Origin of the sequence: Chryseobacterium sp. HMWF035 (assembly GCF_003094695.1) — a bacterium.
Classification (GTDB): domain Bacteria; phylum Bacteroidota; class Bacteroidia; order Flavobacteriales; family Weeksellaceae; genus Chryseobacterium; species Chryseobacterium gambrini.
The window spans coordinates 1-53,280 of the sequence record NZ_QEHP01000092.1; the positions used below are offsets into that span (position 1 = coordinate 1).

A 53,280-nucleotide genomic window follows, 5' to 3' on the forward strand; every position below is an offset into this window, starting at 1 on the left:
CCTCTGTCCCAAAATGAGCACTAAAACTAAATATATTCATCTTAAACAATTGACTATACGCAAATTTACTAAATTTAGGTGAAATTACGGATATTCAAAATAATTAATGATCTTTTCCGGTTATCCAACAATCCGCGAACAATGGTAAATTCTTTCATAAAATGCCGATGTGTCTGAAATTATTGTTCAGATTTTTTTTGAATATTAGTTTTTGTAAATTTATTAAAATTTAAAGAAAATTGAATATGAAAAAGAATTTACCAATGAAAATCTTTGATTTTCTTCTTATGCGATCTTTTGCAGTAAAATCCCTATGTCGTTCTGAATGGAATTTTTCGCAGCATTATGCAATGAACAATCTCTTAAAACGTTATGATTTGGGATCTTTCGGCTTCACTTCGTTGCGCTCAAAATGACAAATAAGACAAAAGATTTGGGTGCTTTATTAAAAGTTAACAAGCGTAAGAAGAAAAGAGCACAACATTTTTTAAAAATCTTTGATCTTTTACTTTTGAGCACTTTTTATTGTTCATGAACTTAGCTTTATCATTAGCTTTTGTGTTTAAATAAAAAAAGCCTCAATTTTAAAATTGAAGCCCTGTATTTTATTAATAACCATGCAGATTAACATCCTCCGTTCTCTGCAGAGTCACTTTCCTTCCCATTTTCTTTTGGATTACGCGGAAATGCTGTAATTCGTCATCCGTTAAAATAGTAATAGCCGTTCCTTTTTCATGAGCTCGTCCTGTTCTTCCGATTCTGTGAATGTAATCCAAAGGCGAACGCGGCAATTCGTAGTTAATGACGCACGGCAAAAATTCTATGTGGATTCCACGACCGATCAGGTCTGTAGCAACCAAAATCTGAGCTCCGTTCGATTTAAATTCTTCCAGATTATTTCTTCGCGCTCCCTGCGATTTCTGACTGTGAATGGCAACCGCTTTTATTTTGTTTTTCTTTAATTTTTCAACCAGATTATCTGCTGCCCTTGTTGAAGAGACAAAAATCAAAGCTTTCTCCACCTTTTTCTCTTTGATTAAATAGCGTAAAAACGGACCTTTATTTTCCGGAGCCACATGATAAGCCAACTGTTCGATATTGTCTATTTCAACTTCCTCTTTTTTGATCTCAACAATCGTCGGATTGATGGATAAACGCTCTTTCATCTCAGAAACTTTATCATTCAAAGTGGCAGAAAACAAAGTTGTCTGTCTGGCAACAGGCATCATTGCGAAAAGCTTATTCATTTCTTCACCAAAGCCTAATTGAAACATTTTATCCGCCTCATCAATCACCAGATGCTGAATTCCGGAAATGCTCAACGCGTTATGATCGATCAGATCCAATAAACGACCGGGCGTAGCGATGAGAACTTCAACCCCGAATAATCCTTTCATCTGCGGATTGATGGAAACACCGCCATAAACTGCCATGGTACGAACTTCACGCTTTAAATTGTCTGTAAAAGCCCTGAAAACCTCATCAATCTGAATCGCCAGTTCACGGGTAGGAACTAATATGAGAACCTGAACGTTACGGTCTTTTTTAACCTCCGTGTTTTGTAGTTTTTCTAAAATAGGCATCACAAAACAAGCCGTCTTTCCCGAACCGGTCTGTGCAATTCCCATCAGATCTTTTCCCTGCAAAATAACAGGAACAGCCTGCTCCTGAATGGGGAAAGGTTTCAGATACCCCAGTTTTTTAACCGAACGAATAATATTGTGTGATAATCCTAAAGACTCAAATGACATAAAAAATTTATTTCGTGCAAAGATAAGCTATTGGAATTTTAGTTATACTCTTAATTTGTTGCTAATCGCAAAGACGATGCTATCTTCAATACAATGGATTAATGCAAAAATCAGTTGAAAATTATTGATGTTCTTGCAACTAAAAACGGCATAACTGTTAAAAACAGGTAGCAACTTTGCGATTACCAAAAATTAAATCAAACCTCTGTCAAAAAATTATTAAACGAAATGCCGATTTGTCCGATAATTCTGTTTTGGATAATTTTTTGAAGCTAAGAATTCGTAGATTTATCAAAAATTTCGAGATTTTAAATATGAAAAAAGCGTTAATAATCGTAGATGTACAGAATGATTTTTGTGAAGGAGGAGCTTTGGCAGTTCCGGGAGCCAATGAAGTAATTCCTTACATCAATGCTCTGATGGAAGAAAACGAATACGATCAGATAGTACTTACCCAGGATTGGCATCCTGCAGATCATAAAAGTTTTGCCAGCAATAATGGCAGAAAAGTAGGCGAAAGCATTATTTTAAATGGGGTTCCGCAGTTTATGTGGCCCGATCACTGTATTCAGGGAACTTTCGGGGCAGAATTCCATAAAGATCTTAACAGAGACAAAGTAACCCACATCGTACAGAAAGGTAAAAATGTAGAAATCGACAGCTACAGCGGTTTTCAGGACAATAATCATTTCATGAAGACAGGTCTGGACGATTTTTTAAAATATCATGACATCCAGTTGGTGGAAATCGTAGGTCTTGCTATGGATTACTGCGTAAAATATACCTGTACCGATGCTGTAGCCAATGGTTATGTAACCTGTCTTCACTTCAACGGAACACGTGCCGTAAATGTAAAGCCGGATAACGGAAGAGATGCCATTTATGATATGATCCAGAAAGGGGTTACGGTTTTAGGATAGTTTTTAAACACAAATTGCACTGATGCTTTTTAACAAATAGTACAATTCAACATTAAACTTAATAATATAACTATCGCAAAGACTCAAAATATTCTTTAATACTGTCTTTTCTTAAGGCGCAAAAATTTTATCTACGATAAAATTAAGCATTAATCCTTCTTGAAAATCTTTGATTTTCTTGAGTCTTAAAGATTGGAGAACTAATAAAAATCTTGCGTCTTTGCGCTTTCCAACAAGAATATTTTATTGATACAAAAGTTAAAATAAGTTCATTGTGATATTCGTGTAAATCCATTTGTGGCATTTATGTTAAAGCAAAAAAAAGACGCTAAAAAAAAATTCAGCGTCTTTTTATTTTTAGCTTAAAATTTACTTCAAAATTAAAGCATTTTAAGATTATTTACTTCCTGTTCTGTAAGGATTCTCCAGTGCCCTCTTTTGATATTTTTCTTCGTTAATCCGGCAAACATTACTCGGTCTAAGGCTTCCACTTCATATCCTAATCTCTGGAAAATTCTTCTGATAACACGGTTCCATCCAATGTGGATTTCGATTCCCACTTCATTTTTCGGTTTTCCTTCGATGAACGAAATCTGATCTACTTCGGCAACTCCTTCATCCAGACGGATTCCTTCCGCAATAAGCTTCATGTCTTCGTGTGTAAGCTTTTTATCCAGCGTAACGTGATAGATTTTTTTTGCATCAAAAGACGGGTGTGTTAATTTCTTCGTCATGTGGCCGTCGTTCGTTAAAAGAATAACTCCGGTTGTAGAACGGTCTAATCTTCCTACCGGAAAAACTCTGTACGGAGAAGCGTTCGCTACGAGATCCATTACTGTTTTTCTGGCTTTGTCGTCTTTTGTGGTAGAAATATATCCTTTTGGTTTGTTAAGAAGAACGTAAACCGGCTTTTCAGGTGTAATATTCTGTCCGTCGAAAACCACTTTATCCGTTTTCTGAACCTGATATCCCATTTCCGTTACCACTTTTCCGTTTACTTCCACCAGACCTTGCGTAATCAGCTCATCGGCTTCTCTCCTGCTGCAGATTCCGGAATTGGCGATGTATTTATTCAGACGGATGGTGTCTTTATGTACATCCTTCTCAATTTTAGACAGTCTTCTTTTCTGTACAAAAGATTTATTTTTATCCTCTCTGTTTTCTGTTCCGGGTCTTCTTCCGTATTTCAGGCTTCCTCTTTCGTATTTATCTCTCGTATCAAAAGTATTGGGTCTGCTTCCTCCTCTTTTTGGGGCAGATTTGCCGAAAGACTTTTTTTCTTCACCTGAACTGGTTATGAAAGGCTCTTTTTCAGTTTTTCCGAATTTCTTATCCATTCGGTCCTGGTAACTGGTGCCACCACTTTTTCTTGAGTCTGAATTTCTCTCTCCTGCTTTCGGGAAAGACTTTTTAAAAGGTTTTGATTCTGAAGAATTTCCAGATCTGGAAGCACGAGAATTATCAGAATTTTTCTTAGTTGAAATTCTTGGTCTCTTTGGTCGTTCTGAATTATTATTATCTCTGCTCATTCTAAAAATTTCTGCAAAGATAGTATATTTAATAACGAGTTAAAAATTAAGAATCATAACTTTGCAATATAGTTTTACATTTAACCCTACAGAAAATCTGAAAATGATAACAATATTAAACGATAATTTTTCTCAATTAAACGACTTCTTACACGAAAAATCTTTCAGCAAAATCTTTATTCTGGTTGATGAAAATACGCATGAATATTGTCTTCCCATCCTTTTGGGAAATATGGAAACAGATCTTGGCTTTGAAATTCTGGAGATTGAAGCCGGTGAAGAAATGAAAAATATACAGACGGCAAACCAGCTTTGGGAAATTCTTACGGAAATGCAGGCAGACCGAAAAGCTCTGGTTATTAATCTCGGAGGCGGTGTTATTACGGATATGGGAGGTTTTGTAGCGTCTACTTATAAAAGAGGAATACAGTTCATCAATATTCCGACCACGCTTTTATCGATGTGTGATGCTTCTATCGGGGGAAAAACAGGGATCGATCTGATGCATTATAAAAATATGGTGGGAACTTTTACTTTTCCTGAGAAAATCTTTGTCTATCCTAAATTTCTTGAAACCCTTCCCTTCAAAGAATTAAGAAGCGGATTTGCCGAAATGCTGAAACACGGATTAATTGCCGATAAATCTCACTGGGAAAATCTCACCCAAATTAATAAACTGGATATTGAAGGCGTAATTCCCCATATTCAGACGTCGATGGATATTAAACAGAATGTTGTTCAGGAAGATTTTCACGAAAAAAACATCAGGAAAACACTGAATTTTGGTCATACGATCGGTCATGCCGTTGAAAGTTTATGTTTAAGCCAGGGAAATCCTATTCTTCACGGCGAAGCTGTTGCAATGGGAATGATTACGGAAGCGCATCTTGCTTATCTTGAAGGTTTAATTGCTGAAGAAGACACTACGATTATTATCGAAAGTATTCAAAAATATTATCCTTACCTTGATATCAGTGATTTTAAAGACGAAGCTATTTTTGATCTTTTGCTGAACGATAAAAAAAATACGGACAGCAAGATCAATTTCTCGTTGATTACCGGAATCGGGGCGTGTAATTTCGATCATCAGTGCAGCCTGAAAAACATCACGGCTTCTTTAGATTTTTACAGAAAACTGAATGATGTTTCTCTTTAATTTCTGAAAATTCTGATAAAAATCTAACTTATTTTCAGTATAATTCAGAATTTAGATTATTTCTAAACAAATGTTTAATTGAAAAATTAAATTTCTGAAAATCAAAATATTAAAATAAAATCCGTTTGTTTTTACAGGCGGATTTTTCTATGACATTTATCATAATCTGTTTTTTGGCAAGCAATTTGAAAGATACTCTCCGTCAAACGAAAAAATTGACAGTAGTAAAATTTAAAATTAGAAATAGTAAAAATTAAAAAATTAAAGTTATGAAAAAGTTAATTTTAGGATTAGCACTTACAGCTGGTTCATTAGCATTCGCTCAGACGACGGGTTCATCTTCAAGCCCGGTAAGATTTGGTATCAAAGGTGGGATGAACGTAGCTTCTCTTTCTAAAGATGCAAGTCTTGAAGATCAAAAATCTAAAATCGGATTTAACGCAGGTGTTTTTGCAAACATTCCTTTAGCAAGTTCATTCAGTGTTCAGCCGGAGGTTTTATATTCTCAGTACGGAGCTAAAGTAAAAAGCACAGACGAATTTACTGCATTAGGTACAACAACAAGAAATGTTGAATCTTTTTCAACTCACTTAGATTACATCGCTGTACCGGTAATGTTCCAGTATAACTTCGTTCCAAACTTTTACGTAGAAGCAGGTCCGGAATTCGGATTCTTGGTAAGCGCAAAAAATAAAGGAGACAGAACTACTACTGTAACCAATGGTTCAGGAACAACAACTTCTTCAGCAAGCTATACAGATGATATCAATAAAGATAATCTAAACACATTTAACTTCGGTATCGGTTTAGGAGCAGGATATTATTTCACAGATAACCTTGGTATTACTGCAAGATATGTTGCAGGTGTAACAGACGTTGCTAAAAACAGACCAAATGGTTCTGATGCAACAAGAAACAACACATTCCAGGTTGGGTTAGCTTACAAATTCTAATAAGCTGATTCAGTAAAAACAATTTTGATTTCAATACATAAAAAGGTCAGGTTTCATCATGAAGCCTGACCTTTTGATTGGATAATACGATACCATTTAACACATAATAATTCACTCCAAAAATTGTGAATTATTAACATTTAAAACTTCATAAAATCCCCTTTTGGCAAGCATTTTGCAAAGTAACAAGTACCTGAAAGAAATTTTCAGGACACAAAAAAGTAGTAAAATTTAAATGTAAAATTATGAAAAAGTTATTTCTAGCAATGGCTGTAACAGCAGGGTCATTTGTGTTTGCACAGGAAGTAAAAACAACAGCAACCCCGCCGATGAAAATGAAGGAGCCTGTAAGATTTGGTATTAAAGGAGCAGCAACGGCTTCCCAATTCAGCGAACAGGAACTTACAGCCAAAAACCAGAAAATAGGATTTAATGCAGGTGTTTTCGTAAATGTACCATTATCTGAAAAATTTGCATTACAGCCGGAAGTTTTATACAACCAGATGGGTGCAAAAAGTGTACTTTCTGATACGGAAGTTACCACAGGAACTACAACGGTAAGAACAAAGCAGGATTACAGTACTACGCTGAACTACATTTCCGTACCGGTTATGCTTCAGATGAAACCTACCGACAATTTCTACGTAGAAGCAGGTCCGGAAGTAAGTTATTTTGTAGACGGTAAAAACAAAGGTGAACAGACTATCGCCACAACCACTGCGGGAACAACCACTACACAGACTTTATCGGCTTCAGAAAGCATTAATAAAGACGATATTAAAAAGTTCAATCTGGGCTTTGGAGTCGGTCTTGGATATTATTTTACCCGTAATCTGGGCATTAATGCGAGATATGTAAACAGTCTTACCCACATTTACAACAATTCTGATGCAGTAACCGATGCTCAGAAAAACGTAAATACGAACAGAGCATTCCAGTTAGGACTGAACTATAAGTTTTAAATAAAAAACAATTTTTGATTTCATAACAAAGATCAGGTTTCATCATGAGGCCTGATCTTTTTCTTTTTATTAAATTTGCAACACTTTAATAATAAACATTCATAAAAATTAATAAACTATGAAAAAGATTTTTCTAGGACTTGCGATTACAGCAGGTACATTATCATTTGCACAGGAAAAAGCAGCAGCTTCAGCTTCACCGGTAAAATTCGGAGTAAAAGCGGGACTTAACGTATCTTCTATTAACGACAACGATTCTAAGGCAAAAGCAGGATTCTACGGAGGTTTCTTTGCAAACATTCCTGTAGCAAGTTCTTTCAGCGTACAGCCGGAAGTTTTGTATAACGGAATGGGTGCTAAAGACAAAACCTATTCTTCTGTAAAGCTTAATCTGGATTATATTTCAGTTCCTGTAATGGTACAGTACAATGTTCTTCCGGATTTATATGTTGAAGCTGGTCCACAATTCAGTTTTGCAATCAGCCAGAAATTAAAAGGAGACGGAGGTTCTGTAGATGTAGATCAGGCTTTCAAAGGTTTTGATCTTGGTTTAGGTCTTGGAGCTGGTTATTATTTTGAGCAGAAATTCGGAATTACGGCAAGATATGTTGCAGGACTTACGGATATCGCAGAAAACAATACAGGTGACGCAGTAAGAAACGGCGTTTTCCAGGTTGGTGTAGCGTATAAATTCTAAGCAGTTTAAACAGAATAAAAAATGTCAGACTTAAATTTTTAAGTCTGACATTTTCTTTTTGATGGAAATATTTTAATTGAATAATTCTACCTCCTCTCCTTTTCCTACAGGATATTCTTCCGTGAAACACCCGAAACAGTGATTGGCAGAGCCTAAAATTTCTTTCAGATTTTCAACGCTTAAGAATTCAAGAGAATCTACTCCTAAGTAATCTCTAAGTTCTTCCGTAGACATATTAGCAGAAATCAGATCGTCTTTCGACGGAGTATCGATTCCCAGATAACAAGGAGCGATAATAGGCGGAGAAACGCTTCTGAAATGAATTTCCTTCACGCCTGCATCTTTAAGAATCTTAACAAGTCTTTTTGAAGTGGTTCCGCGTACAATGGAATCATCAATAATCACGACTCTTTTATCTTTAATCTCGGAAATAATCGGATTCAGTTTCAGGTTCACTACCCTTTCTCTCATTTCCTGAGTCGGTACAATGAAACTTCTTCCGATGTATCTGTTTTTAATTAAAACCGGACGGAAAGGAATTCCCGAAGCCTTAGAAAAACCAATGGCAGCCGGAACTCCGGAATCCGGAACTCCAATCACAACATCTGCTTCCACAGGAGCCTGATGCCAGATTTTTTCTCCAGATTTTTCCCTGATTTCGTACACATTAATATTTTCTAAAGTAGAATCGGGTCTTGCAAAATAAATATATTCAAAAGAACAGATTCTCTGCTTTCCTTTTTCTTCATCTACCATGTAAGAATGAAGTTTTCCGGGTTCGTTTTCATTGGTATAAATAATTTCTCCCGGTAAAATATCACGCACATACTGTGCTCCTACTGCATCTAAAGCCACAGATTCTGAAGCTACCACGTAAGAATTTTCATTAATTGCTCCCAAAACCAAAGGACGGATTCCGTTGAAATCACGGAATGCGAAGAATTTATTTCTCGTCATCCCAACAACCGAATAAGCGCCTTCAATTTTCTCCATGGTTGCTTTAATGGCTCCTCGAAGTCCCAAATCAAGATTTTTCTGAATCAATCTTAAAATAACCTCAGAATCGGACGTTGCTCTGAACACAACCCCTTCCGCTTCCAGTTCTGTTTTCAGTTCTTTGGCATTGGTTAAGTTACCGTTGTGTGCAATGGAAAGGATTATCTGGTCGTATTCATTTTTCGCGAAAAACGGCTGAAAATTATATTTCTTTTTGTCTCCTGCAGTCGTATAACGCGTATGTCCGATCGCAGAATTTCCCATAAAAGTTTCAGGATCGTTGATCTCTTTATAAACATCCAAAACCAGACCTTCATCTTTCATATTGGTAATTTTTCCGTTTTTAAGAACAGAAATACCACAAGCTTCCTGACCTCTGTGCTGCAATGCAAAAAGACCGAACTGTGAAAGAGAAAACGTATCCAGATCGTTATCAGAATACATTCCGAAGATTCCACACTCCTCGTTCGGAGCGTCTAATCTTTCTTCTTCCTGTGTTCTGAAGAGATTTCTTCCGTAGGTTTGGGTTTCAAATTGTTTTAAATATTCACTTTTATGAATGTCTAAACTTTTCATTTCTATTTTTTCTAAATTTTGATGGTGGAAGCCGGGAGCTCGAAGTCTGAAGTTCACAACAAAAACGTTACGTATTCAGATAAACTTCCAGCTTCCAACTTCTGGCTTCTGCCCTAGTAATTATTTAGCAAGTACCGTTTTCAGTCTGTTATAGATCTCAACGTAAGCTTCGGTAACTTCACCAAGATCTCTTCTGAATCTGTCCTTATCCAGCTTCTTCATCGTATCTTTGTCCCAAAGTCTGCAGGTATCCGGAGAAATTTCGTCTGCAAGGATGATCTCGCCGTCTGCAGTTTTTCCTAATTCAATTTTGAAATCCACTAAGATGATGTTCATTTTATCGAAAAGATCGATTAAGATTTCGTTGATGTCTGAAGTTAATTCGTACATTTCATCAAGCTCCTCATACGTTGCAGCTCCTAAGAATACTGCGTGGTGATCGTTAATTAGCGGATCTCCCAATTCGTCTTTTTTGTAGCAGATATCGAAGATGGTAACCGGAGATTTAATTCCTTCTTCCACTCCCAGTCTCTGAGCCATGCTTCCTGCCGAATAGTTTCTTACCACCATTTCCAAAGGTATGATGGATACTTTTCTTACCAACTGCTCTCTTTCGTTCAGTTGTTTAATGAAATGAGTCTTAATCCCTTTTTCATTCAGATATTCAAAAATAAGAGTCGTGATCGCGTTGTTCATCTCTCCTTTAAGATCTACAGATCCTCTTTTCTGAGCATTAAATGCTGTAGCATCGTCTTTGAAACGTACCACTACTTCATTAGGATTATCGGTTGCAAAAACCTGTTTTGCCTTACCTTCGTACAACATTTCTTTCTTTTCCATTTTCTAAAATTACTTTTTATTAGATTTATATTACTTAATTAAAATTCCTGTTAAAACTGCCATTCCAAAGCTCAGAAGTGTTCCGATGAGAACGTATTCGGTTAATTTCCTCTGCTTTGCCTGAGCAAGATCACTGAATCTGAAAACAGATTTTGCAGCGACCATAAAACCTACGCCTTCCCAATGATTAACTACAATAAAGGTGAAAACCAATAAACGTTCTAAAATCCCGATATATTTTCCGGCGCTCGATAAAGATTCGGTTTGTATGTTATTCTGTGTTTCGGGAACCGGAGTCCACGAAGACAATAATATCTTGATAAAAATGGAAGCCGGTGTCGTTAAAAACAAAGCTGCCATGATGATTTTTAAAATTTCCTGATTTTTTAAAAAGTCAAAATTAAATTCATTGAAATAAAAGGAAACTCCTGCAATCACGGCAATATGTAAAGCCTGATCGATAAAAAACCAGATTTTTTTAGATGTTGCAGTCTGAAAACTCAGTTTTGCAGCATCAATAATGAAATGGGAAAATCCCACCAAAAGGGCGACCCACCAAAGTTGAGTATTCCAGAGAAAAATAAAACTTAGAATGGTGTGGATGAGAACATGAAGGTACAAATATCTGCTTTTCAGCTTTTTGTTTTCCTTCTCTGCAACCCATGAATTTGGCTGAAGAATAAAGTCTCCAAATAAATGCGCCAATATGAGCTGAATAAAAACCATGCTTACAGTTCGGATATTTTTTTTCTGAAATATTGATTGGTTTCTACGATCAGTTCATAGTTTGCACGCTTCAGTCTCTGGCTTACAGAAGATTGCGAGATGGCAAACTTTTTCGCAAGGTCTTCCTGCGTGATGTCTTTATTCATAATCATCTCATGAATAATCTCTGCATTGGCAACCGTCCAGGAATCAAAATCCTTAGAAGACCATTTCAGCAGAATATTAAGGTCCCGGTCTACGGAATCATTGGATGTTTTAATGGAAACGGTATGTCCGTCATTTTTCAGATCGTTCAGAAGTCTTCCGGAATGCACATAAGCCGTTCCGTTGGATTCGGTGATTTTTTCAGATGAAAAATTTTCTTCGCCAATACCGATGGCAATTCTTACGTCTAAATTTTCCTGACTTTTTATAAGTGATTTTATGGCGAGAAAACGCCAGAATACTTCATCTATCTTACATTTGAACTGAAATTCGTCTCCCCTGTAGATTTCCCATGTACCGGGAGCGCTTCCCCAATGTTCGAGAAGATTTTTAAGCTTGGTGATCCAAACCTCTGTTTCCGCGTGCTGCGAATTTATAATATCTCCGGTAATGACCGCTATCATTCTGCAAATATAAGCATTATTACTTATAAATAAAAAATATAAGCAGAAACACTTATAGATAATGATTATTAGTGAATCTGCTTATATCGATTTTATATTTATTTTCCCTTTTCAGAAAATGAATAGCTTATTTTTTGATAAACTGATAGATTTTATCATCAATTTTCAATAAATATGTACCTGTAGATAAATTTTGAACAGAAATGTCTTTTTTGTTCTTAAATGGATATTGTTCAGTATAAATCACTTTCCCTGAAAGATCTAAAATCTGTGCTGATTTTATGTTTTCCGTTTTCCCACTTACGAAAACATGATCGTTTACAGGATTCGGATAAATTTTAAATTCATTATTCTGGGCAAGAATCGCTTCTGCGGTTGCCAAGGTTCCTAAACTCTGGCAGTAATTACTTGCGTAAGAATCCCATTCTGAAATATTAAACGTCGTTGTCGGTTGGGCGATATTTGATTTTCTGTATAAAGAAACATTCCCTAAAACAGAAGAATTATTTGTCCCCGAAACGCCTATGGCATCAACGGTTGAAGACTTGTACCTCAGTTCGAGATACTGACTCCCGGAATACGTCATCTGTGGAGCCGCCGTTACAAACTTTGCCTGATTGATCGTGTAGCAGGAGAAATTGGCATCCGGATTCAACACCACAAAAGTTTCGTTATTCTGAACAGTTCCTTCCAGCTCATAAGGATCCACAAAATAATAATTTGTTCCGCTGGTAAACTGAATGGACAGTCTGTAGTCGCTTAAATTTACAGGGTGTCCTGTTTTATTGGTGATTTCAATGCCTTTATTATTCGAAGTTCCTTCAAGATATTTTGTTACCATTAAATCTTTGGCATAAACATCTGAAGCTAAAGTAGTAACAGAAGCGGTATTACTGTCCGGAGAAAGCAAGTATCCGTTGTCATAAGCTTTCACCGTAAATGTATACGCTGTAGAAGGCGTAAGATGATCTGCCGTGAACGTTGAGTTCTTTGTTGCGCCTACCAACGTTCCGTTCTGATAAATTTTATACCCGATTACATCTGTACTCGTACTTGGAGTCCAGCTTAGTGTTGTAAAATAAGCACTGTTTTGCGCTACTGTTAAATTTGTGGGAGTTTGCGGCGCCACTGCATCGGGAGTCTGTCCCCATATCGTATTTACCCATGAAGGATTATCAATAAAAGGATTTCTGTTTTTCTGTATCCCATAAACCGCATTATTTCTGTCGATTTCCCTTTGAGAAACAGGATCTTGCTGATGCCACTGAAGCAGCATGGCGATATAAGCAGGATCAAAAGCCCTTTCTTCCGTTCCGTCCAAAGGATTGGTATCGGAAGCCGGATTGGCGTTATTATTAAAATTAAACGTTCCTAATTTGCCTTCATACCGTACTGCAAAGTACAGCAGACTTCTCGCAACATCTCCTTTAAATTCATTAATTGGCTCATACACTCTTCCTGTATAAGTAATTCCCGGAATCGCACAATTCCCTATTCTTGAACTGTTGGTAAACGTATAATAAATCGTAGAACCTACAATTCCGTAAGGATAATTGCTTCTCAGTTGATTAATTCTTGCATCCGTAGGAACCACATAAAACAGATCAGAATACATCGGGTAATTGCTGTAAAAAGTACTCTGCGGCATCATATGTTCACGGTTCCAGCCCTGTCCTTCCGCCGAAGCACTCCCGATAATATTTGCCGTTGTATATTCATAAGCATCCGGACCGGTAGGAATTTCAGAATACATATCAAGCAGAATCGTCGTATTGCTTGGTCCGTAATCGTAATATTTATCTAAATCTGTCTGATTATAATAATTGGTAAGATCACCATAATGCCAGTTTATATTTTTCGCCGAGATGATATCATGGAGCTTCGACTTTAAGGCGTAACCCGTCAAACCTGTGGTTCCATCGTAATATCCTGCAGGAGCCTGAGCTGCAAAATAGGATGAAATCATAATAATAGGCAGTAGAAATTTTTTCATGCTTTAAAAATTGGGTGGCTAAAATAGTAAATTAATCTGCTTAAAGTTCGGAAAATTTTATTAAAATATCATTAATTTTAAGAATATAAAAAATTGAAAACTAGATTTTTGGAACGATCATCTTATGGGTTAAATAATTTTTTTGGGCGTTACGGCAATTTAATTATCTTTGGGAACTAACTATTATCTATATAAATACAGATATCTATATGAATACAGAGACTATTGACAACATCAAAATGATAGCGGAAACGGCAAGAGAATTTGCTGAAAAGAATATCAGACCTAATATTATGGAGTGGGACGAAAGCCAGACTTTTCCCAAAGATCTATTTCATGAGTTAGGAGAAATGGGCTTCATGGGGATTGTTATTCCGGAGCAGTACGGAGGTTCAGGTCTTGGTTATCATGAATATGTAACGATTTTGGACGAGATTTCGCAGGTAGACCCATCCATCGGTCTTTCTGTGGCAGCACACAATTCACTTTGTACCAACCACATTTATGAATTCGGAAACGAAGAGCAGAGAAACAAATGGCTTCCTCAGTTGGCTTCCGGTAAAGTAATCGGAGCTTGGGGACTTACAGAACATAATACAGGTTCAGATTCAGGAGGAATGTCTACCACTGCAGTGAAGGATGGAGACGAATGGATCATTAACGGAGCTAAAAACTTCATTACCCACGCTATTTCAGGAGACATCGCTGTTGTAATGACGAGAACAGGAGAAAAAGGAGCTAAAAATAATTCTACCGCTTTCGTTTTAGAAAAAGGAATGCCTGGTTTTTCTTCCGGTAAAAAAGAAAATAAGCTGGGAATGAGAGCTTCTGAAACCGCTGAACTAATCTTTGATAACGTTCGTGTACCGGATTCTCACAGATTAGGTGAGGTAGGTGAAGGTTTCAAACAGGCAATGAAAATCCTTGACGGAGGAAGAATTTCTATCGCCGCTTTAAGTTTAGGAACAGCAAGAGGAGCTTACAAAGCGGCTTTAAAATATGCTAAAGAAAGACAGCAGTTCGGAAAATCCATTTCAGAATTTCAGGCAGTTAACTTCATGTTAGCGGATATGGCGACAGAAATTGATGCAGCAGAACTGTTGATCCAAAGAGCTTCAACGTTGAAAAATGCTAAGCAAAAAATGACAAAAGAAGGAGCAATGGCAAAATTATATGCTTCTGAAGCCTGCGTAAGAATTTCAAACAATGCAGTACAGATTTTCGGAGGATACGGATATACAAAAGATTTCCCGGTAGAAAAATTCTACAGAGATTCTAAACTTTGCACCATCGGAGAAGGAACTTCCGAGATCCAGAGACTGGTTATCGGCAGAGATATTACAAAATAAATTTTAACTAAATTATTTCAAAAAAACATCAACAAATGATTAAACAGGCATTATTAGGTGAATTTTTGCATGAAGCAGAAAATACCCGAAAACTTTTACAGGCAATTCCGGACAGCGCTTTGGATTACAAGCCGTCTGAAATTAACTGGACAACAGCCCAGTTGGCTTCCCACGTAGCCGAAGTTTACAACTGGTACGAAGGAACATTCAATCAGGATGTATTCGATATGGGGACATACCAATATGATAAAGGCGATATTTCCAAAGCGGAAAATATTGTTGCCAAATTTGAAGAAAATGTTGCGAAAGCCCAGAAAGCCATTGAAAGTTGGGACGAAAACACCATGATGAACGAATGGAGAATGGAAACGGGAGGAAATTCAATCTTTCCGCCAATGCCGAAAATACAGGTAATCCGTTCGTTTTTGTATAATCATTTGTACCATCATCGCGGAGAACTGGTTGTGTATTTAAGATCTACAGGAAATAAAATTCCGGGACTGTACGGACCGACTGCAGATGATCAGTTTTAAAAATTAGAATTATCCGATTAATAATTCAATAGCATCCGTATTTTGCGGGTGCTATTTTCTTTTTTTGAGAAATTCACCAAATATTGACATTTAATGTATCGCATAATTATTTAAACGAATTATCTAAATTTTTCTTAAAAAATTTTATTTTTCATAACATATTTTTTATTAGCTTTGATATTCCACAATCAAATAGAAAACTTGTATGAGAAAACAACTATTGGTGATTGGAATGCTTGCATCAGGTATTTCATTCGCTCAGACCGACCGAATTTGGTCTGAAACGTCAGGAAAATCAGCTACTGAAATTTTTGAAAACAAATTAACTATTAACAATCCGAAAATCTACAGTCTGGATATTAATGGTTTAAAAAATGCTCTTGCAAAAGCTCCCAAAAGACTAGCTGCAGGAGAAAAGTCTGAAATTATTATCTCTTTCCCGAATTCTGAGGGAAAAATGGAAAATTTTAAAGTAAGAGAAAATTCTAATTTCGATCCTCAACTGGCAGCAAAATATCCGGACATCAAATCGTATATCGGTGAAGGATTAGGAGACTCAGGTTCCACTGTTTATTTTAGCGTTTCACCTCTGGGGTTATCATCCATGGAAATTTATGGAGATAAATCAGCGGTTTTCATCGAGCCTTATTCAAAAGATCTTTCAACCTATGTTGTTTATAAAAAATCTGATAAAAAAGACGATTTAAGCAAGTTCGAATGTACCGTAATCGACGTTGCGCAAAAAGGCGTTGCAAACACAACCAATCTGGTGGCAAGACCAAATGCCGATGATGCAAAACTGAGAACATTCAGGTTAGCACTTTCCTGTACCGGAGAATACGCAACGTATTTCGGAGGAACAAAAGCCAATGCTTTAGCGGCAATGAACAACACAATGACCCGCGTAAACGGTGTTTTTGAAAAAGATTTTGCAGCGAGAATGGTTTTAATCGCAAATAACGATTCAGTAATCTATACCAATGCTTCTACAGACCCTTATTCTCCTGCTTCCAGCTTAAGCAACTGGAACTCACAGCTTCAGTCTACATTAACTTCGGTTATTGGGGAAGCAAATTATGACGTCGGTCACTTATTCGGAGCTTCCGGAGGTGGCGGAAATGCAGGATGTATCGGCTGCGTTTGTACCAATGGCTCCAAAGGAAGCGGTTATACTTCTCCGGCAGATGCAATTCCTTCAGGAGATAATTTCGATATCGACTATGTAGCACACGAATTAGGACATCAGTTCGGCGGAAATCACACTTTCTCTATGAACAATGAAGGAACGGGAGCCAATATGGAGCCGGGTTCAGGATCAACCATCATGGGATATGCGGGAATTACTTCTCAGGATATTCAGCCGCACTCAGATGCTTTCTTCCACGCAATCAGCATTCAGCAGATTACCAATAATATCAAAGCAAAAACCTGCCCTACAAGCACAAATACAGGAAATTCAATTCCTACGGCAAATGCAGGTTTAGATTATACCATTCCGAAAGGAACACCGTTTATGTTAACAGGATCAGGAACAGATGCAAACGGAGATTCTTTAACGTACATCTGGGAACAAATGGACAATGCATCCTCTTCACAAACCGGAGCAAGTTCTGCGGCAAGCGCTACAAAAGCAACCGGACCAACGTTCAGATCATGGACGCCACAAACTACCCCGGTAAGATACTTCCCAAGAATGGCTTCAGTTTTGGCAGGAGCTACCACAACAGCAGGATCTGAGATTACTGTTGAAGCACTATCCAATGTAGCAAGAACGTACAATTTCAGATTTACAGTTCGCGACAACAGAGCCGGAGGTTCCGGAAATAACTCGGATGATGCAGTGATCACGGTAAACGGAACCGCAGGACCTTTCAGTGTAAGCTCTCAAAATACCGCAACAACAGTTACAGGAGGAACTTCCCAAACCGTAACATGGAATGTGGCAGGAACAACAGCGAATGGTGTAAATGCAGCCAACGTAGATATTCTTTGGTCTACAGACGGAGGAAATACATGGACTACTCTATTGGCGGGAACTCCAAACGACGGAACACAGGCGGTAACCATCCCGAATACGTCTACCACAACAGGAAGAATCATGGTAAAAGGTTCCAACCACATTTTCTTTGATGTGAATAATGCCAACATTACGGTAAATGCAGGTTCCGGAACTTCCGATACGACTGCTCCTACTGCTCCTACTCTTGCAGCTTCCGGAACAACTTCTACAAGTACCAATCTTTCATGGTCCGGAGCAACAGATAACGTAGGGGTTACAGGCTATGATGTTTATCAGGGCGCTTCATTAATAGGCTCTACCGCTTCTACTTCTTATACGGTATCCAGTTTATCTCCTTCTACTACATACAGCTTTACTGTTAGAGCTAAAGATGCAGCAGGAAACGCTTCGGTTTCCAGCAACACGGTTTCTGTAACCACTTTAGCAGGAACAGCGGTTTCTTACTGTTCTGCTTCAGCGAACAACACTGCTGATGAAAGAATAGGAAATGTAACATTTGGAAGCATTAACAATACTTCTACAGGAACGGCAGGTTACGAAAACTTCACTTCAGTTTCTACGAATGTAACAAGAGGTTCTGCATACTCACTTTCCATTACTCCGGTTTGGACATCAACCAAATATAATGAAGCTTATGCTGTTTATATTGATTATAACGGAGACGGAGATTTCGCAGACAGCGGAGAATTGGCTTGGTCTAAAACAGGATCTACAACAAGTCCGGTAACAGGATCTATCACGATTCCTTCAACAGCAACCGTAGGAACTACAAGAATGAGAGTGATGATGCAGTACAGCTCTGTACCTACATCTTCTTGTGGAACGTATACGTACGGTCAGGTAGAAGATTATACTTTAAATATTGTATCATCAGGAAGAGGAAATATTTTAGATACAAAAGATATGATTACAGATATCCGAGTGTATCCGAATCCTGCAAAAGATATTTTAAATATTTCAAATACAACGAACGAAGAGTATAAAATCTTCGACATGGGTGGAAAACTAATCAATTCAGGAAAACTTGAAAGAGGCGCGGTAAATGTAAGCGGTCTTATTAAAGGTGCTTACATGATCCAGATTGGAGAAGTCTCTAAGAGATTCATCAAAAACTAATTGCTTCACTCAATTAAGCTTTGAGGTAAAAGGCTGTCCGGAAACGGACAGTCTTTTTTATATTTAAAAACTAATAAGTGTAATTCTAAAACAATTGATACAAAATATACCATAATTATGGGATATTAATTAAAATCTTTTGAGCGTATTTTTGTCTCAAATAATTAAAAAAATACCCATGAAAAAAACATTATTGATCTTAGGTCTGGCTACCCTCTTTTCTTGTAATCGTGAAAATGAAAATTTAGGCATAACCGAACAGTCTTATTCTTCTTCAAAAACTGCCTCGTCCCGCAGTGGAGATATTGGAGCTTTAAGCATCGATTTCCTCCCCAACAATTTAGCATGTGAACTTGGTAAGCAGATACAACCTATAAGTACACTTCCCGATCCTTTTAACAACATGGCAACGAAGGTAAAAGTAAAAGCTGAATATGATGATTCTCCATTATCCGGAGTAATATCTTTACCAGAATTAATTGTTAAATATTTTGAAAACAGAGGCATTACAATTCAACAAATTATATACGATAATGAGATACCACATTCAGGTTCTTATTTCGCAAATAATTCCTACAAAGAATATACGTTTACAGAAGGAAGAACTACTATTCCAGAACCAAATGGTAGTGTATCTACATTCAATGTATTGACTTTCGATAACTATATGGAAAAGTATTACGCTTCAATGATTGTACAAAATGCCTACTCTAAAATTTCTCCTTACGTAATAAACAATTCTATTAAAGGAATAAGAATCTTTTATGAAGATTACAATTGCCCAGAGTTGGAAGAAGAAAGAAGAAACCTGAAAATTCAGGTCATATACAAATTAAATTACGCAACCCATACACCGATGCTGGAACCATAAATTATTTTTAAGCAGGACATTCTGAACATATGCTGAATAGTAAAGTACTATAAAAACATTTTAATTTTATAAATGCTGTCTTTAAAAGATGGCATTTTTTTATCTTTGCCTAAATAAAAAATATTCATGGATAAAATTGATAGTCTGAACCAGGTAGCAGAATTCCACACCACCTTTAAAGCCCCTATTTTAGATACCCCTCAAATTCCTTCACCGGAAAGATGCAACCTGAGAGTTGAACTTCTTCAGGAAGAGCTGAACGAACTGAAACAGGCAATTGCAGACAATAATATCGTAGAAATTGCAGATGCTTTATGCGATTTGCAGTATGTTTTAAGCGGAGCGGTTCTGGAATTCGGACTTGGCAGCAAATTTGTAGAGTTGTTCAACGAAGTTCAGCGTTCCAATATGTCGAAAGCCTGCGATAATGAAGAACAAGCACAGGAAACCGTTGAATTTTACAAAGCAAAAGACGTAGAATCATTTTATGAAAAATCCGGCGAGAAGTTTAATGTGTACAGACAGGCAGATCATAAAGTCCTGAAAAACAAATACTACTCTCCTGCCGATTTAAAGACAATTATTGAAAAATAGTATGAAAAAATTTATTACGAATTGTATGGCTGTTTCAGCTCTATTCATGGCAACACAACAGCTTACTGCACAGAAAGTGGTTGTAGGACGTGAAGTCGAAACCACTGCCGACGGAAAAATGCTTTTGGGAAATCAGCTTAAAAGTAAATTTCTTGAAGCTCCCTATTCCGACTGGTATGTAAAAGAGCATGATGAATATGCTTTGGATCAGAAAGCCATCGGAGAGCTTAAAAAAGGAAAGATCAACACGTATAACATTACCGTTTTCATGGGAACATGGTGCGAAGATTCTCACAGAGATTTTCCGAGACTCATGAAAATCCTTGAAGAGGTAAAATATCCGGAAGGCAAACTTACCATTATTGCGGTAAACCGTAAAAAAGAATCCCCGAACGGCGAAGAAAGTCTTTTCAACATCCAGAAAGTTCCGACGATTATTGTTCAGAAATACGGAAAAGAATTGGGAAGAATTATCGAAATGCCTACATCAGGATACATCGAAAGAGATTTGGTGGAAATTCTGAAAAAAGATGACAGTTCTGTAATTAAAGAAATTTTTGGTAAATAAGGTTTGAGAAATAGTAAAGTTTTAATATCGTTTTTGGCGGGAGCTGCACTGGTAACGGTTTTGTTTTTCAGTTTAAAGTCAGGCTTTAATCTTAGTGAAAAAACCGAGAAATCAGATTATTATATTCTGACCAATCAGATTTCGAAAATGAACAAAATGGTGGTACTTGAGCAGAATACTTCTTCCATTCAGAAAACCAAAATGGGCTATGAATTTTTAGGCAAAGAAGTTTCCAGCAACAGCATCATTACGTATACAAAAACGAACGCTCAGGTTTCTTATGATCTTAACAAGATGAAAATGGAGGTAGATTCGATCAATAAAAAATTAGTGATTACCGAACTGCCCGATGCAGACATCAGAATTACGCCAAGTGTGGAAATCCAGTCGATGGACGATTCTTTTTTCAACAGAATTTCCGAAAAAGACATTAAAAACGTAACGCAGAAAGCGAAAGATACCGCTGTAAAATCCATCGATCAGAACAAGCTGAGAACGGAAGGAAGACAACAGCTAATGGAAAATCTTAATAATATTTTTGTTTTGGCAAAGGCTTTGAATTATACCATAGAAGACCAGACCGGAAAGCTGGGCATTTTAGGACTATAAAATTCAAAAGCTATGCATTCAGAAGAAAAAGAAAAACAGGAATCTGCAAATTCTGCGGAAACCAAAAAGCAAAATCAGGATTTTCCCGATATTCCTGCTTCATCAGAAAAGACAAATCCGTCCGATGTAGATAAGGAAGATGTTCAGAAATCTTCTCAAAACAACAAATCCGGAAAAACGGATAATACCGACGAAAAATAAAAAAGGTTCTGCTCAGTGAGCGGAACCTTTTTTAGAAAAAATCAAATAAAAATCAAATAGGTAATATGAACTACAACTGTCAATCTGCCCCGCTTGTCAACTACCGTAACTATTTGGCTGTTGACTTACGAAGCAAAACTGACATATTTTTAAACAATAGTTGATTTTCCGAGCTTTACATTTTCAAAATTGTAATACGATTTCTCGGAATATTTAATATAATCTGCGATAAAACTTCCCACTTCGCTGGTGGAATAAGGCTGTTCAGAATTCAGATCCACCGTAACGTATTTATTCTCAATGGCATATTCTACAGATTGTCTCAATTTTTCTGCTGCCTGTTCAAGCTGTAAATAATCCAGCATCATTGCCGTACTTAAAATGGAAGCAACAGGATTTGCAATTCCTTTTCCTTTTGCCTGCGGATAAGAACCGTGAATAGGCTCAAACAAAGCATTTTCTTTACCAATGGAAGCCGAAGGAAGCAAACCGATAGAACCGCCGATTACACTCGCTTCATCCGAAATAATATCTCCGAACATATTTTCGGTGACAATAACATCAAAATGTTTCGGATTTAAAATTAACTGCATTGCCGCATTATCTACAAACATAAAATCAAGTGCTACATCAGGATATTCTGCCGCAATTTCTTTACAGACCTTTCTCCACAATCTGGAAGTATCCAAAACGTTCGCTTTATCAATTAAAGTTAACTTTTTTCTTCTTTTCTGAGCCTCCTGAAAAGCCATATGAACAATAGGTGCGATTTCATCACGGTTGTATTTGCAGATATCATACGCATAACCCACTTCCTCATCCGTAAATTTTTCGCCAAAATAAATTCCGCTCACCAGTTCCCTGAAAATCTGAATATCTGTTCCTTCAATAATTTCCCTTTTCAAAGTACTTTTCTCAATTAAAGAAGCATATGTTTTCAAAGGCCGGATATTCGCAAAAAGCCCCAATTCTTTACGAAGTTTTAACAACCCTTGTTCCGGACGTACTTTGGCATCCGGATTATTATCGAAAGAAGGATCTCCGATCGCCCCGAAAAGCACCGCATCAGACGCTTTACAGATCTCCAGTGTTTCATCCGGCAGAGGATTTCCAGTCTTATAAATCGCTTCCGCTCCCATCAATCCGTATTTAAAATCAAACTGATACTGGAATGCTTCCGCGATGGAATCTAAAATTTTAATACTTTCTGCAACCACATCCGGCCCGATTCCGTCTCCCGGAAGCACTGCAATTTTAAAATTAGTTTTCATACACTTTTTGTGTTTTTAGTTCGAATTGTTCAATCGCCTTTTTTCTGCTGATTAAAAAATCAATATCATCATACCCATTCAGCAGACATATTTTTTTATAAGAATCTATTTCAAAACCTTCCGTTTTATCATTAAAGGTAATGGTTTGTTTTTCAACATCCACCAAAATTTCTTTTTCAGGATTTTCAGTAATCTCAGTTAAAATTTCTTTCAAAAAGTCCTCAGAAACTTTTACAGGCAATAATCCGTTGTTTAAAGCATTGCCCTTAAAAATATCCGCAAAAAAACTTGAAACAACCACCTTAAAGCCATAATCCGTTAAAGACCATGCAGCGTGTTCCCGACTGCTTCCGCAACCGAAATTGTTTCCGGCAACCAGAATTTCACCGCTGTATTTTGCGTTATTCAGGACAAAATCAGGATTCGGTTCATTCGTATGAACATCGTATCTCCAGTCTCTGAAAAGATTTTCGCCAAAACCTTTTTTATCAATACTCTTTAAAAATCTCGCCGGAATAATCTGATCCGTATCTATATTTTCTACAGGCAAAGGAATTGCTCTGGATTGTATAATGACTAATTTTTGCATTTTTTTTGAGCCAAAATAGTTTTAATTATTGTTTTTTTTCTTTTTCAGGAGCTATTTCCCGCTATCCACTCATACTCCTCGCTCCCTTGCTTTTGCCTTCGCTTGCTCCGGGGTAACCGTTTCTATCGGGGCTAAAAAGTGAATGGTTAATTTCACTTTGTGAGTCAATAGTCAATTTCTAAAATTCACTATTCACTATTCACAATTCACTTTTAAACTTATGTGCTCTTTTTTTCTATTTAAGTAGTAAGCTTAAAAAACTAAAGTGTTTAAATCTTTTGCTTCTTTTGTGGTAAAAAAGTTTAGACAAGTTTTAAGTAAATTAATCTCCATCAGTTTTCAAAGACGGAAATTCTTCCTTCCACAGCAACTTTTGCAGCCGTCAACGGACTTGCCAGAATCGTTCTCGCACCTTGTCCCTGTCTTCCCTCAAAATTTCTGTTCGAAGTGGAAACGCAATATTCTCCCTCCGGAATTTTATCGTCATTCATCGCTAAACACGCAGAACATCCCGGTTGTCTGATCTGGAAACCCGCTTCATTAAAAACCGTATCTAAACCTTCTTCAAAAATCTGTTTGGCAACCTGTTGAGAACCCGGAACAAGCCACGCATGAACATGATCCGACTTCCTTTTTCCTTTAACATAATTTGCCGCAGATCGGAAATCTTCAATTCTCGCATTCGTACAGCTTCCGATAAAAACATAATTCACTTTAATATCAGAAAGAGCCTGTCCCGCTTTCAAACCCATATATTTTAAAGCCTTCTCTTCAGATTCGTTCTGAGGATTCGGGATATTCTGACTGATGGAAATTCCCATTCCCGGATTGGTTCCATAAGTTACCATCGGATAAATTTCCGAAGCATCGAAAGAAAATTCCGCATCAAAAACCGCTCCTTCATCGGTTTTTAAAGTTTTCCAGTATTCCAGTTTTTCTTCCCATTCCTCGCCTTTTGGTGCGAAAGTTCTTCCTTTTACGTACTCAAAAGTCGTTTCATCGGGAGCAATCATTCCTCCTCGAGCACCCATTTCGATGCTCATATTACAAACCGTCATTCTTCCCTCCATCGACATTTCTTCGAAGACATTTCCGGCATATTCGCAGAAATACCCTGTTCCGCCATCGGTTCCCACTTTTGAAATAATGTACAAAATCACATCTTTAGGCTGAACATTTTTATTTAACTCACCATTTACGTTAATTCTCATCGATTTTGGCTTGTTCAGCAACAGACACTGGCTCGCAAAAACCTGCGCTACCTGACTTGTTCCGATTCCGAAAGCAATTGAGCCGAAAGCGCCGTGTGTAGAAGTATGGCTATCTCCGCAAACAATGCTCATTCCCGGCTGTGTAACACCTAATTCCGGAGCAATGATGTGAACAATTCCCTGATATTGATGTCCCAAACCATACAGTTCTATGTTGTTTTTCTTACAGTTTTCCGTTAACTGCTCCACCTGATTTCTGGATGATGCATCGCGAATCGGCCGATCCTGATCCAAAGTCGGAACATTATGATCCGCAGTTGCCACAATCTGTTTCGGTCTGAAAACTTCCAGATTTCTCGCTTCCAGTTCCGCAAAAGCCTGTGGACTGGTTACTTCATGGATGAGATGTTTATCAATATAAATAATCTGAGGTCCGTCCGGAATCGTCTCTACAACGTGCGCATCCCAGACTTTATCAAACAGTGTCTTTTTTGTATTCATTCTAATTTATGTAATGGAGAATCAATTTTTTTACCCTATTTTTCTTGTCACTTTTTCAATCATTGAACTTAAATCGTCATTATTCACGTCTTTTTTACCGTCAGCAATTTTCAAAAACTCCTGATACAGAAAATCAAGTTCATTTTTAGTAACTTCAAAACCAATATGTTTAAATCTGTATGCCAACGCCGAACGTCCGCTTCTTGCTGTTAAAACAATGGTAGAAGCATTCACGCCCACTTCCGCAGGATCAATAATTTCGTAAGTTTCCCTGTTTTTAATGACTCCGTCCTGATGGATTCCGGAACTGTGCGCAAAAGCATTCGCTCCCACAATCGCTTTGTTCGGCTGAACCGGCATTCCCATCAATTCAGAAACCAAAACACTCATGGGATTGAGCATTTTGGACTGAACGTCAGTATATAATTCTAAATATGGATGCTGTTTTAAAATCATCACCACTTCTTCCAGTGCCGTATTTCCGGCTCTTTCTCCCAATCCGTTGATGGTGCATTCTATCTGTCTTGCTCCGTTGATGACTCCTGCAATAGAATTGGCGGTTGCCATTCCCAGATCGTTGTGACAGTGACAGGATAAGATCACGCGATCAATGCCTTTTACATTTTCTTTCAGGTATTTTATTTTTACACCGTACTCTTCAGGAAGACAATATCCCGTTGTATCCGGAATATTAAGCACGGTTGCCCCTGCTTTTATCACTTCTTCGCAAACTCTTGCCAGATAATCATTGTCTGTTCTTCCTGCATCTTCCGCATAAAATTCCACGTCTTCTACATACGATTTGGCATATTTTACCGCCTGAACCGCTCTTTCAACAATATCTTCCCTGTTTGAATTGAATTTAAATCTGATATGGGAATCCGAAGTTCCGATTCCGGTATGAATTCTCGGTCTTTTGGCGTATTTTAATGCTTCGGCTGCGGTATCAATGTCTTTTTGGTTGGCTCTCGTCAATCCGCAGACTTTCGCATTTTTTACTAATTTTGAAATCTCCGAAACCGAATGAAAATCTCCGGGACTGGAAATCGGGAAACCGGCTTCAATAACATCCACTCCGAGTTCATCCAGTTTTTCGGCTATAATTAATTTTTGCTCGGTATTTAATTTACAGCCGGGAACCTGCTCTCCATCACGCAGCGTTGTATCAAAAATTTCGACTTTTTCGGATTTCATAATGAAGTTTTTACTTAATTTTGATTCAAAACTAGAAAGATGAAACGTTTATTCAGTTTCGGTTTTTATAAAAAATACAATACTCGAAATATTGTTTTTTAATTTCAATTATTTGATTATCATTATTTTAAATTTTAAAAATTTACAATGGCAGAATTGCATAAAGATTTTTTATTCGTACTCATTAAATCACTGACAACTTCAGAAAAAAGGCAATTCACCTTGTATGTAAACCGTCTCGGAATTAACGCGGACGCCAAATTTCTTCTTCTTTTTTCAGAACTGGATAAGATGAAGGAATACGATGAACATGTCATCATCAACAAAAAAATTTCGACCAAACAACAGTTATCGAACCTGAAAGCGCATCTTTACAAGCAGATTCTGGTGAGTTTACGAATGAACCCGAGTCATCAGAATTACAGAATTCAACTGCGTGAACAGCTTGATTTTGCGAATATTTTATACCAAAAAGGGCTCTATAAACAGGCATTAAAAATTTTAGACAAAGCAAAACAGACTGCTTTAGAACTGGATGAAAAAAGTATTGCTTCGGAAATTATCGATCTGGAAAAAGTAATTGAATCCCAGTTTATTACACGGAGTATTGAAGGTAGAGCCGATGAACTGATCAGACAATCCACGGAAATCAGCAAACAGAATCATTATGCGACAGAATTATCCAATCTTTCGCTGAAACTGTACAGTGAAATGCTGACAAAAGGTTATGTGAAAAATGATGAAGACCGTGCCGAAATCATGCAGATCTTCAATGCGCAGATTCAGAAAATCAACTTTAAAAAGCTGAATTTTACGGAGAAATTATGGTATTTTAAAGCGCACGTCTGGAAAAACCAATTGCTTCAGGAATATAAATATACGTTGAAATATGCCTTTCAATGGGTGGATTTATTTCACAAAAATCCTGAAATGATCGTGAGTCATCCCGTTTGGTACATTAAAGGAAATACCTACCTGCTGAAAATCTTATTCCTTTACGGAAATGTTGATATTCTTGAGGAAAGTTTCAAGGATTTCAATGAGGTTGTTCATTCTTCAAGTTTTGCTCAAAATGAAAACCTGCAATCGCTTATTTTTCTGACACATTACAATACTTTAATGAACATTCACTTTGTGAAAGGCGAATTCTTTTCCGGCTCGAAATTAATTCCTGAAATCGAGCTGAAAATGGATAAGCTCCGGGATAAAATTGATGAGCATCATTTCATGATTCTTTATTTAAAAATGGCAGCGATGTTCTTTGGAAGCAGGAAATTTGAGGAATCCATCAGTTATTCATTGAAAGTGATCGAATCCAAAGGAAATGTTCAGGAAGATCTACTCTTCCACACCCGGATTTTGATTCTGATGGCAAAACATGAATCCGGAAACGATGAAGATTATGATGAATTTATAAAAGCAACTTTAAAATTCACCAAAAAGATGAAAAAGCCGGATGAATTCCATTTTGAAAGCATTCATTTTTTCAAAAATCTGAATAATATAACACCAGACAAACAATTGGAATCTTTTAAAAAATTTGATGAAAAATTAACTCTTTTTTCTGAAAATGAATACTACAGAAGGTCTTTGCTGTACATTGATATTCACGGTTGGGTACAGTCTAAAGTGAGAAATGTGGATGTTATTGAGATTATTAAAGAAAAAGTACGGTACAAAAGAAAGCATCAGTCTTAATTTAACCTATTCATAATTAGACCGTTGGTTAAACGTTAATTATTTATAACGGTATTCTGAGATTTTTCGTATTAAATCTCGTCTCAAAAATGCGTGAAAGTAGTATTTTAAATAAAAAATCCGTATTTTTGCATCTTAAAATTTCTTAGTAAACAATGATAAAAATTACACTTCCAGACAATAGTGTCAGAGAATTCGAGGCGGGAGTTACTCCGCTAGATGTGGCAAAATCTATAAGCGAGGGATTGGCTAGAAATACCATTTCCGCAGTTGTAAACGACAAACAAGTAGAGACGACCACACCTATAACCACGGATGCTACGGTACAATTGCTAACCTGGAATGATGATCTTGGAAAGAAGGCTTTCTGGCATTCTTCTGCCCACCTTTTGGCGCAGGCAATCCTTGAGTTTTATCCTAATGCTAAGTTAACCATTGGTCCTGCCATCGAAAAAGGATTCTATTATGACGTAGATTTCGGGGACGAAAGTTTATCTGATAAAGATTTCGAAAAGATCGAAAAGAAGGTTTTGGAAAATGCTAAAAAAGGATCTACATTCTCTTTATATCCGGTTTCTAAAGAAGAAGCTCTAAAAGTATATGCAGACAATCCTTATAAAGTGGAACTGATTTCTAATCTTAATGATGGGGAAATCACTTTCGTAACGCATGATAACTTTACAGATCTTTGTCGTGGTGGACATATTCCGAACACAAGTATTGTAAAGGCAATGAAGATTTTAAATGCTGCCGGAGCATACTGGAGAGGAAACGAAAAAAATCCTCAGTTAACAAGAGTTTATGGTATTTCTTTCCCAAAACAGAAAGATTTGACAGAATATCTTGAACTTTTAGAAGAGGCTAAAAAAAGAGACCACAGAAAACTGGGTAAAGAACTTGGAATTTTCGCTTTCTCTGAAAAAGTAGGTCAGGGATTGCCTTTATGGTTGCCAAAAGGAGCTGCTTTAAGAAAAAAATTAGAGAATTTCCTTTCTGAAGCTCAGAAAAAAGCAGGTTACGAGTTTGTAATTTCTCCGCATATCGGTGCGAAGGAATTGTATGTAACTTCCGGTCACTGGGATAAATACGGAGCAGACAGCTTTCAGCCGATTAAAACTCCGAATGAAGGGGAAGAATTCATGCTGAAACCGATGAACTGTCCACATCACTGTGAAATCTACAAAACTTCACAATGGAGCTACAGAGATTTGCCTAAAAGATATGCAGAATTCGGTACCGTTTACAGATATGAGCAAAGTGGTGAGCTTCACGGTTTAACGAGAGTTCGTGGATTTACTCAGGATGATGCGCATTTGTTCTGTACTCCGGATCAGTTGATGGATGAGTTTAAGAAAACGATTGATTTGGTTCTTTATGTTTTCGGATCATTAGGTTTTGCTGATTTTACCGCTCAGATTTCTTTAAGAGATCCTGAAAATAAAGAAAAATACATCGGAACCGACGAAAACTGGGAGAAAGCAGAAAATGCCATCGTAACAGCAGCAACGGAAAAAGGGTTGAATACAGTAACTGAATATGGTGAAGCCGCATTCTACGGTCCTAAACTGGATTTTATGGTGAAAGATGCTTTAGGCAGAAAATGGCAGCTTGGAACGATTCAGGTGGATTATAACTTACCGGAAAGATTTGATCTTTGGTATACAGGAAGCGATGGCGAAAAGCACAGACCGGTCATGATCCACAGAGCGCCGTTTGGTTCTATGGAGAGATTCATTGCGATTCTTATTGAAAATACAGCGGGAGATTTCCCATTGTGGCTGGCTCCTGATCAGTTTATCATTCTTCCGATCAGTGAAAAATACGTAGATTATGCTAAAAAAGTTTCTCAATTACTGGAAAATCACGATATTAGCGGATTAATTGACGACAGAAACGAAAAGACGGGTAAAAAGATCCGTGATGCCGAATTAAAGAAGATTCCATTCATGATTGTAGTGGGAGAAAATGAAGAAAAGGATGGCACAATTTCTGTAAGAAGACGTAGCGAAGGCGATTTAGGAGTAATGAAGATCGAAGATTTCGTTGCTTATTTTAAAGAACAGTCAAAAACAGGATTTGAGTTTAACGCTTAAATCTGAAAGAATATGATTCTGAATAACTGAAAATTACTTTTTATTCAGAATGATTGATAAAAATAGAAGTTAACCAATAAAATTATAATACAATAGCACAAAGATTTAACAACAGGGGCCCACAGAGACGTCCGGTACAGGAGGACGCACACTTGATCAACGATAAAATTCGTGTGAGAGAGCTTCGTTTGGTGGGCGATAACGTAGAGCCGGGAGTTTATCCTACTGATAAGGCAAGACAGATTGCGCAGGAGCAGGAATTGGATCTTGTAGTAATCTCCGATAAGGCTGAACCGTTTATTGCAAGGATTCTGGACTATAAAAAGTTCTTATACGAGCAAAAGAAAAAGCAGAAGGAATTAAAAGCTAAGCAGGTAAAAGTAGTTGTGAAAGAAATCCGTTTCGGACCTCAGACAGATGAGCACGATTACGAATTCAAAAAGAAACATGCTGAGAAATTCCTTGAAGAAGGTTCAAAATTAAAGACCTACGTATTTTTTAAAGGACGTTCGATTATCTTTAAAGACCAGGGAGAAATCTTACTTTTAAAACTTGCTCAGGAATTGGAGCACGTTGGAAAAGTAGACCAGCTTCCTAAGCTTGAAGGAAAAAGAATGATTATGATGATGAGTCCTAAAAAACCAGCTAAATAATCTACAGCCGGATCTACGGATCTGAAACTAAAATATACAGCCTCAAATTATTTTTGAGGCTTTTGCTTTTATAGCAATTTAATTTTAATGAATCAGATTAAAGTTATGTTGTAAAATGTACATTAATTATTAAATATTTTTTAATTTTTAACATAGATCAAGATTGTCCATTTAATTTACTGCTACATTTGCTTTAGAAAATAAGACAACAGTCAATTTATTTAAGAATTAAAATTGAATAACAAATTAAACAACAAAGCAATGAGTACATTAAAATTAAAAGACGGAACAGAAATTTTTTACAAAGATCAGGGAGAAGGACCAGTATTGATGTTTCACCATGGATGGCCTTTATCTTCTGATGACTGGGATGCACAGGTGATCTTCTTTTTGCAGAGAGGTTACAGGGTAATTGCTCACGACAGAAGAGGTCACGGACGTTCCAGCCAGAATATTTATAATCATACGATTGAACAATATGCTTCTGATGCCGCAGAATTGGTAGAATTTCTGGATCTGAAAGATGTTGTGCATATCGGACATTCTACAGGAGGTGGTGAAGTGATCCGTTATGTAAACAAATATGCCAACGGAAGAGCAAAAAAAGCAGTATTGATAAGCGCAGTTCCTCCGGTAATGGTAAAAAGCGAAAACAATCCGGATGGCGTTCCGATGGAGGTTTTTGACAACATCAGAGAGCAGACTTTAAATAACAGAAATCAGTTTTTTATGGATTTAACGGTTCCTTTCTACGGTTACAACAGAGAAGGTGCTGTAGTGAAGCAAGGTGTACAGACCAACTGGTGGAGACAGGGAATGATGGGAGGAATTGTGGCTCATTATGACGGAATCAAAGCTTTTTCTGAGACAGATTTTACAGAAGACCTGAAAGCTGTTGATATTCCGGTACTGTTGCTGCACGGTGAAGACGACCAGATTGTGCCTATTGAAAATTCCGCTATAAAATCTGCTAAATTATTGAAAAGCGGTAAGCTGATTACTTATCCGGGATTCCCTCACGGAATGCCTACTACTGAACATCAGACGATTAATAAGGATCTTCTGGAATTTATTGAGGCTTAATTTTTTCTACATATAAGTAAAAGCAGCAATCAGAGTATTTTGGTTGCTGTTTTTTTATTTCAAGCGGCTTTGCCGGAACTTTTCAGTAATTTTTATTCAAAAATATTTACAAAGTTTGTCATTCTGAAAGGATATCAACAATACATTGAAATACTGTGTTTAGATGCTTTCAGCATGACAGATATTATGGATATTCGTTTACTATTTATATTGGGAACTGCCACTCTAGCCCTGATTGGAACGACATCCTTTTTGGTTGCGGGCGGAGCGTAGCGGAGTCCGCAACCAAAAAGATACAGTGGAAAGCAGGAAACAGCTTCAAATAAAATTTATCTCACAAAAACGGTAATACCTAAAGCTTCATACACTTCCCTATTCTATTCAAAAAAATCTTTTTCAAATCTCGAAATTTTTCCTTAATTTTGCAGACTATTATTCCGGGCAATCGGAAATAGCCAAAACAGATATTGATAACAAAACAATAAAAAGCAAAACAATGCCAAAATTAAAAACGAAATCAGGTGCTAAGAAACGTTTTGCTCTTACCGGATCTGGTAAGATCAAAAGAAAGAACGCTTACAAAAGCCACATCTTAACGAAGAAAGAAACGAAGCAGAAGAGAAATCTTACTACGACTTCTTACGTTGCTGCTGTGGACGAGAAAAGCGTATTGCGTCAATTAGCAATTAAGTAGTTTTTATAAATCTATAGTCGGTTTATAAGAATTCAAACAAATTCAACATTTTAACCCTGAAATGGAGCCACTAAGAGTAATGAAATAATTACCGCACATTTCAAAAAAACAATTTAAATTATGCCAAGATCAGTAAATTCGGTAGCTTCAAGAGCTAGAAGAAAGAAAATTTTTAAGCACGCTAAAGGTTATTTCGGAAGAAGAAAGAACGTTTGGACGGTAGCTAAAAACGCGGTAGAAAAAGCAATGCAATATGCTTACCGTGGTAGAAAAGAGAAGAAAAGAAATTTCAGAGCACTTTGGATTACTCGTATCAACGCGGGAACCAGAGAGCACGGAATGTCTTACTCTCAGTTTATGGGGGCTCTTAAAAAGAACAACATTGAGCTTAACAGAAAAGTTTTAGCAGATTTAGCAATGAATCACCCTGAAGCTTTCAAAGCAGTTGTAGATCAAGTAAAATAATGTAAAATTTTTGTTATCAATATAAGTCCCAGGTTTTTTGCTTGGGATTTTTTTATTATTTACATTTGCGTAATATTATTAAATTTATAAAATTTTCCTTTAAAGTGAAAAAAATAACTACTCTTCTGCTGTTTTCATTAGGAACATATGCATTTCAGGCTCAAAGTTTTATTCAGGCTTATCAGAACAGAGCTAATCTGGTTACCCAGACCAATATAACAACATTACTTCAGGAATTTGGGAATCTTGGCGTAAAAACAACGGGTTCTACAGCCAATACCAATGCTCTGAACTGGCTTAAAGCAAAATATCAGTCTTACGGTTATACAGCAAGTCAGATCGTAGAAGATCCGTTTACTTTCGGAAGTTCTACAAGTTCTAAAAATTTAATTATTACCAAAACAGGAACCGTTTATCCGAATACGTACGTTATTATCTGCGGACATTACGACACGATTACCGGTCCCGGAGTAAGCGATAACGGAAGCGGAACTTCTATTATTCTGGAAGCGGCAAGAATTTTAAAAGACATTCCGACAGAGTATTCTATTAAATTCATCCACTTTTCCGGTGAAGAACAGGGATTACAGGGAAGTGCACATTATGTAAACAGTGTGGTTTTCCAGAACAGTGTCCGTCAGTTAAACATCAAACTGGTTTTTAATTTAGATCAGGTGGGTGGAAAAATAGGCAATTCTAATGTTGCCATCAACTGCGAAAGTGACCAAAGCGGACAGACAGGAAACAATGCTGCCTCTCTTTCCGTTACACAGCAGCTTGCAGCATGTACAACGCTGTATTCACCATTACAGACGGTAATGTCGAACGCCTACTCTTCCGATTATATGCCTTTTGAAGCGAAAGGAGACATTATTACAGGCTTTTACGAAACGGTAAGAAGTTATAATGAACATACCGTAAACGATACTTTTGCCAATGTAGACCCCACTTATGTTTTCAACGTAGGAAAGGCGGCTGTAGGAGCTTTACAGCATTTTGCAACAGCCTCTACAAGTTTACTGGCTACGGACGAAAAAACGGTAAATCATTTAGAATCTGTAAAAGTCTATCCCAACCCGACAAAAGACTTTTTAAATATTGAACTTCCAAAAGATGTTAAAAACTTCAGTCTAGAAATTTCGGATATGAACGGAAGACTTATTTTAAATAAGGAAAACGAAACTAAGGTAAATGTTTCAGGATTAACAAACGGAACGTATATCGCAACGATTAAAACAAAAGACCAAAAAGCGGTAAGAAAAGTTATTATCGGAAAATAATCTTTTGGTCTGCATAACAATTAAAATCCTGAACTTTTGTTTAGGATTTTTTTATTGTTACATTTGCACATTATTATTAAAAATATAAAAATTGATCATCAAGTGAAAAAAATCCCTACATTTCTGCTCTTTTCTTTATCTGCTTTCAGTTTAAATGCGCAATCTTTTATTCAGGCGTATCAGGACAGAGCCAATATGGTAACCCAGACCAATATTACTACAAATTTACAGGAATTTGCCAATTTAGGGATAAAAACAACAGGTTCTACAGCCAACAACAATGCATTCAACTGGCTTAAAAATAAATATCTGGCTTTCGGATATTCTGCAGCCCAGATTTCGGAAGATGCCTTCACTTATAACGGCAACAGTTCAAAAAATTTAATCATAACAAAAACAGGAACGGTTTATCCTAATAAATATGTTATCATTTGCGGACATTTCGACAGTATTAACGGTCCCGGAGTAAACGACAACGGCAGCGGAACATCCATTATTCTGGAAGCTGCAAGAATTCTTAAAAATGTTCCTACGGAATATTCGGTTAAATTCATTCATTTTTCAGGCGAGGAACAGGGACTGATTGGAAGTTCGCATTATGTAAACAATGTTGTCTATCAGAATAATATCAAACAATTAGATATCAAATTGGTGTTTAATCTGGATCAGGTTGGCGGAAAAATGGGCAATAACAACAACACGATCTATTGTGATGAAGATCAGGGAGGTTTATCCGGTAACAATGCAGCATCATCAGATGTTACCCAGCAATTAAGAAACTGTACGGCCCTCTATTCTCCGCTTTTAACAGCGGTAGATCCGGCTGAAGATACAGATTATATTCCTTTTGAAGGAAAAGGTGAAGTGATTACAGGCTTTTTTGAAAGAATCAGAAGTAATTATCCTCATACTTCAAACGATACATTTGCCAACACAGATCCTGTTTATATCTACAATGTCGGAAAAGCTTCTGTTGGTGCTTTGCAGCACTTTGCAGTAGCATCAGCATCTTTATTAAAAACAGAAGAATTACTTTCCAACAATCCATTGGAATTAATAAAAATCTATCCTAATCCGGCGAAAGATTTTTTAAATATTGAACTTCCAAAAGATGTTAAAAATTTCAAGATTGAAATTTCGGATATGAACGGAAGACTTGTTTTAAACAAGGAAAATGAAACGAAAGTAAATGTTTCAGGACTAACAAACGGAACGTATATCGCAACGATTAAAACAAAAGACCATAAAGCGGTAAGAAAAATAATGATCGGAAAATAATTTTTGATTCTCTATAAAATTAAAATCCTGAACTTTTGTTTAGGATTTTTTTATTATTACATTTGTATATCAATCAAATTACAAAAATTAATATCAAAATGAAAAAGACTTCTACATTTCTGCTCTTTTCTTTATCTGCTTTAAGCTTCAATGCACAATCTTTTATTCAGGCTTATCAGGACAGAGCTAATATGGTGACACAGACCAATATTACAACAAACTTACAGAATTTTGCCAATCTAGGGATTAAAACCACGGGCTCAACAGCAAATAATAATGCTTTCAACTGGCTTAAAAATAAATATCTGGCTTTCGGATATTCTGCAAACCAGATTTCGGAAGATGCCTTCACTTACAACGGCAAAAGTTCAAAAAATTTAATCATAACTAAAACAGGAACCGTTTATCCTAATAAATACGTTATCATTTGCGGACATTTCGACAGTATTAACGGTCCCGGAGTAAACGACAACGGCAGCGGAACATCCATCATTCTGGAAGCTGCAAGAATTTTAAAAGACGTTCCTACAGAATATTCGATTAAATTTATCCATTTTTCTGGTGAAGAACAGGGACTTATTGGAAGTTCACATTACGTAAATAACGTTGTTTATCAAAATAATATTAAGAAATTAGACATTAAATTAGTCTTTAATCTGGATCAGGTTGGCGGAAAAATGGGCAATAATAACAATACGATCTATTGTGATGAAGATCAGGGAGGTCTGTCGAGCAATAATGCAGCTTCAGCAAACGTTACACAGCAATTGCGAAACTGTACTGCTTTGTATTCTCCTCTTCTAACGGCAGTAGATCCGGCTGAAGCTACAGATTATATTCCTTTTGAAAGAAAAGGCGAAATTATTACAGGCTTTTTTGAAAAAATCAGAAGTAATTATCCTCATACTTCAAACGATACATTTGCTAATACAGATCCTGTTTATATTTATAATGTAGCAAAAGCTTCTTTGGGAGCTTTACAGCACTTTGCAGTAGCAGCAAATTCTTTACTGAAAAAAGAAGCGTTACTTTCTGGAAATTCTATAGAATCTATAAAGGTCTATCCCAATCCTGCGAAAGATTATTTAAATATCGAACTTCCGGAAGATGTTAAAGATTTCAGTCTTGAAATTTCAGATATAAATGGCAGGCTTGTTTTAAATAAGGAAAATGAAACGAAAGTAAATGTTTCAGAATTACCAAACGGAACGTATATCGCAACAATTAAAACAAAAGACCAAAAAGCGGTAAGAAAAATAATTATTGGAAAATAATGAGCTAGCAAAATCCTGAGTTTCTTTCTCAGGATTTTTTATTTCTATATTTGTAAAATAGTAAACTAATTACCAATATGAAATTCAAAAAAATAACAGCCATTTTTCTTTTTTCGGTAACTGCCGTTGGATTTCAGGCACAAACATTTATTCAGGCTTATCAGGACAGAGTTAACCTATTAAAAAAAGAGGACATCATATCAAATTTAAAGGAATTTGAGAAATTGGGTGTTAAAACTACAGGTTCTGTAGAAAATGAAAATGCGCTGAACTGGATCAAAAGCAAATACTTATCTTACGGATATTCCGAAAACCAGATGGAAGAAGATCCTTTTTCTATTGGAAAATTAAAATCTAAAAACCTGATCATCACTAAAAGAGGAACGGTGTATCCCGATAAATATATTATTATTTGCGGGCATTTCGACAGTATTAACGGTCCCGGAGTAAACGATAACGGAAGCGGAACATCCATCATTCTGGAAGCCGCAAAAATCCTGAAAGATATCCCAACTGAATATTCCATAAAATTCATTCATTTTTCAGGAGAAGAACAGGGATTGTACGGAAGCAGACATTATGTAAATGAGGTCGTTTATCAGAACAAAACCAGGCAGATTGATATAAAAATGGTCTTCAATCTGGATCAGGTTGGTGGTAAAAAAGGAATGTTCAATGATACTGTTTTTTGTGACGAAGATCAGGGAGGAAGCTCAAAAAATAATGAAGCTTCTAAACAGGTAACAAAAGAATTAATGACCTGCACAACACTGTATTCTCCATTACAGGCAAAAACTGATCCCGCAGAAGATACCGACTACATCTCTTTTGAAAAAAAGGGTGAAGTAATCACCGGATTTTTTGAATATCTCAGAAGCGATCTTCCTCATACTGCGGATGATACCTTTGCAAATACTGATGTTCAGTATGTTTTTAATATTGGTAAAGCGGCAATCGGCGCATTGCAGCATTTCGCTGTCGCATCGAAAAAATAGAGATAATCGAATTGTTCTAAAAAAGCCAGCCGAAAAATCCGACTGGCTTCTAATTTATCCGGCTCTTGTACCGCCTTTTGCAGTATCAGAATTGGGAGGTTTTACTTCTTTTAATTTTCCCTTTTCAGGGTTAATTTTTCCTTTACTTTCCGGTTCGGTTTTGGATTGCTGATTTTCTTTGTTGTCTTCTTTCATGGGATAATTTTTTAATGAATTGTATTTAAAACACATAAGGTACTGTGTTAATATGCAAATTATTTTTTAAATTTGTTTAAACTATTTTTTGGGAAAGCTATTGTTTATCCCGTTCAGACAGGCGAAACCCTGTCTGTATTTTTATTTTCTTCATAATTCATATTGAATTCTTCCTCTTTTTTCCAGAGAACGTAGATTAAACACAATAACTTTCTCGCTACGGCTGTTACCGCTATTTTTTTTGCAGGTTTCCGTTCCGTTAAATTTTTGTAAAAAGATTTCATCGAGGGATTAAATCTACTGGCACACAATGCCGGCATATAGAGCGCGTACCGAATAAAGCTATTTCCTTTTTTCGAAATTCTTGTTTTTCCCTCTCTGCTGCCAGACTGGTTCTGCTGTATATCAAGACCTGCATAACTGGTAAGTTGTTTGGAATTGGAGATTAAGGCAAATGCATTTGTTTCAGCCACAACGCAAACAACTGTTATAAAACTCACTCCCGGGATCGTGCATACCCGCTGTATTTTATCATAAAAAGAGCGGTCTGTCATCACCAAAGTTCTTATCTCTGCCTCTATCTCCAGTGCCTGAGTTTCGAGCAATGCAATCTGTCTTTTTAATCTTTGTTCTGTACTTTCAGGGCATTGACAACTGTAAAACCTTGCATGAAGCTGGTTTTTGACCTGATTTATTTTATATTTTATCTCACGATACTCTCTGCTTAAGAACTTAAGCTCCCGCATGATTCCGGATGGTTTTTGCCAAAATCCAAGTCTTCTTTCCAAGCCCAGCCTACATAAAACTTCAGCATCTACCTTATCCGTTTTCGTGTTTATGTTCAAACTTTTGACATAGTGTTTTACCATATTGGGCAATAAAACCGATGCTTTACAGTCGTTTTCTGTGAGATAATAAATCAGATTTTCATAATAAACTCCTGTAGCTTCCATTACATACATCAAATTTTCTGTAACCTGAAGATCTGAAACCCAATGCAGCAGTGCCTTAAAACCAGTTTCATTATTCGAAAACCTTTTGTTATTTTGCAGCTTATGATTCTGGTCAGAATCTATACATCCGATACAGCAATCAAGATGATCCTTGGATATGTCAATGCCAACACATTGTTTTTTCATAATATTATTTTTTATAAAGCCGCAGTTTCCGATCATCTTTTCTCGTAATTATCCGGGATATTTATTCATTCCCTAAGTACTGTTCAGATTTTGGAGAAACTTAGAGACAGAGAATCTTTCTTATCACGGTATATTAAAATCAAATCAACTACCTGTCACAAAATATTTCTTCTGTCCCTTAGCTTTTTGGTTATCCTAATATAAACGTAAATTTTTGATATGCAAACATACGAGTCACAAAAATAAGCTGAAATTTCATTTAAAACAGTTTAAAAAATTTTCGATTTTATTCTTTTGATAGCTTTGAATATTCTAATTCTTGCAACATAATGGTCTTTTGCCTCTTTTGCGGTTGATTCTTAATGAGTTTAGAGATAAAAATACAACTTTATCAGTTTCTGGAAAGCAAAATTTCTTCAATATCTTTCAGTGTAAAATTCTTGGCTTTCAGTAAAATTAAAAGGTGATACAGCAGATCTGCCGCTTCATTTTTAAACAAGTCATCGTTGCTGTCTTTGGCTTCGATCACCACTTCTACGGCTTCCTCTCCCACTTTCTGAGCCATTTTATTGATGCCTCTCTGGAACAATGAATATGTGTAAGAACCTTCTGTTTTTTCATCAATTCTTTGGCTTATTTTTTCTTCCAGTTCATACAGAAAACCTTTAGAATCTTTATCACCGAAACAACTGAAGCTTCCGGTGTGGCAGACAACGTTCGTAGGAATTGCTTTAATTAAAACCGTATCCTGATCGCAGTCTATCGCAATATTTTTAACCATTAAAAAATTTCCGGACTCTTCACCTTTTGTCCAGAGTCGGTTCTTGGAACGGCTGAAAAACGTTACAATTCCTTCTTTTTTGGTTTTTTCAAAAGCTTCTTCGTTCATGTAACCCAACATTAAAACCTGTAACGTTCTGTCGTCCTGAATAATCACCGGAACCAAGCCTTCACTTTTATTAAAATCGATATTCATCGTACTGCAATTTTTTTAAATTTTAAATTATTTTTCAAATCCTGAATCTGCACTTCTCCAAAATGGAAAATACTTGCTGCCAAAGCTCCTGTTGCTTTGGTCTGATTAAAAACGGCTTCAAAATCTTCCATTTTTCCGGCGCCTCCGGAAGCTATAACAGGAATATTTACATTATCGGAAATTAACTTCGTTATTCTGAGGTCAAAACCGTTTTTTGTACCATCGCCATCCATTGAAGTAAGAAGAATTTCTCCCGCTCCCAGTTCTTCCGCTTTCTTTGCCCAGTCCAATGTCTTCAGATCCGTTATTTCCCTTCCTCCTTTTACGTGAACCCAATCCGATCCGTTTACCAGTCTTGTATCAATTGCAACCACAACACACTGGCTTCCGAATTCTTTTGATAACTCAGAAATTAAAGCCGGATTTTTAACTGCCGAAGAATTGATACTGATCTTGTCTGCTCCTGCTTCCAAGAGTCTTCTTACATCTTCCACCGTTGAAATTCCGCCGCCGACGGTAAAAGGAATACTTAATTCTGCTGCGATTTTCTGTACCAGTCCGGCAAAAGTTTTCCGTTCTTCTATCGTTGCGGTAATATCCAGAAAAACCAATTCGTCTGCGCCTTCTTTTTCATATCTTTTGGCAAGTTCTACAGGATCTCCCGCATTTCTTAATCCTTCAAAATTAATTCCTTTCACCGTAGTTCCGTCTTTGATATCCAGACACGGAATAATTCTTTTTTTAAGCATTTTCAATAAAATTTTGGAGTTGCTGCAAACTGATTCTGCCTTCATAAATTGCCTTTCCGATAATCGTTCCGGAACAGCCGATGTTTTTCATCTGTCCGACATCTTCAATACACGAAATTCCGCCGCTTGCAATTAACTGAACTGCTGTCTTTTCTACAATTTCTCTGTACAATTCATCCGATGCACCCTGAAGCATTCCGTCTTTGGAAATATCCGTGCAGATCACGTTTTTAATTCCTTTATTTTTATATTTGAGAATAAAATCAATCACATCCAGTTGGCTTTCTTCCAGCCAGCCCGAAGTTTTTATCTTGCGGTTTTCGCAATCGGCTCCGAGAATAATTTTTTCCGGACCGTATTTTTCAATCAGATCAAAACAGAAATCAGGATCCTGAACGGCGATACTTCCAATCGTAATCTGCTTTGCTCCAGAATTAAAGGCAGTTTCAATGTCTTCCAGAGTTTTCAGTCCGCCCCCGAAATCAATTTCCAGAGAAGTCTCTTTTGCAATGGTTTCTAAAACCTTTTGGTTAACAATATGTTTAGATTTTGCACCGTCAAGATCCACCAAATGAAGATATCGGATGCCAAAACTTTCAAATTCTTTGGCGACTTCAAGAGGATTTTCATTGTATATTTTTTTGGTATCGTAATCTCCTTTCGACAAACGAACGCATTTTCCGTCGATGATGTCTATAGCGGGAATAATTTTCATATTCAGTTTTATTGTTTTAAAAAGTTTTCCAGTAAACGGCTTCCTATATCTCCTGATTTTTCGGGGTGAAACTGCATCGCATAGAAATTATCCTTTTGCAGAGAAGCGCTGAACGGCAGAATGTAATCGCAAACTGACGTTGTATTTTCCGATAATTCGCAATAGAAACTGTGAACGAAATACACATCGCTGTTTTCTTCAATGCCTGAAAATATCCCGGATTTAAAATCTGAAATCGTATTCCATCCCATGTGCGGAACAATATTATTTGCAGGAAACTTTTTTACATCGATATCAAAAATTCCCATCCCGACTGTGTTTCCCTCTTCATTCTTTTTACACATGAGCTGCATTCCCAGACAAACGCCTAAAACAGGCTGTTTTAAAGTCGGAATTAACTGATCCAGACCTTTTTCCTTTAGTAATTTCATGGTAGAAGATGCTTCACCAACTCCGGGAAAAACAACTTTGTCGGCTTTTCTTATCAGGCTAAAATCATCGGTTACCACAGATTCTACATTTAATCTGTTTAATGAATTCTGTACGGAACTGACATTTCCGCCGTTGTATTTGATGATGGCAATCATTATAAACTTCCTTTGGTTGATGGTAAATTAAAGTTCTTATCGGTCTGTTTTACTGCCATTTTTACCGCTTTGGCAAATGCTTTAAACACAGATTCGATCTTGTGGTGTTCGTTATCTCCTTCCACTTTAATGTTGAGATTACACTTTGAAGAATCGGTGAACGATTTGAAGAAATGATAAAACATTTCAGTCGGAACATCGCCAATTTTTTCACGTTTGAAATCCGCTTCCCACATTAACCACGGTCTTCCTCCGAAATCAATGGCGACCTGTGCCAAACAATCATCCATCGGAAGCAGGAAACCGTAACGCTCAATTCCTTTTTTCTTTCCCAAAGCTTTTAAAACAGCTTCTCCAAGAACAATTCCTGTATCTTCAATCGTATGGTGTTCATCAACCTGCAAATCTCCTTTCACGTTAATTTTTAAATCTAAATTTCCGTGTTTTGAGATCTGTTCGAGCATGTGATCAAAAAAGTGTAATCCTGTTGAAATTTCAGAGGCTCCGCTTCCATCAAGATTAACTTCAACTTCAATTTCTGTTTCATTGGTTTTTCTTGAAACTTTTGCTTTTCGCGGAATATTCGTCAAAAACTGAGCGATTTCGCTCCAATTTTCCGTTGTTAAATTAGCTTCATCATTCTGAACTTTACTGATTAATATAGATTTTGATCCTAAATTTTTTGCCAACTGAATATCTGTAAGCCGGTCTCCAATCACAAATGAATTTTCAAGATCATAATCTCCGTAAATATATTTTCCCAGCATTCCGGTTCCCGGTTTTCTTGTCGGCAGGTTTTCACTTTCAAAACTTCTGTCGATCAGAATATCACTGAAAACAATTCCCTCATTTTCAAATGTTTTTAGCATTTTTTCCTGTGGTATGATGAAATCTTCGTAAGGAAAACTTTCGGTTCCCAAACCATCCTGATTGGTTACCATCACGAGTTCAAAATCAAGTTCTCTGGCAATTCGGGAAAGATTCTGGAAAACTCCGGGATAAAATTCGAGCTTTTCAAGAGAATCAACCTGAAAATCAATGGGCGGTTCTAAGATTAAAGTTCCGTCACGATCTATAAATAATACTTTTTTCATTTTACTTTTCTTTTACTTTTTCTACACCTCACAGGTTTTAAAAATCTGTGAGGTTTCAGATTTAATTAAATACTTTTTAAGACGTTAATCAGCTTATTGTTTTCTTCTCTATTACCTACATTAATTCTAATGCAATCCGGAATCTGCGGACTTCTTTTGCTCGTCAGAATTTCATTTTCCAGCAATTTCCGGTACACCTTATCTACGTTTTCAAACTGAATCAGGAAGAAATTAGCATCGGTCGGAAATATTTTTTTTATACAATTTACCATCTCTAATTCATTTCCCAACCAGGAAATTTCATTTAAAGTATTTTCTATATTTGATTCTATAAACTCTTTATTACTAATAAGTTCTGATATTTTATTTAAACTTAAAGAATTAACATTGTACGGAGATTTCACCGTATTGATCAGTTGAATAATCTCTTCTGAAGCATATGCAATTCCAACTCTTGCTCCCGCCATTCCCCACGCTTTGGAAAACGTCTGAAGAACGATAAGATTGGGAAATTTTTCCAATAGTTCTATACACGATTTCTTTCCTGAAAATTCAATATAAGCTTCATCCACCACAACAATTCCTTCAAAATTCTGAATGTAAAATTCAATGTCTTCGATAGAATTTCCGGTAGGATTATTGGGCGAACATAAAAAGAAAACTTTTGGTTTTTCTTCGTTTGAGATTTTTAAAAACTCTTCTTTATCGATTCCAAAATTTTCATCCAGATTCAGTTTAGCCACTTTATTTTCATTGACTGAAGCATAGAATCCATACATCGCAAAAGAAGGATTCATCATCAGAATAGCATCTTTTTTCGGTTCACAAAAAACTTTCACGATAAGATCAATCAGTTCATCGCTTCCGTTTCCAACTGCAATCTGCTTAGCCGAAACATCTTTCAAAACTGCCAATTTTTCTTTCAATTCTTTTTGAGTAGAATCCGGATAACGATTCAATTCTCCGAATGCGCTTTCATTCGCATCCAGAAAAACAGGATTTTCAAATGTATTGTTGTCCCTGAAACTCACATAAGGCTGCAGTTCAAGAATATTTTTTCTTACTAAATCTTTGATATTAAATTCTTTCATTCTGTTCTTTTGATCTTATACTTACTGCATTTTTGTGAGCGAATAATCCTTCCGCTTCAGCCATTATTTCAATGGTTTTTCCTAAATTTTTCAATCCCTGTTCCGACAGATTCTGGAAAGTAATTTTCTTAACAAAACTGTCAAGAGAAACCCCGCTGTAATTTTTCGCAAAACCGTTCGTAGGAAGGGTGTGATTGGTTCCACTCGCGTAATCTCCCGCACTCTCGCAAGAATAATTTCCTAAGAAAACAGAACCTGCATTCTGAATTTTCGGAATATAATTTTCAAAATCATTAACGGCTAAAATCAAGTGTTCCGGAGCGTACAAATTGCTGAATTCCAAAGCTTCATCTATTGAATTCAGTAAAATAAAGTGGCTGTTTTTCAAAGATTCTGCTGCCATTTCATTTCTAGGAAGTGCTTCAAGCTGTTTTTGGGTCTCCAAAATCGTTTCATTAAGAATTTTCTCGTCTGTGGAAAGGAAAATCACCTGACTGTCGCTTCCGTGTTCTGCCTGAGAAAGCAAATCTGCTGCACAGAATTCAGGAACCGCCTTTTCATCGGCAATTACAAGAACTTCACTCGGTCCGGCAGGCATATCGATGGCAATATTGTAATTTTGCGCATATTCTTTAGCGGCAACAACATACTGATTTCCCGGCCCGAAAATTTTGTAGACATTCGGAATACTTTCAGTTCCGAAAGTCATTGCTGCAATCGCCTGAGCGCCTCCCGTTTTGAAAATCTGCGTTACTCCGCACAATTTTGCCGTATATAAAATGGCAGGATTTACATTGCCGTTTTTATCGGGCGGCGTACCGAGAATAATTTCTTTACAACCCGCTAACTGAGCCGGAATGGCAAGCATTAAAACCGTAGAAAACAACGGAGCGGTTCCTCCCGGAATATAAATTCCTACTTTTTCAATGGCTCGGTTTTCTCTCCAGCAAACCACTCCTTTTGTCGTTTCTATTTTTTCGACCGTAGGAATTTGTGAAACGTGAAACTTGGTAATATTCGATTTTGCTTCCTGAATGGCTGTTTTCAGTTCTTCACTGATCAGATTTTCAGCGGCTTCAACTTCTCCTTCAGAAATTTTAATGTCGGTTATTTCTGCGGAATCAAATTTTTTAGCAAAATCAATCAGCGCCTGATCTCCGTTGATCTTCACTTCATCGAAAATTCCGGCAACGATTTCTGTTAATCTTTCTCTTTTTATAACGGGTCTTTTTGTTAATTCAGACCATTTTTCCCTTTCAGGATATCTTTCTATTTGCATATTAAATCACCATTTTATCGATTGGAATTATTAAAATATCCTGCGCTCCTTTGTCTTTCAGTTCATCAATCACTTCCCAGAAACGCGCTTCATCTATCACGGAATGGATGCTGCTCCACCCTTCTTCCGCCAATGGAATTACCGTAGGACTTTTCAGCACAGGAAGCGCTTTTGAAACTTCTCCGATCTTGTCGTTCGGAACGTTCATGAGAATATATTTTGAATTTTTTGCTTTAAGAACGGCTTTAATTCTGAAGAGAAATTTTTCAAGAATTTTGGTTTTTTCTTCATCCAGTCTGAATGTTTTTGCCAGAACGGCTTCAGAAGTAAGAATCGTAACGGTTTCTCTTAATCCGTTTTTGAAGAGGGTACTTCCTGAGCTTACAATATCGCAGATTCCGTCGGCAAGACCGATGTTCGGAGCGATTTCTACAGAGCCTGAAATAATGTGAATGTCTGCTGAAATATTGTTTTTATCCAAAAAGTTTTTCAGGGTATTCGGATAAGAAGTGGCTATTTTTTTTCCCTGAAAATAGGTGATCTCATCGGTTTCAATTTCTTTCGGAACTGCCAGAGAAACCCTGCATTTTGAAAATCCTAAAGGCTGAACGATTTCAATTTTTTTCTGTTTTTCTACCAGAAGATTTTCTCCTACAATGGCAATATCCACCACTCCATCTTCCAGGTACTGAGGAATATCCGAATTTCTGAGATACATGATTTCCATCGGGAAATTTTCTACGGAAACTTTTAACTGGTCTTTTCCGTTATTAACGAAAATACCGCAGTCTTTTAACAGTTGGAGAGATTCTTCGTAAAGACGACCGCTTTTCTGTATGGCTATTTTTAATTTACTCATTTCACTTTTTTGTTGTGTCTGAGTAAAAAGATGGTTTGGAAATAAATTGCCCGGGATGAATTTAGAAACAAAAAACCGCCTGTTTACTCAGACGGTTTTAATTATTTTGATTTTTAACATATGTACATATCAATCAATTCCGTCTTAGCAGAGATGATGATGATAATGATGTACTGTTAAAAAATTCGGTTTCATTGTTGAAAATTGTGGTACAAATGTAGGACTTATTTTTAAACTGCCAAAAAATTTATGAAATAATTTTTCGGTAAAGATTCATCAGATTATTGGCAATCGGTTCGTCATTGAACTGCTGAACAAAGTAAAAACCCTTATCAGCACGGCGTTTACGTTCCGATTCATTGTCCCATAAAAATTTAATTTTAGACTGAATATCGAGATGATTTTCCGGATCTACATAGACGGAATCGGGTCCACCCGCTTCGGGAAGACAGCTTGTATTGCTTGTAATAGCTACTGTTTTTGAAAATAATGCTTCGATGACAGGAATTCCGAAACCTTCGAAAAAGCTTGGATAAACGAAGATATCGGCAAGTTTGTAGATTGCAGCGAGTTCATCCATAGAAACTCCTTCGAGAAACTGCACGCTGATTTTATGCTGCTGAACAAACTGTTCTACTTTCCTGAAGTATTTTGTTTTTTTGCCGACAACGACCAACGGAATATTCGTGTCTTTCAGCGCTTTTACCACATTGAGAAGATTTTTACGTTCTTCGATGGTTCCGACATTGAGAATGAATTTTTCCGGAAGACTGTATTTTTCTTTGGTTTTCTGAATGAATTCTTCGGACTGCTGTTCTTTAAACGCTTTATGGCATCCCTGATAAATGACTTCGATCTTCGATTCGGGAACTTTTAAAAACTGGATAATATCGCGCTTGGTCTGTTCTGAAATGGCAATGATTTTATCGGCAGAATTTGCGGCTTTCCTGAATTTCCAGAAGTGAATTTTACGGTCGAAAAAGGAATAATATTGCGGATATCTTTCAAAAATAAGATCATGAATGGTGACAATTTTTTTAATGTTTTTTTTATCCCATTTCAAAGGCAATTCGCCGGATAATCCATGAAAAATATCGGCGTTCTGTTTTTGGGCATCCTTCCCCATTTTAAACTGTCGGGACATTTTTCCTTTGGAAGTTTCCACAAAGTGAACGTTAGAATTTTCTAAAATATCCGAACCTCTTTCCGATTTGTTTTTGTTGAGCAGAATGTATTCGTTTTCAGGGAAATACTGTGCTAAAATTCTAACGAGATCGCGGGAATAGTTTCCTAAACCGGAGGTATTGTGAAAAAATCTTTTGGCATCAAATGCTATCTTCATGGCTGTATTTGTTTTTGAAATTCCTGAAATGTTCCGAATGAATAATTTTTACTTTTTAACCATGTAAGAAATTCATCGAACCTTTTTACCATCTCTATTCCTGAATTTTTTACGGTAAAACCTGGTAATTTAAAGGCCTCATCTTTTATCTCGGCAAATTCCCACGGATGAAAGTAGATGTTGAGATATTTGTCTTTTTTCAAAACGTCTGAGGCCAGTTTTTTGTAGAAAAACAAGGGAAAATTGTGAAAACTCAGCCAAAACAACGGGATTCTGAAGTTGGGTGAAACGGAAGCCGGAATCTGCACCACATTTCCTTCGTTAAAATAAGTTCTTGATATTTTTAAATTATTATATCTTCCGGGAAGATAGGTCGGATTGATGGACGAATTGTAAGAATATCCCGCGTTTTCAACAGCATTTTTGCTTACAGGCATCATTCTGGGCATTCGAAGTCCTGTAACCTGCGTTGAAAACAGTTCTTCGAGCCGTTCTTTGGATTCTTTAAGGTGTTTTTCTTCAAAATCTGAATGAAACCATGTGTGAGAAGCCAATTCGTGACCTTCATTTAACAGTCTTCTGATGAGTTTTTTGCTGTTTTCTGCAAAAACTACGGTTGAAAAGAACGTTGCTTTTGCATGGTGTTTTTTGAGAATATCTAAAATTCTTTCGACGCCTTTCTGTGAAATTGAGATTTGCTGTTCAAAGGAAATTTCGCCTTTGTATTCGAATGGCATATCAAATTCCTCGATGTCAAAACTTAATAAAACCATTTAAAAATTTTTATTTTTGATGATATAATTGGGTCTTTCTTTTACCTGTTTGAAAATTTTGCCTAAATAAATTCCCATAATTCCTAAAATAATCAGTTGCAGACCGCCAAAAAATACGATGGTCATAATTAATGAAGCCCAACCTGAAATTTCGGTTTTTGCAACGAAGGAATAAATGACATACAAACCGTATCCGACAATTGAAAATGCGGAAAAAAGAAATCCTAAATAGGCTGCAATATATAGCGGTTTTACACTGAAAGCCGTAATCCCTGTAAATGCAAAAGTGATCATTTTCTTGAGGTTATAGCTGCTTTCACCTGAAAGTCTTTCATTGGCTGTAAATTCAATTCCGGTCTGTTTAAAGCCCATCCAGCTTGTTAAACCCCGTAAAAAGAGATCATCCTCGTTGAAAGTTCTCATCACTTCCACGGCATTCGCATCCATCAGTCTGAAATCTGATCCGCCTCCTTTTGTTAAATTAACATCGGACAAACTCGACAGGATTTTATAAAAAAAGTCGGATGTTTTTCTTTTAAAGTAGGAAATCTGCTTAGGATAGGTTCGAATCGTAAAAACAATGTCGTAGCCTTCTTCCCATTTCCGGATCATTTCAGGAATCATTTCGGGTGGATGCTGCAAATCGCCGTCCATGGAAATGACTGCATTTCCGAAAGCATTATCCATTCCTGCTTTTACGGCGGGTTGATGTCCGAAATTACGTGAAAATTCGATGAATTTTACCTCGTCATATTTTGCGGAAAGTTCTTCAAGTTTCTGCTGGGTTTTGTCGCGGCTTCCGTCGTTCACGAAAATAATTTCAAAGCCGTAATCATCCAGTCCATCAAAAACTTCTTTAATTTTCTGATGAACCAAAGCCACGTTTCCTTCTTCGTTATGCGCAGGAATTACAATTGAAATTTTTTTCATAATCAGTTCAGGCTGTAGTCTTTTTCGAAGTCTTTTGTTAGCAGTTCATAAATGATCCTGAACCAGACAACAATGCAAGGTAAAGCTTTTAGGGAATATTTAACAATATAATTCTGTTTTATAAATTTCGGAAATAAGTCTGATGGCGAAAAACAGGTCAGAATAATTACGAAAATCAACATAGCATAGACAAGCGGTGTTCTTTTTTTCTGAAGGAAAAACCAGATCATCACTCCCGCTACTGCAATGATGTAGGTGGGAGATTCTGATCCTGAACTGAACAGTACTAAAAATAGTAAGGTTGAAGCCAGAATCATGAGTTGATACGCGTAATGTTTGTACTGTTTAATTCTTACATACGGCAAAAAGAATAATGGCGCTCCGAAAGCCATAAAAGTAAGGTTGGAGATTGAAGCATCCTGCAAAATTCTTCTTACAAATCCCATTAAAGAAATGTCCTGATAAGAATCCAGACTTTGATTGAGTCCGTTTTTTTCAGCCAGAGAATGAAACCAGTCTGTATAGCTCTGAACAACGAACTGCGGACTTGAAATTGCCATCGGTAATACAAAAAATAAAGCCGCAATTGCAATTCCGGACAGAATAAATTTGAGCTTGTTTTTGATAAAGAAAAACTGCGAAAGTCCCAAAATTCCGTACAGCTTTACAAATACTCCCACTAAAATGGCTGTAGCAGACTGTACTTCTTTTTTTTCATAAATAAAAATGGCAGACAGCATAAGCAGTCCTACCAAAGCGATATTGAACTGAAGACTTACCGCTGCTGTAATATATTCCTGAAGACAAAGCAGGGCAAAAAGTGCTTTTTTAGCATCCGAAAACGGAAGTTTGTAAATGGCAAACAGGAAAATGGCTGCGTTGGCAACGTTCCATAAAGAAATTCCAAGCCAATCGGGAATCAAAGCAAAAGGAGCAATCAGAATACTGAAAAGTATTCCGTAATGATTGGCATCTAAGTATCTTTCCGGATATTGCAAATACAGATTTTTCTGCTCGATGGTATTCACGAAAACATTTTTGAAGATCAGATAATTGTTAATCGCCTGTGGCCCTCTGAAATATTTGGATAACGCCGTTGCAACAGCTATAATAAGATAAACCCCAAATATGTATTTAGGGTTTAGCAATATTTTAAGAATTTTTTCTTTCAAGATGTGAGGTTTTAGTTTAAAATATTCATCTTAAACAGCAACATTATTCTCTCTCAACGCATCATTTAAAGACGTTTTTTTGTCTGTAGATTCCTTTCTTTTTCCGATAATCAATGCACATGGAACCTGATATTCTCCCGCTGGAAAGGTTTTGGTATAACTTCCCGGAATAACTACCGATCTCGCAGGAACTCTTCCTTTGATCTCAACCGGAGTTTCACCTGTAACATCAATAATTTTTGTAGATGCCGTTAAAACCACATTAGCTCCCAAAACAGCTTCTTTTTCAACATGTACTCCTTCTACAACGATGCATCTTGATCCTACGAAACAATCGTCCTCTATAATTACCGGAGCAGCCTGAAGCGGTTCTAAAACACCACCGATACCAACACCACCACTTAAGTGAACATTTTTACCGATCTGTGCACAGCTTCCAACTGTTGCCCAGGTATCTACCATGGTTCCTGAGTCTACATAAGCACCAATGTTTACGTAAGACGGCATCATAATAACTCCCGGCGCAATATAAGCTCCTTCTCTTGCGATTGCATGCGGAACAACTCTCACTCCTTTTTCAGCATAGTTTCTCTTCAAAGGCATTTTATCATGAAATTCGAACGGACCGACTTCAATCGTTTCCATTTTCTGAATCGGGAAGTACATTACTACTGCTTTTTTCACCCACTCGTTTACCTGCCATCCGTTTTCTGTAGGTTCTGCGGTACGAAGCTCTCCTTTATCCACCAAAGAAATCACCTCTCTAATCGCCTTCTGGCTGTCTTCATTCTGCAATAGTTCTCTGTTTTCCCAGATATTTTCAATAGTTTGTTGTAACGACATGTTTATTATTTAATTTAAATTGAAAAATTATACGCTGCCAAAGATACAAAAAAGATCAGCAAAACCTTTTGAAAGTATTTTGTTTAGAACGAAACTTGTTTAAACTTTTTTACCGCAAAAGAAGCAAAAAATTTAAACACTTTAGTTTCTTAAGTTCAGTTTAATAGTTAAATGGAAAAAAAAGTGCACATAAGTTTTAAAAAATCAAAGATTTTTTCTGTTTGCAGACTTTTGAAATAAAGTCTTTTGTATCCTTTAAGGTTAAATTTAAAATTAGTTTAAAACTTCATGATTTTAATATTCCGGATGCTTTAAACAATGTTTTAATGTAATTGTATAAGCCACATACGATTTAAGTAAATCAAAATCGGCTAAACCGGAAATTTATGATATGTTTTGGCTAAAGCCAATTTTATTCTTAATTATTTAAAATGGGCTAAAGCCCATTTCTATTGATATATTAGATAATATGAAACGCTGTCTTTAGAACATTGTCGCATTACAGATGTCAATCCTACGGATTGATGGTTTTTTTTATTACTATTTCTACACAGATTCTGCTCCTAAAGGAGCAAAACTCTTTTACTTTAAAAATCTTATGTTTTTAAGTTATACAATGCCTTTTTGTTTATTAAGGCAACACAAAAACAGTTGTAATATTTTGATTATCAGAAGATATTGAAATTCCTTTATTTACAAAACAGCTAAACAACTTAAACTACAGAACTCTCTGCGCGTGAAGATAGGCTTTGTTCCAGTAGGTTTCATTTAAGGAAGAAATAATAACACCTTTTGATGTGGAAGCGTGGATAAATTTGACTTCGCCGTCACTTCCGATGTCATGAACAATTCCGACGTGTGAAACTCTTCTTCCTCCTGCTGTCGCAAAAAACAGAAGATCTCCCGGTTTCACATCTTTAATGTCTATCTGAGATCCGGTTTCTGCCTGATCTGCGGATCTTCTCGGAAGTTTGAGGTCATTTTCCTCAAAAACTTTTACGGTAAATCCGGAACAGTCGAAACCTGAAGAAGTATTTCCGCCGAATTTATAAGGCGCACCCAAATATTTTTCTGCGTCTTTCAGGAGCTCGTTGATGGATTTTGAAATTTTCCCGTCAAATCTGGAATCAAGTTTTCTGAGGTTTTCAGATTTGGCAACGGTTTTGGTAACCGGAGTTTTTTTTACAATGTTTTTTGAACTTCCGCAGGAAATGATAAATACGGAAAAAAGCGATACAATAAATATGTTTTTAACAAACTTTTTTTTGCCTAAAAATCTATTCATCATATTTCCCTGAATTTTACAATCTATACAAATATAATAAAATTATGCTTTCGCAGAGCTGAAGTAAGAAATACCACAAAAATTTTAAGACTGTTTATTTGAATGATATTATTTTTTTAAACTCAAAGAATGCGAAGTTTTCTTTTTAAAATTGTCTGTTGATTTTTTAGCCTAACAAAGACATTAGATGTTTAAACTTTTTTACCACAAAAGATTTAAACACTTTAGTTTTTTAAGTTTAATTTAATTGAAAAAAAAAGCATATAAGTTAAAAAATTAAAGATTTTTTCTCTTTACAGACTTTTGAAATAGTTTAAATAAATCCAATAAAGTCTTTTTCATATAACCGCTGCTTAAAAACTTAATAAAAAAAGCCATCCCGGAAGGATAGCTTTATTATATTG

At 36.6% G+C, this 53,280-nt stretch carries 50 protein-coding genes; 23 read left to right on the top strand and 27 right to left on the bottom strand.

Annotated features, from left to right (window positions below; all coding sequences use genetic code 11):
• Positions 1 to 608: 608 nt before the first annotated feature.
• A complete protein-coding gene (locus tag DD829_RS13600) occupies positions 609 to 1,751 on the bottom strand; it encodes a DEAD/DEAH box helicase (protein WP_108410941.1) in 1,143 nt (380 codons plus the stop codon).
• A 314-nt stretch (positions 1,752 to 2,065) separates the two neighbouring features.
• Between DD829_RS13600 and pncA the strand changes: the two genes are divergently transcribed.
• Entirely contained in the window at positions 2,066 to 2,671 is a 606-nt protein-coding gene (gene pncA / locus DD829_RS13605; RefSeq protein ID WP_108410940.1) for a bifunctional nicotinamidase/pyrazinamidase, read from the top strand.
• 380 nt (positions 2,672 to 3,051) lie between these two features.
• On the opposite strand, the gene DD829_RS13610 is transcribed toward pncA, so the two are convergent.
• Complete coding sequence (locus DD829_RS13610) at positions 3,052 to 4,008, bottom strand: pseudouridine synthase (protein WP_108411583.1); 957 nt, start codon at positions 4,006 to 4,008, stop codon at positions 3,052 to 3,054.
• Between the two features lie 295 nt (positions 4,009 to 4,303).
• Between DD829_RS13610 and aroB the strand changes: the two genes are divergently transcribed.
• The 4 genes from aroB (at position 4,304) to DD829_RS13630 (ending at position 7,968) form a co-directional block, all read left to right on the top strand.
• Positions 4,304 to 5,356 (top strand): 3-dehydroquinate synthase, encoded by a 1,053-nt coding sequence (aroB, locus tag DD829_RS13615; RefSeq protein WP_116547842.1) that lies wholly within the window; start codon positions 4,304 to 4,306, stop codon positions 5,354 to 5,356.
• 269 nt (positions 5,357 to 5,625) lie between these two features.
• Complete coding sequence (locus DD829_RS13620) at positions 5,626 to 6,309, top strand: porin family protein (protein ID WP_108410787.1); 684 nt, start codon at positions 5,626 to 5,628, stop codon at positions 6,307 to 6,309.
• A 245-nt stretch (positions 6,310 to 6,554) separates the two neighbouring features.
• A complete protein-coding gene (locus DD829_RS13625; RefSeq protein WP_108410786.1) occupies positions 6,555 to 7,271 on the top strand; it encodes a porin family protein in 717 nt (238 codons plus the stop codon).
• Between the two features lie 118 nt (positions 7,272 to 7,389).
• Positions 7,390 to 7,968: a porin family protein gene (locus tag DD829_RS13630; protein ID WP_076390240.1), complete on the top strand. Its 579-nt coding sequence runs from the start codon at positions 7,390 to 7,392 to the stop codon at positions 7,966 to 7,968.
• Positions 7,969 to 8,040: 72 nt separating this feature from the next.
• Here the strand turns inward: DD829_RS13630 and purF are convergent, their stop codons facing one another.
• From purF to DD829_RS24420, 5 genes are all read right to left on the bottom strand, one after another.
• A complete protein-coding gene (gene purF / locus DD829_RS13635) occupies positions 8,041 to 9,540 on the bottom strand; it encodes an amidophosphoribosyltransferase (protein ID WP_116547843.1) in 1,500 nt (499 codons plus the stop codon).
• A 120-nt stretch (positions 9,541 to 9,660) separates the two neighbouring features.
• Positions 9,661 to 10,380 (bottom strand): phosphoribosylaminoimidazolesuccinocarboxamide synthase, encoded by a 720-nt coding sequence (gene purC / locus DD829_RS13640; RefSeq protein WP_076390242.1) that lies wholly within the window; start codon positions 10,378 to 10,380, stop codon positions 9,661 to 9,663.
• Positions 10,381 to 10,410: 30 nt separating this feature from the next.
• Positions 10,411 to 11,106: a DUF3307 domain-containing protein gene (locus tag DD829_RS13645; protein WP_108410785.1), complete on the bottom strand. Its 696-nt coding sequence runs from the start codon at positions 11,104 to 11,106 to the stop codon at positions 10,411 to 10,413.
• Between the two features lie 2 nt (positions 11,107 to 11,108).
• Positions 11,109 to 11,714 (bottom strand): SatD family protein, encoded by a 606-nt coding sequence (locus DD829_RS13650; RefSeq protein WP_076390244.1) that lies wholly within the window; start codon positions 11,712 to 11,714, stop codon positions 11,109 to 11,111.
• Between the two features lie 127 nt (positions 11,715 to 11,841).
• Positions 11,842 to 13,707, bottom strand: a complete 1,866-nt coding sequence (locus tag DD829_RS24420) for an endonuclease (RefSeq protein WP_116547844.1) — start codon at positions 13,705 to 13,707, stop codon at positions 11,842 to 11,844.
• A 209-nt stretch (positions 13,708 to 13,916) separates the two neighbouring features.
• On the opposite strand from DD829_RS24420, the gene DD829_RS13660 reads away from it, so the two are divergent.
• From DD829_RS13660 to DD829_RS13695, 8 genes are all read left to right on the top strand, one after another.
• Positions 13,917 to 15,056, top strand: a complete 1,140-nt coding sequence (locus DD829_RS13660; RefSeq protein WP_076390246.1) for an acyl-CoA dehydrogenase family protein — start codon at positions 13,917 to 13,919, stop codon at positions 15,054 to 15,056.
• 35 nt (positions 15,057 to 15,091) lie between these two features.
• The gene (locus DD829_RS13665; protein ID WP_116547845.1) at positions 15,092 to 15,589 is read left to right on the top strand and encodes a DinB family protein; all 498 of its coding nucleotides are present in this window, start codon (positions 15,092 to 15,094) and stop codon (positions 15,587 to 15,589) included.
• Between the two features lie 205 nt (positions 15,590 to 15,794).
• Positions 15,795 to 18,725 carry a reprolysin-like metallopeptidase gene (locus tag DD829_RS13670; RefSeq protein ID WP_108411502.1) on the top strand — a complete coding sequence of 977 codons (2,931 nt, stop codon included), beginning with the start codon at positions 15,795 to 15,797 and terminating at the stop codon, positions 18,723 to 18,725.
• A gap of 178 nt (positions 18,726 to 18,903) precedes the next feature.
• Positions 18,904 to 19,596 (top strand): hypothetical protein, encoded by a 693-nt coding sequence (locus DD829_RS13675; RefSeq protein WP_108409592.1) that lies wholly within the window; start codon positions 18,904 to 18,906, stop codon positions 19,594 to 19,596.
• Positions 19,597 to 19,722: 126 nt separating this feature from the next.
• Positions 19,723 to 20,190, top strand: coding sequence for a nucleoside triphosphate pyrophosphohydrolase family protein (locus DD829_RS13680; protein ID WP_087710124.1), 468 nt, complete (start codon positions 19,723 to 19,725; stop codon positions 20,188 to 20,190).
• Position 20,191: 1 nt separating this feature from the next.
• Entirely contained in the window at positions 20,192 to 20,758 is a 567-nt protein-coding gene (locus DD829_RS13685; RefSeq protein ID WP_108409591.1) for a TlpA family protein disulfide reductase, read from the top strand.
• A 3-nt stretch (positions 20,759 to 20,761) separates the two neighbouring features.
• Positions 20,762 to 21,367, top strand: a complete 606-nt coding sequence (locus DD829_RS13690; RefSeq protein WP_108409590.1) for a DUF4230 domain-containing protein — start codon at positions 20,762 to 20,764, stop codon at positions 21,365 to 21,367.
• Between the two features lie 12 nt (positions 21,368 to 21,379).
• The gene (locus tag DD829_RS13695) at positions 21,380 to 21,568 is read left to right on the top strand and encodes a hypothetical protein (RefSeq protein WP_087710119.1); all 189 of its coding nucleotides are present in this window, start codon (positions 21,380 to 21,382) and stop codon (positions 21,566 to 21,568) included.
• 149 nt (positions 21,569 to 21,717) lie between these two features.
• Here the strand turns inward: DD829_RS13695 and leuB are convergent, their stop codons facing one another.
• The 4 genes from leuB to DD829_RS13715 form a co-directional block, all read right to left on the bottom strand.
• Positions 21,718 to 22,839 (bottom strand): 3-isopropylmalate dehydrogenase, encoded by a 1,122-nt coding sequence (gene leuB / locus DD829_RS13700; protein ID WP_116547846.1) that lies wholly within the window; start codon positions 22,837 to 22,839, stop codon positions 21,718 to 21,720.
• Complete coding sequence (gene leuD / locus DD829_RS13705) at positions 22,829 to 23,428, bottom strand: 3-isopropylmalate dehydratase small subunit (protein WP_116547847.1); 600 nt, start codon at positions 23,426 to 23,428, stop codon at positions 22,829 to 22,831. Before leuD ends, leuB begins: the two co-directional genes overlap by 11 nt.
• A 332-nt stretch (positions 23,429 to 23,760) precedes the next feature.
• Complete coding sequence (gene leuC, locus DD829_RS13710; protein WP_108411105.1) at positions 23,761 to 25,140, bottom strand: 3-isopropylmalate dehydratase large subunit; 1,380 nt, start codon at positions 25,138 to 25,140, stop codon at positions 23,761 to 23,763.
• Positions 25,141 to 25,170: 30 nt separating this feature from the next.
• Positions 25,171 to 26,334, bottom strand: coding sequence for a 2-isopropylmalate synthase (locus DD829_RS13715; RefSeq protein ID WP_108411106.1), 1,164 nt, complete (start codon positions 26,332 to 26,334; stop codon positions 25,171 to 25,173).
• Between the two features lie 147 nt (positions 26,335 to 26,481).
• On the opposite strand from DD829_RS13715, the gene DD829_RS13720 reads away from it, so the two are divergent.
• The 10 genes from DD829_RS13720 (at position 26,482) to DD829_RS13770 (ending at position 37,847) form a co-directional block, all read left to right on the top strand.
• Positions 26,482 to 28,032: a hypothetical protein gene (locus DD829_RS13720; RefSeq protein WP_116547848.1), complete on the top strand. Its 1,551-nt coding sequence runs from the start codon at positions 26,482 to 26,484 to the stop codon at positions 28,030 to 28,032.
• 155 nt (positions 28,033 to 28,187) lie between these two features.
• Positions 28,188 to 30,125: a threonine--tRNA ligase gene (gene thrS / locus DD829_RS13725; protein WP_087710108.1), complete on the top strand. Its 1,938-nt coding sequence runs from the start codon at positions 28,188 to 28,190 to the stop codon at positions 30,123 to 30,125.
• A 152-nt stretch (positions 30,126 to 30,277) separates the two neighbouring features.
• The gene (gene infC, locus DD829_RS13730; RefSeq protein ID WP_175608770.1) at positions 30,278 to 30,778 is read left to right on the top strand and encodes a translation initiation factor IF-3; all 501 of its coding nucleotides are present in this window, start codon (positions 30,278 to 30,280) and stop codon (positions 30,776 to 30,778) included.
• 261 nt (positions 30,779 to 31,039) lie between these two features.
• A complete protein-coding gene (locus DD829_RS13735) occupies positions 31,040 to 31,861 on the top strand; it encodes an alpha/beta fold hydrolase (protein ID WP_108411237.1) in 822 nt (273 codons plus the stop codon).
• Between the two features lie 496 nt (positions 31,862 to 32,357).
• The gene (gene rpmI, locus DD829_RS13745) at positions 32,358 to 32,555 is read left to right on the top strand and encodes a 50S ribosomal protein L35 (protein ID WP_076390550.1); all 198 of its coding nucleotides are present in this window, start codon (positions 32,358 to 32,360) and stop codon (positions 32,553 to 32,555) included.
• A 120-nt stretch (positions 32,556 to 32,675) separates the two neighbouring features.
• On the top strand, positions 32,676 to 33,020 hold the full coding sequence (gene rplT, locus DD829_RS13750) for a 50S ribosomal protein L20 (protein WP_029293267.1): 345 nt from the start codon (positions 32,676 to 32,678) through the stop codon (positions 33,018 to 33,020).
• A 104-nt stretch (positions 33,021 to 33,124) separates the two neighbouring features.
• The gene (locus tag DD829_RS13755) at positions 33,125 to 34,300 is read left to right on the top strand and encodes a M28 family peptidase (protein WP_108411157.1); all 1,176 of its coding nucleotides are present in this window, start codon (positions 33,125 to 33,127) and stop codon (positions 34,298 to 34,300) included.
• A gap of 102 nt (positions 34,301 to 34,402) precedes the next feature.
• The gene (locus tag DD829_RS13760) at positions 34,403 to 35,578 is read left to right on the top strand and encodes a M28 family peptidase (protein ID WP_116547849.1); all 1,176 of its coding nucleotides are present in this window, start codon (positions 34,403 to 34,405) and stop codon (positions 35,576 to 35,578) included.
• Positions 35,579 to 35,676: 98 nt separating this feature from the next.
• Positions 35,677 to 36,852: a M28 family peptidase gene (locus DD829_RS13765; protein WP_116547850.1), complete on the top strand. Its 1,176-nt coding sequence runs from the start codon at positions 35,677 to 35,679 to the stop codon at positions 36,850 to 36,852.
• 77 nt (positions 36,853 to 36,929) lie between these two features.
• On the top strand, positions 36,930 to 37,847 hold the full coding sequence (locus tag DD829_RS13770; protein WP_116547851.1) for a M28 family metallopeptidase: 918 nt from the start codon (positions 36,930 to 36,932) through the stop codon (positions 37,845 to 37,847).
• Positions 37,848 to 37,901: 54 nt separating this feature from the next.
• Here the strand turns inward: DD829_RS13770 and DD829_RS23635 are convergent, their stop codons facing one another.
• From DD829_RS23635 to DD829_RS13845, 16 genes are all read right to left on the bottom strand, one after another.
• Positions 37,902 to 38,042, bottom strand: coding sequence for a hypothetical protein (locus DD829_RS23635; protein WP_165796706.1), 141 nt, complete (start codon positions 38,040 to 38,042; stop codon positions 37,902 to 37,904).
• Positions 38,043 to 38,155: 113 nt separating this feature from the next.
• On the bottom strand, positions 38,156 to 39,181 hold the full coding sequence (locus tag DD829_RS13775; protein ID WP_165796707.1) for an IS110 family transposase: 1,026 nt from the start codon (positions 39,179 to 39,181) through the stop codon (positions 38,156 to 38,158).
• A 391-nt stretch (positions 39,182 to 39,572) separates the two neighbouring features.
• A complete protein-coding gene (gene hisIE, locus DD829_RS13780; protein ID WP_108411073.1) occupies positions 39,573 to 40,157 on the bottom strand; it encodes a bifunctional phosphoribosyl-AMP cyclohydrolase/phosphoribosyl-ATP diphosphatase HisIE in 585 nt (194 codons plus the stop codon).
• Complete coding sequence (hisF, locus tag DD829_RS13785; protein ID WP_108411074.1) at positions 40,154 to 40,906, bottom strand: imidazole glycerol phosphate synthase subunit HisF; 753 nt, start codon at positions 40,904 to 40,906, stop codon at positions 40,154 to 40,156. Before hisF ends, hisIE begins: the two co-directional genes overlap by 4 nt.
• Complete coding sequence (gene hisA / locus DD829_RS13790; RefSeq protein WP_116547852.1) at positions 40,899 to 41,621, bottom strand: 1-(5-phosphoribosyl)-5-[(5-phosphoribosylamino)methylideneamino]imidazole-4-carboxamide isomerase; 723 nt, start codon at positions 41,619 to 41,621, stop codon at positions 40,899 to 40,901. The genes hisF and hisA overlap by 8 nt, the downstream gene beginning before the upstream one ends.
• An 8-nt stretch (positions 41,622 to 41,629) precedes the next feature.
• Positions 41,630 to 42,208: an imidazole glycerol phosphate synthase subunit HisH gene (gene hisH / locus DD829_RS13795; RefSeq protein WP_108409985.1), complete on the bottom strand. Its 579-nt coding sequence runs from the start codon at positions 42,206 to 42,208 to the stop codon at positions 41,630 to 41,632.
• Positions 42,208 to 43,302, bottom strand: a complete 1,095-nt coding sequence (gene hisB / locus DD829_RS13800) for a bifunctional histidinol-phosphatase/imidazoleglycerol-phosphate dehydratase HisB (RefSeq protein ID WP_108409984.1) — start codon at positions 43,300 to 43,302, stop codon at positions 42,208 to 42,210. Before hisB ends, hisH begins: the two co-directional genes overlap by 1 nt.
• 65 nt (positions 43,303 to 43,367) lie before the next feature.
• Positions 43,368 to 44,393, bottom strand: coding sequence for a histidinol-phosphate transaminase (hisC, locus tag DD829_RS13805; protein ID WP_116547853.1), 1,026 nt, complete (start codon positions 44,391 to 44,393; stop codon positions 43,368 to 43,370).
• Positions 44,380 to 45,672 carry a histidinol dehydrogenase gene (gene hisD / locus DD829_RS13810; protein WP_116547854.1) on the bottom strand — a complete coding sequence of 431 codons (1,293 nt, stop codon included), beginning with the start codon at positions 45,670 to 45,672 and terminating at the stop codon, positions 44,380 to 44,382. The genes hisC and hisD overlap by 14 nt, the downstream gene beginning before the upstream one ends.
• 1 nt (position 45,673) lies before the next feature.
• Positions 45,674 to 46,531: an ATP phosphoribosyltransferase gene (gene hisG / locus DD829_RS13815; RefSeq protein ID WP_076390274.1), complete on the bottom strand. Its 858-nt coding sequence runs from the start codon at positions 46,529 to 46,531 to the stop codon at positions 45,674 to 45,676.
• A 247-nt stretch (positions 46,532 to 46,778) separates the two neighbouring features.
• Positions 46,779 to 47,873 (bottom strand): glycosyltransferase family 4 protein, encoded by a 1,095-nt coding sequence (locus DD829_RS13820; protein ID WP_116547855.1) that lies wholly within the window; start codon positions 47,871 to 47,873, stop codon positions 46,779 to 46,781.
• Positions 47,870 to 48,646, bottom strand: coding sequence for a polysaccharide deacetylase family protein (locus tag DD829_RS13825; protein WP_116547856.1), 777 nt, complete (start codon positions 48,644 to 48,646; stop codon positions 47,870 to 47,872). Before DD829_RS13825 ends, DD829_RS13820 begins: the two co-directional genes overlap by 4 nt.
• The gene (locus DD829_RS13830; protein WP_087710078.1) at positions 48,647 to 49,576 is read right to left on the bottom strand and encodes a glycosyltransferase family 2 protein; all 930 of its coding nucleotides are present in this window, start codon (positions 49,574 to 49,576) and stop codon (positions 48,647 to 48,649) included.
• A gap of 2 nt (positions 49,577 to 49,578) precedes the next feature.
• Positions 49,579 to 50,748, bottom strand: coding sequence for a glycosyltransferase family 87 protein (locus DD829_RS13835; RefSeq protein WP_116547857.1), 1,170 nt, complete (start codon positions 50,746 to 50,748; stop codon positions 49,579 to 49,581).
• A gap of 30 nt (positions 50,749 to 50,778) precedes the next feature.
• Positions 50,779 to 51,591 (bottom strand): 2,3,4,5-tetrahydropyridine-2,6-dicarboxylate N-succinyltransferase, encoded by an 813-nt coding sequence (locus tag DD829_RS13840; RefSeq protein WP_076390279.1) that lies wholly within the window; start codon positions 51,589 to 51,591, stop codon positions 50,779 to 50,781.
• 718 nt (positions 51,592 to 52,309) lie between these two features.
• Positions 52,310 to 52,876: a C40 family peptidase gene (locus tag DD829_RS13845; RefSeq protein ID WP_116547858.1), complete on the bottom strand. Its 567-nt coding sequence runs from the start codon at positions 52,874 to 52,876 to the stop codon at positions 52,310 to 52,312.
• Positions 52,877 to 53,280 lie beyond the last annotated feature (404 nt).

Coding starts and splice junctions, on each gene's coding strand:
- DD829_RS13630 (WP_076390240.1), top strand. CDS start 7,390: ATGAAAAAGATTTTTCTAGGACTTGCGATTACAGCAGGTACATTATCA.
- purF (WP_116547843.1), bottom strand. CDS start 9,540: ATGAAAAGTTTAGACATTCATAAAAGTGAATATTTAAAACAATTTGAA.
- leuC (WP_108411105.1), bottom strand. CDS start 25,140: ATGAATACAAAAAAGACACTGTTTGATAAAGTCTGGGATGCGCACGTT.
- rplT (WP_029293267.1), top strand. CDS start 32,676: ATGCCAAGATCAGTAAATTCGGTAGCTTCAAGAGCTAGAAGAAAGAAA.
- DD829_RS13675 (WP_108409592.1), top strand. CDS start 18,904: ATGAAAAAAACATTATTGATCTTAGGTCTGGCTACCCTCTTTTCTTGT.
- DD829_RS13775 (WP_165796707.1), bottom strand. CDS start 39,181: ATGAAAAAACAATGTGTTGGCATTGACATATCCAAGGATCATCTTGAT.
- hisB (WP_108409984.1), bottom strand. CDS start 43,302: ATGAAAAAAGTATTATTTATAGATCGTGACGGAACTTTAATCTTAGAA.
- hisH (WP_108409985.1), bottom strand. CDS start 42,208: ATGATTGCCATCATCAAATACAACGGCGGAAATGTCAGTTCCGTACAG.
- DD829_RS13715 (WP_108411106.1), bottom strand. CDS start 26,334: ATGAAATCCGAAAAAGTCGAAATTTTTGATACAACGCTGCGTGATGGA.
- DD829_RS23635 (WP_165796706.1), bottom strand. CDS start 38,042: ATGAAAGAAGACAACAAAGAAAATCAGCAATCCAAAACCGAACCGGAA.
- leuD (WP_116547847.1), bottom strand. CDS start 23,428: ATGCAAAAATTAGTCATTATACAATCCAGAGCAATTCCTTTGCCTGTA.
- hisD (WP_116547854.1), bottom strand. CDS start 45,672: ATGCAAATAGAAAGATATCCTGAAAGGGAAAAATGGTCTGAATTAACA.
- hisA (WP_116547852.1), bottom strand. CDS start 41,621: ATGAAAATTATTCCCGCTATAGACATCATCGACGGAAAATGCGTTCGT.
- DD829_RS13645 (WP_108410785.1), bottom strand. CDS start 11,106: ATGGTTTTTATTCAGCTCATATTGGCGCATTTATTTGGAGACTTTATT.
- DD829_RS13650 (WP_076390244.1), bottom strand. CDS start 11,714: ATGATAGCGGTCATTACCGGAGATATTATAAATTCGCAGCACGCGGAA.
- hisF (WP_108411074.1), bottom strand. CDS start 40,906: ATGCTTAAAAAAAGAATTATTCCGTGTCTGGATATCAAAGACGGAACT.
- DD829_RS13680 (WP_087710124.1), top strand. CDS start 19,723: ATGGATAAAATTGATAGTCTGAACCAGGTAGCAGAATTCCACACCACC.
- DD829_RS13830 (WP_087710078.1), bottom strand. CDS start 49,576: ATGAAAAAAATTTCAATTGTAATTCCTGCGCATAACGAAGAAGGAAAC.
- DD829_RS13625 (WP_108410786.1), top strand. CDS start 6,555: ATGAAAAAGTTATTTCTAGCAATGGCTGTAACAGCAGGGTCATTTGTG.
- DD829_RS13825 (WP_116547856.1), bottom strand. CDS start 48,646: ATGGTTTTATTAAGTTTTGACATCGAGGAATTTGATATGCCATTCGAA.
- DD829_RS13820 (WP_116547855.1), bottom strand. CDS start 47,873: ATGAAGATAGCATTTGATGCCAAAAGATTTTTTCACAATACCTCCGGT.
- DD829_RS13670 (WP_108411502.1), top strand. CDS start 15,795: ATGAGAAAACAACTATTGGTGATTGGAATGCTTGCATCAGGTATTTCA.
- thrS (WP_087710108.1), top strand. CDS start 28,188: ATGATAAAAATTACACTTCCAGACAATAGTGTCAGAGAATTCGAGGCG.
- DD829_RS13695 (WP_087710119.1), top strand. CDS start 21,380: ATGCATTCAGAAGAAAAAGAAAAACAGGAATCTGCAAATTCTGCGGAA.
- purC (WP_076390242.1), bottom strand. CDS start 10,380: ATGGAAAAGAAAGAAATGTTGTACGAAGGTAAGGCAAAACAGGTTTTT.
- hisC (WP_116547853.1), bottom strand. CDS start 44,393: ATGAAAGAATTTAATATCAAAGATTTAGTAAGAAAAAATATTCTTGAA.
- DD829_RS13665 (WP_116547845.1), top strand. CDS start 15,092: ATGATTAAACAGGCATTATTAGGTGAATTTTTGCATGAAGCAGAAAAT.
- DD829_RS13720 (WP_116547848.1), top strand. CDS start 26,482: ATGGCAGAATTGCATAAAGATTTTTTATTCGTACTCATTAAATCACTG.
- DD829_RS13840 (WP_076390279.1), bottom strand. CDS start 51,591: ATGTCGTTACAACAAACTATTGAAAATATCTGGGAAAACAGAGAACTA.
- DD829_RS13685 (WP_108409591.1), top strand. CDS start 20,192: ATGAAAAAATTTATTACGAATTGTATGGCTGTTTCAGCTCTATTCATG.
- DD829_RS13620 (WP_108410787.1), top strand. CDS start 5,626: ATGAAAAAGTTAATTTTAGGATTAGCACTTACAGCTGGTTCATTAGCA.
- hisG (WP_076390274.1), bottom strand. CDS start 46,531: ATGAGTAAATTAAAAATAGCCATACAGAAAAGCGGTCGTCTTTACGAA.
- DD829_RS13660 (WP_076390246.1), top strand. CDS start 13,917: ATGAATACAGAGACTATTGACAACATCAAAATGATAGCGGAAACGGCA.
- aroB (WP_116547842.1), top strand. CDS start 4,304: ATGATAACAATATTAAACGATAATTTTTCTCAATTAAACGACTTCTTA.
- DD829_RS13845 (WP_116547858.1), bottom strand. CDS start 52,876: ATGAATAGATTTTTAGGCAAAAAAAAGTTTGTTAAAAACATATTTATT.
- leuB (WP_116547846.1), bottom strand. CDS start 22,839: ATGAAAACTAATTTTAAAATTGCAGTGCTTCCGGGAGACGGAATCGGG.
- DD829_RS13770 (WP_116547851.1), top strand. CDS start 36,930: ATGAAATTCAAAAAAATAACAGCCATTTTTCTTTTTTCGGTAACTGCC.
- rpmI (WP_076390550.1), top strand. CDS start 32,358: ATGCCAAAATTAAAAACGAAATCAGGTGCTAAGAAACGTTTTGCTCTT.
- DD829_RS13600 (WP_108410941.1), bottom strand. CDS start 1,751: ATGTCATTTGAGTCTTTAGGATTATCACACAATATTATTCGTTCGGTT.
- DD829_RS13735 (WP_108411237.1), top strand. CDS start 31,040: ATGAGTACATTAAAATTAAAAGACGGAACAGAAATTTTTTACAAAGAT.
- DD829_RS24420 (WP_116547844.1), bottom strand. CDS start 13,707: ATGAAAAAATTTCTACTGCCTATTATTATGATTTCATCCTATTTTGCA.
- DD829_RS13610 (WP_108411583.1), bottom strand. CDS start 4,008: ATGGATAAGAAATTCGGAAAAACTGAAAAAGAGCCTTTCATAACCAGT.
- hisIE (WP_108411073.1), bottom strand. CDS start 40,157: ATGAATATCGATTTTAATAAAAGTGAAGGCTTGGTTCCGGTGATTATT.
- DD829_RS13765 (WP_116547850.1), top strand. CDS start 35,677: ATGAAAAAGACTTCTACATTTCTGCTCTTTTCTTTATCTGCTTTAAGC.
- pncA (WP_108410940.1), top strand. CDS start 2,066: ATGAAAAAAGCGTTAATAATCGTAGATGTACAGAATGATTTTTGTGAA.